This window comes from Jeotgalibacillus alimentarius, from assembly GCF_000829445.1.
GTDB lineage: Bacteria > Bacillota > Bacilli > Bacillales > Jeotgalibacillaceae > Jeotgalibacillus > Jeotgalibacillus alimentarius.
In genome coordinates this window covers 1-57,671 of the sequence record NZ_JXRQ01000028.1, presented here as the reverse complement: position 1 = coordinate 57,671, position 57,671 = coordinate 1, and the positions used below count along the sequence as shown (strand labels likewise).

The window sequence follows — 57,671 nt, the reverse complement described above, 5'->3', positions numbered from 1 at the left end:
GCGGCAGGAAGGGACAGGTGAGACAATCACGGCGCAGCCTGATGGCTCACCGCCCGGCCGCGGAAAGCTTCCCGTCCGGAGCGCAGCCCAACAGGGAATATCAGAGTACAAAGGAGAATCCCAATGAACATCAAAACAGTCATGGTCATCGGCGCCGGACAAATGGGCGGCGGCATCGCACAAGTCTGCGCACAGTCAGGCTACAATGTTATCCTCAACGACCTGAAAGACGAATTCCTCACGCGCGGACTCGGCGTCATCGAAAAAAACCTGAACCGCGCAGTCAGCAAAGAAAGAATGACAGAAGAAGATAAAAACGCCACACTCGGCCGCATCACACGTTCAACCGACCTGAACGATGCGAAAAACGCTGACCTTATCATCGAAGCAGCAGTAGAAAACATGAGCATCAAAACAAAAATTTTCGAAACGCTCGATCAGGCAGCGCCGGCGCACGCGATTTTAGCTTCAAACACGTCCTCACTGCCTATTACAGAAATCGCAGCAGCAACAAAGCGTCCTGAACAGGTAATTGGCATGCACTTTATGAACCCTGTACCGGTCATGAAGCTTGTAGAAATTATCCGCGGACTTGCGACAACAGATGAAGTATACCAGACGATTGAAGACATGACGAAGTCGCTCAGCAAAGCACCGGTTGAAGTGGAAGACTTCCCGGGATTCGTTTCTAACCGCATTTTGATGCCAATGATCAATGAAGCGATCTATACGCTTTATGAAGGTGTAGCAACGAAGGAAGCCATTGATGATGTCATGAAAATGGGTATGAATCATCCGATGGGACCGCTGCAGCTTGCTGATTTTATCGGTCTTGATACGTGCCTTTACATTATGGAAATTCTACATGAAGGATTTGGCGACAGTAAGTACCGTCCATGTCCGCTGCTTCGCAAATACGTAAAAGCTGGCTGGCTCGGTAAGAAGACCGGCCGCGGTTTCTACAGCTACGAATAAACACCAGGGAGGATCAGAAAGATGGACCTGCGATTTACAGAAGAACAAATCATGATGCAAAAAATGGTGAGGGACTTTGCAAAAGAAGAAATCGAACCATTTATCGAAAGAATGGAAGCTGGTGAGTTTCCGCGTGAGATTTTAAATAAAATGGCTGAGCTTGGCTTAATGGGGATCACGGTCCCTGAAGAGTATGGCGGCGCGGGGATGGACTTTACTTCCTACATCATCGCGATCAATGAGCTTGCAAAGGTAAGCCCTGTGGTCAGCGTCATTTTATCTGTGCATACATCAGTCGGGACGAACCCGATCCTGTATTACGGAACGGAAGAACAAAAGCAAAAGTACGTCACGAAGCTTGCAACTGGTGAACACCTCGGTGCATTCTGCCTGACAGAGCCAAGTGCAGGGTCGGATGCTGCAAGCCTGAAAACGCGCGCAGTGAAAAAAGATGACCACTACTTACTGAACGGCTCTAAAATCTTTATCACAAACGGCGGGGAAGCTGACACGTATATCGTTTTTGCTGTGACAGATCCTGAAAAAGGGACGCGGGGAATCAGCGCGTTTATCGTGGAGAAGAACTTCCCTGGTTTTGTTGTCGGTAAAGACGAAGAAAAGATGGGGCTTCATGGTTCACGCACAGTCCAGCTGACGTTTGAAGATATGAAGGTGCCGGCTGAAAACCTTTTAGGAGAAGAAGGAGAAGGGTTTAAAATTGCACTTGGCAACCTCGATGTGGGCCGGATCGGTATCGCAGCAAAATCACTCGGTATTGCTGAAGCAGCAGTAGACCACGCAGTCGCTTATGCAAAAGAGCGCGAGCAGTTCGGTAAACCGATTGCACAGCAGCAGGGAATCGGATTCAAGCTTGCAGATATGGCAACGGCCGCTGAAGCTGCAAAACTATTAGTCTATCAGGCAGCATTCCTTCGTCAGGAAGGCAAGCCGTGCGGGAAAGAAGCGTCAATGGCGAAGCTGTTCGCTTCATCAACAGCGATGAATAACGCAATTGAATGCGTGCAGGTATTTGGCGGAAACGGTTATACAGAAGATTATCCGGCAGAGCGCCTGTTCCGCGACGCGAAAATCAGTGAGATCTATGAAGGTACAAGTGAAATCCAACGAATCGTGATCAGTAAGCACGTAACCAAATAGGGGGAAGCTCAATATGAATTTTAAGTTAACTGAAGAACATGAAATGATCCGTAAAATGGTACGCGACTTTGCAGAAAAGGATGTTGCACCAACTGCTGCAGAGCGTGACGAAGAAGAACGCTTTGACCGTGAAATTTTCGATAAAATGGCTGAGCTTGGCCTGACTGGGATTCCATGGCCTGAAGAATACGGCGGAATCGGCAGTGACTACCTTGCCTATGTGATCGCAGTTGAAGAGCTGTCACGCGTCTGTGCATCAACAGGTGTCACACTATCCGCTCACCTGTCACTTGCGAGCTGGCCGATCTTCAAATTCGGAACAGAAGAACAGAAAAAGCACTACCTGACGAAGCTTGCGCAGGGTGAAATGCTTGGTGCATACGGACTGTCTGAGCCGGGCGCAGGATCTGACGTATCGTCAATGAAAACAAAAGCTGTGAAAAACGGTGACCACTATGTAATGAACGGTTCAAAAGTATGGATCACAAACGGCGGCGCAGCAGAATTGTACATCATTTTTGCAGTGACTGACCCTGAAGCAGGGACACGCGGTATGAGTGCATTCATCGTTGAAAAAGGCTGGGAAGGCTTCTCAATCGGTAAGAAAGAGAAAAAGCTCGGCATTCGTTCATCACCAACAACTGAACTGATCTTTGACAATGTAAAAGTACCGGCTGAAAACCTTTTAGGAAAAGAAGGGGAAGGCTTTAAAATTGCGATGATGACACTTGATGGTGGCCGTAACGGTATCGCTGCACAGGCAGTCGGCATCGCACAGGGTGCACTTGATGCATCAGTTGAATACGCAAAAGGACGCGAGCAGTTCGGTAAAACGATCCTTGCCAACCAGGGCGTATCATTCAAAATTGCAGACATGGCAACAGGCATCGAAGCATCCCGCCTGCTGACATACCAGGCTGCATGGCTTGAGTCAGAAGGACTGCCATACGGAAAAGAATCAGCAATGTCGAAGCTAATGGCTGGAGATACGGCGATGAAAGTAACAGTCGAAGCAGTCCAAATCTTTGGCGGCTACGGCTATACAAAAGACTACCCTGTAGAGCGCTACATGCGCGATGCAAAAATCACCCAGATCTACGAAGGCACCCAGGAAATCCAGCGCCTTGTCATTGGGCGTATGGTGACGAAGTAAAAGGGTCTGTCTATAAAGAAACGCTTATGATTTCCGCTTCAGGGGGACGCTTTCCGGACGGTGGACCGTTTTGTGGTCCGATATGGCCTCCTCGCGCTTTGCGCTGCGGGGTCTCAGCTTCCCACTTATCGTCCCGGAGTCGCCCCCTTACGCTCCAATCAACGCTTTGTCAGCAAGATCAATCTACTTTTAAGTTAGAGGCTGCTTGATATAATTCAAAGCGTTGATCGTAGCGGGAGGAGCGAGACTCCTGCGGAAAAACGTGCGTGAGAGACCCCGCAGGGCAGCGGTTTTCTGCCCGAGGAGGCTTGAGCGTTCGTCCGCGGAAAGCGAGGTCCTCCCGCGGAGATCATAAGCGGTTAACAGGACCTTACCCCTCAGCCAATGGAGCGTCAGAATGTGAAAGGTGGCGGATGCGATTGGAGAATAAAAGGGAAGTTCAATCCTCAGTAAAAGACGAGCGGCTGATTGAAATGCGCCGCGACCAGATGATCAAAGGAGCCGTATCGCTATTCAAACAAAAAGGCTTTCACCGCACCACAACACGTGAGATCGCAAAAGCCTCAGGTTTCAGCATCGGCACCCTTTACGAATATATCAGAACAAAAGAAGACGTCCTCTATCTCGTCTGTGACAGAATCTACGATAAGGTACGTACGCGTCTACACGGGATGGAACTCGACGGCGGCACGCTGCAGGCACTTTCACGCGGCATTGCACACTATTTTAAAGTAGTTGATGGCATGCAGGATGAAGTGCTCGTGATGTATCAGGAAGCGAAGTCGCTTTCTAAAGATGCGCTGCCGTATGTACTTAAAAAAGAGCTCGAAATGACTGAGATGTTTGAAACGCTGATTCAGAAATGTGTCGATGAAGGTCAGCTTGTGATGGAGCGCGATGAAATTCATCTGCTTGCTCAAAACATTTTTGTCCAGGGACAGATGTGGGCGTTCAGAAGATGGGCGCTGCGTGAATACAACATCGATCAGTATACGGAGAAACAGACTGAACTGCTGCTAAAGGGTGTCAGAGGATACCAGGCAGCGGCGAACAAGGGGGAATAAACATGGCAGTAAATGAGCCAGTGATCTATAAGCCGAAAAATCCGGTTCGTTTTGTAACAGCGTCAAGTCTGTTTGACGGACATGATGCATCCATTAACATTATGAGAAGAATTCTGCAGGCAAGCGGTGCAGAAGTGATTCACCTCGGCCATAACCGCTCAGTGGAAGAAGTCGTGAACGCGGCAATCCAGGAAGACGTTCAGGGAATTGCGATCTCTTCATACCAGGGCGGGCACGTTGAATATTTTAAATATATGTATGACCTGCTGAATGAACGCGGTGCGCCTCACATCAAGATTTATGGCGGTGGTGGTGGAGTTATTATTCCACGTGAGATTAAAGAACTTCACGCTTACGGAATTGCGCGCATCTTTTCACCGGAAGACGGCCGCACGAACGGACTGCAGGGCATGATCAACAGAATGCTTGAAGAGTGCGATTATGCAACAGTTGAAAAGGAAATGAAGCACGAGATCAGTGAGCTGACATCAGGTGACATTCCGGTTGTCTCAAAGTTCATCTCACTGGCTGAATACCGTATGAAAGATGACAGTGACGTCTGGCAGAACATTATGGATCAGGTGAAAGCTGAAGAGAAGCACGCGCCTGTCATCGGGATTACAGGTACGGGCGGTGCCGGAAAAAGTTCACTGACTGATGAGCTGATCCGCCGTTTTATCAATGAAATTCCGGATAAAAAAGTAGCGATTCTCTCTATTGACCCGACGAAGCAGAAAACTGGCGGAGCACTTTTAGGTGACAGAATCCGTATGAATGCGATCTTCTCTGACCGCGTATTTATGAGAAGTCTTGCAACGCGCGGGTCGAAAAGTGAGCTATCGCTTGCAATCCGTGATGCCATTTCTGTAGTCAAAGCTGCAGGTTACGATATGGTGATCGTTGAGACGAGCGGAATCGGGCAGGGCGATGCTGAAATTGCTGAGATCTCAGACATTTCGATGTATGTGATGACGAGTGAGTTCGGTGCCCCTTCACAGCTTGAAAAAATCGATATGATTGATTACGCAGACCTTGTCGTGATCAACAAATATGAACGTAAAGGCTCTGAGGATGCGAAGCGCCAGGTGCAGAAGCAGTACCAGCGCAGCCGTATGCTGTTTGATCAGGACCTTGATGAGATGCCGGTGTTCGGTACAATTGCTTCACAATTCAACGATGCGGGGACAAATGCCCTTTTTGCCGCGCTGGTTGAAAAAGTGAATGACAAAGTCCAGACTGACTGGTCAACTGCATTTTCTAAAAAAGCCGAAGTGGAAAAGCAGAATGTGATCATTCCGAACGATCGCCGCTATTACCTTCGCGAGATCTCGGAAACTGTTCGCCGCTACCACAAAACTGCTGAGGACCAGACAAAGCTTGCGCGCCGCTTCTTCCAGATTGAAGGCAGTATCGAAGCAGCTAAGGAAGCCGGAGAAGATGAGACAGCAGGCGTACTTGAAACAATGAAAGAAACAGCATGGGAGCAGCTGTCAGCAGAATCTAAAAAGATTTTGGAAAACTGGCCGCAGCTGAAAGAATTGTACGCACAGGACCAATTCACCACGAAAATCCGCGATAAGGAAATCATCACAGAGCTGAAGACAACAAGTCTGTCAGGCCTGTCGATTCCAAAAGTTGCGCTGCCGAAGTTTGAAGACTACGGTGAAATTTTGAAATGGGTGTATAAAGAAAACGTGCCTGGATCATTCCCTTATACAGCGGGTGTATTTCCGTTCAAACGTAAAGGTGAAGATCCGAAGCGCCAGTTCGCCGGTGAAGGAACGCCTGAACGCACGAACCGTCGTTTCCACTACCTGTCAAAAGACGATGATGCTAAGCGCCTGAGTACAGCATTTGACTCAGTGACGCTTTACGGAGAAGATCCTGACCATCGTCCTGATATTTACGGAAAAGTCGGGGAGAGCGGCGTCAGCATTTGTACGCTTGAAGATATGAAAAAGCTGTATGCCGGATTTGATCTGTGCGCACCTTCAACGTCAGTATCCATGACGATCAACGGCCCTGCGCCGATCATTCTTGCCATGTTCATGAACACAGCAGTGGATCAGCAGGTAAAAGCGCGCGAGGAAGAGCTCGGCCGCACACTCTCAATGGAAGAATTCACTGACGTGCGCGAACAGACTTTACAGGTCGTACGTGGTACGGTGCAGGCTGATATTTTAAAAGAAGATCAGGGACAGAATACATGTATCTTCTCAACAGAATTCGCCCTGCGCATGATGGGTGATATCCAGCAGTACTTTATCGACCATAAAGTGCGCAACTATTATTCTGTATCGATTTCCGGCTATCATATTGCTGAAGCAGGGGCGAACCCGATTTCACAGCTTGCCTTTACACTTGCTAACGGCTTCACGTATGTCGAATATTACTTAAGCCGAGGCATGGATATTAACGACTTTGCACCAAACCTGTCATTCTTCTTCTCAAATGGACTGGATCCTGAATACACAGTGATCGGCCGTGTAGCAAGACGGATCTGGTCAACAGTCATGAGAGATAAGTATGGTGCGAACGAGCGAAGCCAGAAGCTGAAGTATCATATTCAGACATCCGGCCGCTCACTGCATGCGCAGGAAATCGATTTTAACGATATCCGGACAACGCTGCAGGCATTAATGGCACTGCAGGATAACTGTAACTCGCTTCATACCAACGCATATGATGAAGCGATCACAACACCGACAGAAGAATCTGTCCGCCGCGCAATGGCGATTCAGATGATCATTACAAAAGAGCATGGCTTAAGTAAAAATGAAAACCCGCTCCAGGGTGCATTTATTGTTGAAGAACTGACTGATCTTGTTGAAGAAATGGTCCTTCAGGAATTCGAACGCATCAATGACCGCGGCGGCGTACTTGGCGCAATGGAAACGCAGTACCAGCGCGGAAAAATTCAGGAAGAATCCATGCACTATGAAATGAAGAAGCACACAGGCGAGCTTCCGATCATCGGCGTGAACACATACCTGAATCCAAATCCGCCGTCAGAAGAACAGATGGACAGCATGGAACTGGCACGTGCGACAAAGGATGAGAAGGAAACGCAGATCACCAACCTTCAAAACTTCCAGCGATCGCACGCTGACACTGCAGAAGAGGCGCTGAACCGACTGAAAGAAACAGCAGTCTCAGGAGGAAACCTCTTCGCCGAGCTGATGGAAACGGTAAAAGTTGCCTCACTCGGTCAAATCACTCATGCATTATATGAAGTCGGCGGACAGTACCGCCGTAATATGTAATATTAATTTCCCGTTAAAACTGCCGGATTACTACCCGGCAGTTTTCTTTTTATACTATAATTAGTACATAAGACATCTAACCGGGACGTGATCTAGTGAAAAAACTGCTAATCCTCAGCGCATCGATTCTACTCGTTGCAGGGTTGACCATGTATATGTACAGCCGAATGGTCGGAGCCATCCCATTTCTGATCCTTGCTGCCATGTTTTACTGGCTCGCATGGCGCGAAACGAAAAAAGGACGCATAAAGAATTCCTAAAAAACAATAGTAACTATGGCATTCTCCTCAAAACTTTGGTTATAATGGAACATATGCCTTGAGCTAAATTCATCTCGTGTCTGACACAACATCCGGCCATACTGCATGTAAGCAGGGCTGTTTTTTGTGAAGGATTACAGGTGAAATTCTATACAAACGTAATTGCTTATTTAAATACAGATGAGTTTATGAAACATTAAAGCAGACTGGTGCGGAGGGGTGCGAGACTCCAGCGGGAGCAAACGGACAGGTGAGACCCCGCAAGGCGAAGCCTGAGGAGGCTCACCGCCGTTCCCGCGGAAAGCGAGTACCCCGGAGCACCAGTCTGATGGTTATCATACTCATACATTTTTATAAGCCCACCACCCAACCCAAAGGAGTGCAAAGCATGGAACTTAAAAACCGCTCAGTAGAAGATCTACGTGAATATTCATTTATAGAAATCGCACACCAGCTCCTCGTTGATAACCATAACTCAATGACATTCAACGACATGGTCGAAGAATGGAAAAGACTGCTTGGTGTAACCGATAAAGAAGCACGCGAAAGAATCGTTCAGTTCTACACAGACCTGAACATGGACGGCCGCTTTATCTACCTTGATTCTGACAAAGGCTGGGGCCTGCGTTCATGGTACCCGCTTGATCAGGTAGAAGACGAGCAGGTAACAAGCGAAATCCAGACAACAAAGAAAAAGAAAACAAAAGCGAAGTCTAAAAAGAAGAAAAAAGCTGAAGAAGATCTGGACTTTGACAACCTGGATGACGAAGAAGACGACCTTGTCTACGACGAAATCGATGACGAAGTTGAAGATGTTGAAGACATCGACGGCGAAGAGTTCGAAGACGATGTAGACTTCGACGATCTGGACGACGATGACGAAGAAGATGAGGACGATGATGACAAGTTATAAATCGTCAGTCTTTTCCGCCATTTAATTCGTTCTTGATTTTTTAAAATTTGATGGTAGTATTTTATTTGGGCTCCCTTTAAAGGGATCAATCGCAAATATCCGCGCTCCCTTGCGTTTCACACGTAGGAGGGGCGCTTTTTATTTTTTATAAAACTCTTTTTTAGCTGCATTGAATGATGTATACAAAGAGTTATTTTTTAATTTATGCATGATTGATTGACGCTATAAGGTTTTATCTTATACACAGAGTTGATCGGAGCGGAAGGGGGCGACTCCAGCGGGATAAAACGGACAGGTGAGACCCCGCAAGGCGAAGCCTGAGGAGGTTCACCGCCGTTCCCGCGGAAAGCGTCCCCCTGAAGCGCAGATCAACGGTTATCTTTAACAACACCTGCAAACCCGAAAGGAGAAACATACATGTCAACAAAATATATTTTCGTCACTGGTGGAGTCGTATCTTCACTCGGTAAAGGAATCACAGCAGCATCACTTGGCCGCCTTTTGAAAAACAGAGGACTGAACGTAACCATCCAGAAGTTCGATCCGTACATTAACGTAGATCCAGGAACAATGAGCCCATACCAGCACGGGGAAGTATTCGTCACAGATGATGGCGCAGAGACTGACCTTGACCTTGGACACTATGAGCGTTTCATCGATATTAACCTGAACAAATACAGCAACGTGACAACTGGTAAGATCTACTCGACAGTTCTGAAAAAAGAGCGTCGCGGAGATTACCTTGGCGGAACAGTACAGGTTATCCCGCATATCACTAACGAACTGAAAGAGCGCGTTTTCCGTGCAGGCCGTGAAACAAATGCAGATGTCGTGATCACTGAAATCGGCGGAACAGTAGGGGACATTGAATCACTTCCATTCCTTGAAGCGATCCGTCAGATCAAGAGTGATGTTGGCCGTGAAAATGTGATGTACGTTCACTGTACACTTGTTCCTTACATCAAAGCTGCCGGCGAAATGAAGACAAAACCGACACAGCACAGTGTAAAAGAACTTCGCAGCCTTGGTATTCAGCCGAATATCATTGTCCTGCGTACTGAAAACCCGATCTCTCAGGACATGAAAGATAAGATTGCATTATTCTGTGATATCGACGAAAAATCAGTAATCGAAGCAACAGATGCAGATACACTTTACGCTGTGCCACTTGCACTTCAGGCACAAAACATGGACCAGATCGTTTGCGATCATTTTAAATTAAATGCACCGCAGCCTGAAATGACAGAGTGGAATGAACTCGTGGACCGCGTGCGTAATCTGAAAGAGAAAACAACGATTGCACTTGTCGGTAAATACGTTGAACTTCAAGATGCATACATCTCAGTAGTAGAATCACTGCGCCACGCAGGCTACAGCTTTGATGCTGACGTTGAAGTGAAATGGCTGAATTCTGAAACGATCACACGTGAAAATGTTGAGCAGGAACTTGGAGACGTCGATGGTATTTTAGTACCTGGCGGATTCGGTGACCGTGCAATTGAAGGAAAGATCGAAGCAATCCGCTATGCGCGTGAGACGAAGACACCGTTCCTTGGAATCTGTCTTGGTATGCAGCTTGCAAGCGTTGAGTTCGCACGTAACGTACTCGGTATGGAAGGCGCGCACTCAGCAGAGATCAACCCGACAACACCATATCCGGTAATCGACCTTCTTCCTGAGCAAAAAGACATCGAGGACCTTGGCGGCACACTTCGCCTTGGCCTGTACCCATGTAAGCTGACAGAAGGCACAAAAGCATTCGAAGCATATGACAACGAAGTCGTATACGAGCGTCACCGTCACCGCTTTGAGTTCAACAACCAGTACCGTGAGAAAATGGAAGACGCAGGATTCCTATTCTCAGGTACAAGCCCTGACGGCCGTCTTGTAGAAATCATTGAACTTGCTGACCACCCGTGGTTCGTGGCATCCCAGTTCCACCCGGAATTCACATCACGCCCGACACGCCCGCAGCCGCTGTTCAGAGACTTTATTGAAGCAACAATGAAGAAGTAATAGGACATCCCCCGCCAAACAATTTGGCGGGGGTTTTTAAAATCCTTTTGCATCAAAAATGGCTTCAGTGATTACTCGCAGATATAATAATCTAAAAGAGGTGAATCAGATGAAAAAGCTGTACCAATGGTCAAATTGGAAAACCTGGCTTGTCTCTCTCATTATATTTGCAGCATTTTTAGGATTCATTTTACCGAATGAAGCGGCAGAATCATCCCGCGTTACTGGAACATCTGAATCACCGGACAGCTCATTTTTCTATACGCCTGAAACACTCTTTTCCATTGCAGAAACTTATGGAGAAGAAGGAAGAGCGTATTATGTCCGGGCGCGTTATACATTTGATATCGTATGGCCCATCGCTTATTTCTTGTTTTTAATTACAACACTCGGCATTCTTTTCAAATCAATTCAGCGATCTAGATGGAGATACGTCATTTTACTTCCGTTATCCGGTCTGGTTTTTGATTATCTTGAAAATCTCAGTACTTCTCTCGTCATGAGCTGTTACCCGGAGCAGTTAAATGTGATTGCTGCCATCGCACCGGTATTTACAGCGGTAAAATGGAGCTGTATTTATGCAAGCTTTGCACTAATTCCAATCGGGATCGTTACGTATTTAATTACCCGAAAAAAAAGCCTGAGGTCTCAGTGAAGCCATTAAAAAAGTTCCTATCCAACCATGGAATAGGAACTTCGTTTATCAATAATCCTCCAAAATCTCATCAAGCACAAACTTCACACCATGATACAGATACAATGCGGCCATCAGTGACGGGAAGCCGAAGCGTCCGCCGGTTTCATCAGGCAGCATGCTGCGTACAGTCTGAGTGTTCAGAAAGGAGTCAGCTTTTTCTTCAAGGTCACTTTCAGCATCTTTTACTTTTCCGGCAATAACGGCGAATGGTACTTCAGCTTCAGTGAGCTTCTTGGCAAATGCGAGTGCCTGAGGGTCGGTGGATCTCCGCGTGACAAGCAGCACACGGTCTGCAACGGTCAATGCATCAGCATCATGCAGCTCGCGGACACCTTCAAGCGGTTCCTCACCCTGCAGTGCTTCAGCTGTAACACCGGCCATTTCACCGAACCCTTTTATATAAATCGAACCGTCACCCACCGTTGCCTGTGCAAGCAGACGGGCTGCATTTTCGATCTCCATTTCTTCTTTATGCAGTCTGCCGAATAACCCGGTCAGCTGCGTTGTAAACATTTTCAGCATGTTGATCATCCTTTCAAAATCATTTTTTCAGTAAAATGTCGAAAAAGCGCACACGATTTCTTCATATATAGGAAGGAACTCATTTGTTTGTGTTGAATGTACCATAATAAACGCTCATTGAGAAACCATCCTTTTTCCTCTATGATAAAGAAGTCTACATAGAAATACGAACAATTGGGGTTGCGATGGAATGACAAAGAAGAGGTGTATAACGTGGAGAAAATACTGATTGTAGATGATCAATTCGGCATACGTATTCTGCTCAATGAAATTCTTGAAAAAGAGGGGTATCAGACTTTTCAGGCTGCAAACGGGCCGGAAGCACTGACGCTTTTAAAAGAAGCGCCGGACCTTGTACTGCTTGATATGAAAATTCCTGGTATGGATGGGATCGAAATTTTGCGCAAAATGAAAGAGAAAGAGCCTGATATTAAGGTGATCATTATGACAGCCTATGGTGAACTCGGCATGATTCAGGAGGCAGAGGCCCTGGGAGCGCTTACACACATAACGAAGCCTTTTGACATTCAGGACATAAGAAACCTTGTCAAAGAGCATGCAGGGGTAAAATAACGCATCTTAATTTGAAAAGATAAGTTGCCGGCGTGGTAAAATCCTTAAACGTTTGGTATGATACTAGAGAAAATGGTTGTACATTAGCGTACGTGATACCGTTTATTTAAAGGAGGAAACAAATTATGCCATTAGTATCAATGACAGATATGCTGAACAAAGCGAAGGATGGGGGCTATGCAGTAGGTCAGTTCAACCTGAATAACCTTGAGTTTACACAGGCGATTCTTCAGGCTGCTGAAGAAGAAAAATCACCTGTTATTCTTGGTGTTTCTGAAGGTGCTGCCCGCTACATGAGCGGATTTACAACTGTGGTAAAAATGGTTGAAGGTCTACTTGAAGACTTAAACATTACTGTACCAGTAGCAATTCACCTTGACCACGGATCAAGCTTTGACAAGTGTAAAGAAGCAATCGATGCAGGTTTCACATCTGTCATGATTGACGCTTCTCACGGTCCTTTCGAAGAGAACGTGGAAGTAACTTCTAAAGTTGTTGAATACGCACACGCTAAAGGCGTTTCAGTAGAAGCTGAACTTGGCGTAGTAGGCGGCCAGGAAGATGACGTGGTTGCAGATGGCGTGATTTATGCAGATCCTAAAGAATGTAAAGAACTTGTAGAGCGCACTGGTATCGATACACTTGCACCGGCACTTGGATCAGTTCACGGCCCTTACAAAGGCGAACCGAACCTTGGATTCAAGGAAATGGAGCAGATCGGTAACGAAGCAGGCGTACCAATCGTTCTTCACGGCGGAACAGGCATTCCGACAAAAGATATCCAAAAAGCGATCTCTTACGGAACAGCTAAAATCAACGTGAACACAGAAAACCAAATTGCATCAGCTAAGAAAGTACGTGAAGTACTTGCTGCTGATTCAGAAGTATATGATCCACGTAAATATCTTGGACCAGCGCGTGAAGTGATTAAGGAAACGGTAATCGGTAAAATGCGTGAATTCGGTTCATCTAGCAAAGCGTAAATTTGTCACTCGGTTTCAAGGGGTAGAAATTGAGTCATATCAAAGAGGCTGGCTCACAAACAGGCAGGCTGCTTATTCACAAGCAGCCCAACCTTTTTTTGAGTCAGCTTTTTTTGAAGGCTTATATAACCGGAATTGACCTGTGTTCCGAGCGGATGCTTTCCGCGGGGACGGCGGTAAGCCTCCTCGACGCTATGCGTCTGCGGGGTCTCACCTGTCCGTCTGCTCCCGCTGGAGTCACCGCCCTCCACACCGGCCAATTCCTTCATATGAAGGACAAAAAGATTTGAAGTTGAAACACACTTTTCTTAGTTATTAGTCACACAGAGTTGATCGGAGTGGAAGGCGGCGACTCCGGGACGATTAGAGGGAAGCTGAGACCCCGCAGCCGAAGGCGAGGAGGCTCAGCAACCTCCGTCCGGAAAGCGTCCGCCTGAAGCGCAGATCAACGGTTATTATAGTAAGCACAAACCAAATACATAACAAAGGATGGGATCATATTGAAATTTTTCATTGATACAGCAAATATGGATGAGATCAAGGAAGCACACAGCTGGGGGATTATTGACGGGGTTACGACTAATCCGTCGCTTGTTGCAAAGGAAGGCATTTCATTCCATGACCGGCTGAAAGAAATCACCTCGTTAGTAGACGGTTCAGTCAGTGCTGAAGTGATTTCTCTTGATGCAGAAGGTATGATCAGAGAAGGAAAAGAGCTGGCTGCAATCGCACCGAATATCACCGTTAAAGTCCCCATGACACCAGATGGACTGAAAGCAACGGCTGCATTTGCTAAAGAAGGCATTAAAACAAATGTCACGCTGATTTTCAGTGCGAACCAGGCGCTGATGGCAGCGCGTGCAGGTGCGTCGTATGTATCACCGTTCCTTGGCAGACTGGATGACATTGGTCACGACGGGATGGATCTGATCAGCACAATTTCTGAAATGTTCATTATGCATGACATTAAATCAGAAATTATCGCAGCATCAATCCGTCACCCGATGCATGTCACTCAGGCAGCGCTGAACGGGGCGCATATTGCGACATGCCCATCAAAGGTGCTGCATCAACTATTTAAACACCCATTAACGGAAGCAGGAATTGAAGCGTTTCTAAATGACTGGAATAATCGTAAATCATAAAAATCCCTGCTTCCTTCACACATGATTCAGCTCGAAATACACATCATAAAAAGACATAAAGCTGGTTCGGAAGGAGCTTCAAGTAATGGAGAAATTAAAAATTGAAGGGGGCAATCCCCTTAAAGGAAACATCAAAGTCAGCGGTGCAAAAAACAGTGCAGTGGCACTGATTCCAGCGACCATTCTCGCAGATTCACCGACTGTCATTGAAGGTTTGCCTGATATATCAGATGTTCATACTTTAAAAGCACTGCTTGAGGAAATTGGTGGAAGTGTTGAATTTGAAGATGGCGAAATGCGTGTGAATCCTGAAGGCATGGTGGCAATGCCATTACCGAACGGACGCGTTAAAAAGCTGCGTGCTTCTTATTATCTGATGGGTGCAATGCTTGGTAAATTTAAAAAAGCGGCAATCGGACTGCCTGGTGGCTGCTACCTGGGACCGCGTCCAATTGATCAACATATTAAAGGATTTGAAGCGCTTGGTGCCACTGTTACAAATGAGCAGGGTGCCTTGTATCTTCGTGCTGATGAATTAAAAGGCGCACGGATTTATTTAGATGTTGTCAGTGTAGGTGCGACGATTAATATTATGCTTGCAGCTGTCAGAGCGAAGGGTCAGACGATTATTGAAAATGCTGCAAAGGAACCTGAAATCATTGATGTGGCTACACTCTTAAGCAATATGGGTGCAAACATTAAAGGTGCAGGGACTAATGTGATCCGGATTGAAGGTGTTGATGAGCTTCACGGCACCCGTCACACAATTATTCCTGACAGAATCGAAGCAGGAACCTTTATGATTTTAGCGGCGGCAGCAGGAGAAGGTGTGACCATTAATAATGTCATCCCGCTCCATGTCGAATCATTGATTGCGAAGCTGCGTGAAATGGGTGTGCCTGTCGAAATCGGCGATGAGGATGTCTATATCGGAAAGTCAGAGAACCTGAAATCGATTGATATACAGACGCTTGTGTATCCTGGATTCCCGACAGATCTGCAGCAGCCGATGACGTCACTCATGACCAAAATCCACGGAACGGCGATGGTAACAGATACGATTTATTCAGCGCGCTTTAAGCACATCGATGAGCTGAAGCGGATGAATGCGAATATTAAAACAGAGGGTCGTGCAGCCATTGTCTACGGTCCATCTGTCCTTCAGGGTGCACGCGTGAAGGCATCTGACCTGAGAGCGGGTGCAGCGCTTGTGATTGCAGGGCTCATGGCTGAAGGTATCACTGAAGTAACCGGTCTTGAACATATTGACCGCGGCTACAGTGATCTGATTGAAAAGCTTTCAGGACTCGGAGCGGTGATTTGGCGTGAAGAAATGTCAGCTGAAGAGCTTGAACAGGTAAATAACGCATAGTTCTTAAATAGTATGTCATATTGAAAAATAATGTGTTATACTGATTCATGACAAATCACGAGGGGATGATGGACATGGAACGCAGTTTATCAATGGAGCTTGTACGGGTAACAGAAGCAGCCGCTTTATCGTCAGCAAGATGGATGGGACGCGGGTTAAAAAATGAAGCAGATGACGCAGCGACAACTGCGATGCGTGATGTATTCGACACCATCCCGATGAAGGGTACAGTTGTGATCGGTGAAGGCGAAATGGATGAAGCGCCAATGCTTTATATCGGTGAAAAACTCGGTACAGGATACGGCCCCCGTCTCGACGTGGCAGTAGATCCATTAGAAGGCACAAATATTGTTGCTTCAGGCGGCTGGAACGCACTTGCGGTACTTGCCGTGGCAGACCACGGAAATCTGCTGAATGCACCTGATATGTATATGGATAAAATTGCAGTCGGTCCTGAAGCTGTGGGCTGTATCGATATCAATGCACCAGTCATTGATAACCTCAGAGCGGTCGCAAAAGCCAAGAATAAAGATATCGAAGACGTAGTAGCGACGATTTTGAACCGCGATCGTCATGCGAAAATTATCGAAGAACTGCGCGCTGCTGGTGCCCGAATCAAGCTGATTGGTGACGGCGATGTGGCAGGAGCGATCAATACAGCATTTGATACGACTGGTGTCGACATTCTTTTTGGATCAGGTGGAGCTCCTGAAGGCGTAATCGCTGCAGTTGGCCTGAAGTGCCTCGGCGGCGAAATCCAGGGCCGTCTCCTCCCGCAAAATGAAGAAGAAGCAGAACGCTGCAAGGCGATGAATATTGATGTCAGCCAGGTACTGCGCATGGAAGACCTCGTTCGCGGCGATGACGCAATCTTCGCAGCAACAGGTGTGACAGATGGCGAACTGTTAAAAGGCGTACAGTTCAAAGCTACATACGGAGAGACTGACTCGCTCGTTATGCGCGCGAAATCAGGCACCGTCCGTTTTATCAAAGGAACACACAGCCTGAAGAAAAAGCCGAATCTTGTCATGAAGTAACATTCGAAAAGCTCCGGGATCATAACCTGGAGTTTTTTCGTTTAGTTATAGTAGGAACCGTAATTTCTCTCCGTTCAGGACTTCGCTTTCCGCGGACGAACGCTCAGGCCAGGCAGAAAACCACTGCCTTCCGGGGTCTTTCACGATCGTTTTTCCGCAGGAGTCTTCGTCCTGAACTCCGAGAAATTACTCAATATGCTTTTCGCTCAGTATTAGTTTTAAAAATAGAATGTTTAAACAGAATAAATTAAAGAATATATATCAGTGTCTGACTTGTATTTAAAGATTTCAAAGCGTTGATCCTCGCTGCAGGGGGCGACTCCGGGACGATAAGTGGGAAGCTGAGACCCCGCAGCCAAAGGCGAGGAGGCTTAGCAACCACCGTCCGGAAAGCGTCCCCCTGAAGTGGAAATCACAAGCGGTTATACAAGTACTGACCTGGCGACAATTTTCACCGTTGATTGTCTGTATAAATAAGAGTAGAATAATGAATGACTTCAGCTACACAACCTCTATTTCAACAAGTTATCCTCACAAAAAACATTCAAGCACAATAGATTCGCTGAAGAAGCATTTAAAAAAACAGAAGTGTGGTGTCCTTAATGGAAGAATTAAAAATGTCGTCACTCGACAATATGAAATTAAAAGAATTATATGAGCTTGCAAAAGAATACCGAGTATCTTATTATAGCAAGCTGACGAAGAAAGAACTGATTTTTGCAATCCTGAAATCACGTGCAGAACAGGAAGGTTTCTTCTTTATGGAAGGCGTACTTGAAGTCATTCAGTCAGAAGGCTTCGGATTCCTGCGTCCGATCAACTACTCTCCAAGCTCAGAGGATATTTATATCTCAGCTTCACAGATCCGCCGCTTTGACCTGCGTAATGGTGACAAAGTTTCCGGTAAAGTAAGACCGCCAAAAGAAAATGAGCGTTACTTTGGACTTCTTCACGTAGAAGCAGTGAATGGTGATGATCCTGAGACGTCAAAAGAGCGCGTGCATTTTCCTGCACTGACGCCGCTGTACCCGGACCGTCAGATCAAGCTTGAAAACCAGCCGCGCCAGCTTTCAACACGCATCATGGACCTGGTTTCACCTGTTGGATTTGGTCAGCGTGGACTAATCGTTGCCCCGCCAAAAGCAGGTAAAACCATGCTGTTAAAAGAAATCGCTAATTCCGTTACGACAAATCATCCTGAGGCGGAACTGATTGTGCTGCTGATTGATGAGCGTCCTGAGGAAGTAACAGATATCGAACGTTCTGTTAATGCTGATGTTGTCAGCTCAACATTTGATGAGGTACCTGAAAACCATATTAAAGTGGCAGAGCTTGTACTTGAACGGGCAATGAGACTGGTTGAGCACAAGCGTGACGTCGTCATCCTGATGGACAGTATTACTCGTCTTGCACGTGCGTATAACCTTGTGATCCCACCAAGCGGCCGTACACTTTCAGGTGGTATTGATCCTGCTGCATTCCACCGTCCAAAACGCTTCTTCGGTGCTGCCCGTAATATCGAGGAAGGCGGAAGCTTAACTATTCTTGCGACTGCCCTTGTTGATACAGGCTCACGTATGGATGAAGTAATCTACGAGGAATTCAAGGGAACAGGTAATATGGAACTTCACCTTGACCGCAGCATGGCCGAGCGCCGGATCTTCCCTGCAATCGACGTCCGCCGCAGCGGAACACGTAAAGAAGAGCTGCTTGTACCAAAAGATCACCTTGATAAACTATGGGCAATTCGCCGCGCGCTGTCAGACTCACATGACTTCGGCGAGCGCCTGATCCGCAAAATCCGCCAGACTAAAACGAATCAGGAATTCTTTGAAAACCTGACTGAAGAAATGAAGACGAGTGGACGTAAGTCATAAACAATATAGTCTGATACTGAAGTAATTGTCTCTATAACCGTTCCACTGCGCTTCAGGCGGATGCTTTCCGGACGGTGGACCGTTTTGTGGTCCGATATGGCCTCCTCGCCTTCGGCTGTGGGGTCTCAGCTTCCCTCTATTCGTCCTGGAGTCACCGCCTTACGCTCCGTTACACTAAGTATGAATTAGAAACATTGTTTTAGTCATTATCATTTATGTCATAATCATCCTCAGCTGTTGGTTGGAGTGGAGGGCGTAGACTCCCGCCCCAGGAAGGGACAGGTGAGACCCCACAGAGCGAAGCTCGAGGAGGCTCACCGCCCGGGGGCAGGAAAGCGAAGCCCTCCACGGAAACCAACAGCGTTTTTTAAAGAAAACATTTTTCAAATACCATGTTGCCTCACAACTTTCACCCTGCTATAATATAAGCAGCGTGCTTGAAAATGTTTGGGCACCATGCTAGTATGTAAGATACTTACTCTGTTCCAGATGGTTCAGGGCGGAAGGAGATGACTGAGATGAAAACTGATATTCATCCAAATTACAAAGCTGCAAAGGTATCATGCACTTGCGGTAATGAGTTTGAAACAGGTTCTGTTAAGGAAGACATTCGTATTGAGGTATGCTCAGAATGCCATCCATTCTACACAGGACGTCAGAAGTTCGCAGCAGCGGACGGCCGTGTTGATCGCTTCAACAAAAAATACGGTCTTAAGTAAATTAGAAAAGCGTAGGCGAGCGTTTAGGGACGTACAGACTGGACCGGTCACGACGGAGATAAAGGAATCACGAAGAGCGAAGCGATTCGATGATGACTTATCGTACGAGTGGACGGGCAGTCTGCTAGTCCCTGCGAGTCGGAGCTGGACAGCGTATGTAAGTTCCGACTGTATGCTAAGCTTTACAATCAAAACAGGCGAGAATCAAATTCTTGCCTGTTTTTTTACGGTTAATTTCGCCAAATAAGGGAATAAAACAACAGACCTACTCAAATCGCCTCTTGAATGAAGAGGTGTTTTTCAATAGACTAAGATTATATTGCAGATGAAAAATTTGTATAAAAATGCTTTTATATATGTGTTAATTTGACAAAAACAGCTGGCTCTTGGAGTGGGGGGACGCAGACTCCCGCCCCAGGATGGGATAGGAAAGCGGAGTCCCCTACGGAAAGAGACAGCGGCTTTTAAAAGGATAACAAACTTTTACATAAGCTTACTGCTATTGAACCAAAGGAGCTGAAGGAAACGTGTATGTAACGAAACAGACGGGCTGGGTGGAAGTGATTTGCGGAAGTATGTTCTCCGGTAAATCAGAAGAATTAATCAGGCGTGTCAGACGCGCACAATTTGCAAGACAGCATATCCTCGTATTCAAACCAAAACTTGATGACCGCTACAGCGAAGAAGCCATTGTATCCCATAATGGTGCTTCAGTTATCGCAGTACCTGTAGAGCATTCTTCAGAAATCCTCGAACAGGTAACTGAAAAAGCGGATCTGATTGCAATCGATGAAGTTCAGTTTTTTGATGAAGAAGTTGTGGACGTTGTCACGCAGCTTGCAGATAAAGGATTCCGCGTCATCACAGCCGGTCTGGATCAGGATTTCAGAGGAGAGCCATTTGGTCCTGTTCCCCACCTGATGTCACTAGCAGAACAGGTAACAAAGCTTCAGGCTGTATGTGCAGTGTGCGGATCACCTGCAAGCAGAACACAGCGCCTGATCGAAGGACGTCCGGCAGGCTACGACGATCCAGTCATCCTCGTTGGCGCATCAGAAGCCTACGAGCCCCGCTGCCGCCATCACCACGAAGTCCCAACAGGCGTAACCGTTTCTACAGAAAAAGCATAACCTGCTGATAGAATAGAGAATCATTTTCTTCATATGCCGATTGGAGAGAATGGTTCTCTTTTTAAGGCGTATGTCTTAAAAGTGAAAATTAAGGATGATGGCAACGTAAGGCGGGGACTCCGGGACGATAAGCGGGACAGCTGAGACCCCGCAGGCGAAGCCGAGGAGGCTCAGCGACCGCCGTCCGGAAAGCCTCCGCCTGAAGTTGCCATCATCCGCTTATAAAGACGCTGATTTCAGTTGTGAGACCCTCACGCATCGGATATACTTACTATAGAGGTGAAGATAACATGTTTGATCGATTACAAGCGGTAGAAGACCGCTATGACAAGCTGAATGAAATGCTCAGTGACCCTGAGATCGTCAACGATACAAATAAACTCCGGGAGTACTCAAAAGAACAATCTGACCTGTCAGAAACTGTTGAGACATACCGCCGTTATAAAGAAGTTTTCGCACAACACAAAGACGCAAAAGAAATGCTGAATGAAAAACTTGATGCTGATATGCGTGATATGGTGAAAGAAGAAGTCAATGAACTTTCTGCTGAGATTGAAGAACTCGAAGAAAAGCTTCACGTACTCCTTTTACCAAAAGATCCAAACGATGATAAAAACGTAATCATGGAAGTGCGTGGCGCTGCCGGCGGAGATGAAGCTGCATTATTTGCAGGCGACCTTTACCGCATGTACAGCCGTTTCGCTGAAGCGCAGGGATGGAAGATTGAAGTGATGGATGCCAGCACAACAGGCGTTGGCGGTTATAAGGAAATCACATTCATGATCAATGGAACCGGTGCTTATTCCAAGATGAAATATGAAAACGGAGCTCACCGCGTACAGCGTGTTCCTGAGACTGAATCAGGCGGCCGTATTCATACGTCAACTGCAACAGTTGCATGTCTGCCTGAAGTAGAAGATGTCGAAGTGGATATTCATGAAAAAGATATCCGTGTCGATACCTTTGCTTCAAGCGGCCCGGGTGGTCAGTCCGTTAATACAACCATGTCAGCAGTACGCCTGACACACGTTCCAACAGGCGTCGTTGTATCAATGCAGGATGAAAAATCCCAGATTAAAAATAAAGAAAAAGCGATGAAAATCCTTCGCGCGCGTATTTACGATAAGTTCGAACAGGAAGCGCGTGCTGAGTATGACGCTGTCCGTAAGTCAGCTGTCGGTACAGGAGACCGCTCTGAGCGTATCCGTACGTATAACTTCCCGCAAAACCGTGTAACGGATCACCGTATCGGCTTATCGATTCAGAAGCTCGATCAGATCCTTCAGGGGAAAATGGATGAAATCATCGACGCACTTGTTTTAGAAGAACAGTCAGCGAAGATGGAAGCGATGAATAATGGAGAAGTATAAACTTTTTGAGGCCCTTAATTGGGCTTCTTCTTATTTAGAGGAACATCAGCGTGAAGCCCATGAAGGTGAACTGCTGCTAAGGCACATCACAGGTCTCAGCCGCAATAACTTCTATATGCAAATGAGAGAAAGCCTTCCTGATGAACAGTTTGCCGCTTTTAAAAAAGCTGTCGAACAGCATATTGAGGGTGTTCCCGTTCAGCATATTATCGGTTATGAAGAATTTTACGGCAGACGCTTTGACGTTAATCAGGATGTCCTGATTCCGAGACCTGAAACTGAAGAATTGATCTGGCACATGCTTGAGAAAACAGACCGGATTTTTGCGCATAAAAAGAATGTACGTGCAGCAGATGTCGGCACCGGCAGTGGTATTCTTGCCATCACAATGAAGCTTGAGCGCCCTGACTGGTCTGTCACTGCCACAGATCTATCTGCAGCTGCCTTGAAAACAGCGAATAGAAATGCCGAAACGTTAAGTGCAGATATCGTATTTAAAGAAGGCGATCTACTGCAGCCGCTCGAAGGCGAAAGCTTCGACGTGTTTCTCTCAAACCCGCCGTATATTCCTTACAGTGACATCGAAACCATGTCAGAAATCGTCACTGATCATGAGCCGCATTCAGCATTGTTCGCTGACGAAGAAGGATTGATCCTCTACAGGAAAATGAGTGAACAGCTGCCTGATCACATGAACAGACCCGGACTGATCGGCTTTGAAGTCGGCGCAGGCCAGAGCCAAATCGTCGCAGCCATCCTGAAAAAATCTTTTCCTAATGATCATATAGAAGTCATTCATGACATCAATGGAAAAGACAGAATGGTATTTTGTGAGTTACTAAAGTAAAAAGAATACCTGATGTATGAATAGCTTCACATTCAGCATTGTAAGGCTATGATAACCCATCATTGTATATTCACAGCTGGTGATTGCAGCGGAAGGGGGACGACTCCAGCAGGAGAAGCGTGACAGGTGAGACCCCGCAGAAGCGTAGCTTCGAGGAGGCTCACCGCACGCCCTGCGGAAAGCGTTCCCCCTGCAGCGGAAATCAACAGCCACCTTCATCAGAGATAAAAATAATTCAACGAATGTTTAAAAATCCACATTCCCGTCCACAATGCCCTAGTAACAGCAGGGAGGAATGGACGATGATTCAAAAAACAATGATTCTTGTAATCTTACTCACACTATTCACACCATCAGCATCCGCTGCAGACAGCGATATCAGAATGCGTGTAATAGCTAATAGTGATACTGTATCAGATCAGTCGGATAAGGAGGAGCTCTTTAAGGAAATTCAGCCTGCACTTATCCAGTTGCTTGGTCACGAACCTTTAACCAGAAAAGAACTGACTGACAAGTTAAAAGCGAACTTGTCTGAAATCCAGCAGCTTGTGGATAAAGAAGCACAGCTGATTACACCTGAACAAACTGTCACGACTGCTTTTGAACCTCACACTTTTCCGGACGGTCAGACGTACCTGACGCTTGTTGTAACGATTGGAAAAGGTGAAGGACAAAACTGGTGGTGTACATTTTTTCCGGAACTCTGCGGGACAGTAACCTTGCAGGAAGAAGAAAACGAAGAATGTGAGAACGACTTATCCCCAGAAACGACTGTGTCGAAAAAAGATGTGAAAGTTGAATCGTTTATTATGAACTGGATTTCTGACAAATGGAATCGCTTTAATGAAAAGCGGGGATAACTCATACTTATTCACAAAGTTGTGCACAATTTCGATGAAGTTATGCACAAGCTGTGGACAATAAATGAGTTTGTGCACAGGAACATCAAAATAGTATACTATTATTTAGGACTGAATGTTGATAAGACAGGATGTCGAAATAAATCAAATTGAATAAGAAAAGTAATTTGAGAGGTGATTCACATGGAAACTATCCACTGGTCTGTGGATATTAATGTGGAAAAACAAAAAGGTTATCCACAGATTTCTGAAGCAGCTGATTGCTTACGGAATGGACATGTTGTCGCCTTTCCGACTGAAACCGTTTATGGACTTGGAGCTGATGCAACGAGTGATCAGGCTGTACAGGGCATTTTTGATGCAAAAGGACGCCCTTCAGATAATCCGCTTATCGTCCATATATCAGATACGGATGAACTCAGCGGCCTTGTAGCTGAAGTAAGCAGCACTGCCAGTAAGCTGATGGAAACATTCTGGCCGGGACCTTTAACGATTATATTTAACAAAAAAAGTGGTGTGTTTTCGGATCTTGTAACAGCCGGACTTGAAACGATCGGGATCAGGATGCCGGATCATCCGGTAGCTCTTGAACTGATCAGACGTTCAGGGAAACCGCTTGCTGCCCCGAGTGCGAATACGAGCGGAAAACCGAGTCCGACCGCTGCTGCTCACGTAGCGGGTGATCTGAGCGGAAGGATTGCGGGCATTGTTGATGGCGGTGAGACGGGCGTCGGGCTTGAATCAACTGTCATAGACTGCACAGTGACACCACCTATGATTCTGCGCCCGGGCGGCGTCTCAGCTGAAGACATTGCAGCCTGTATTGGAGAAGTCACAACAGATCCTTCGCTTAAAAAAGAACAAAGTGCGCCAAGATCTCCAGGTATGAAATATACGCACTATGCCCCAACAGCGCCGCTTTACCTGCTTGAAGGTGAAACGGAGTGGATCCAGAAAACAGTTCATCGCCTTCAGCAGGAAGGTAAAAAAGTAGGCCTGCTTGCCTCAAGAGAGCTCGCAGCCGAAGTAAATGCGGATGTCATCAGCGTGTGCGGCTCAAGAAACAATCCGGCAGCCACAGCCCGCAGCCTGTATCACGCCATTCGTTCTTTCAACGAAACGGATGTTGATATAATATTAGCGGAATCTTTTGACGAAAATGGTATCGGCACAGCGATCATGAATCGTCTTGAAAAAGCAGCCGGCCATAAATGGATCAGACAGCGCTCTTCCTGAGGGAGGGGCGTTTTTTATGTTAACCACGGATCGCGATACGACCACTGCGAATCCTAACATGACCATTAATCGCCATGACACGACCACTTCAAACTCTCGTGCGACCATCAATCCGGGTGTATCTGACCATCTACAGGCTACATCTGACCATTTACAAGCTGAATAAGACCATCACCGCATAAAAGCATAACCATCCCATTACCCTCATACAATATCCCATTGAACAAAAGGGGGAGCAGTATGTGGACAATCTTTCTAGCGCTGGCACTTGGGATGGATGCGCTATCCGCAAGCATTGCAGCGGGCTCACAACCAGTCAGACCAATTGTGAAATGGCTTGTCAGCCTTGGGGTTGGCGGATTACATATGATATTACCTGCAGCCGGCATGCTGATTGGTTCATCGCTGCTTGATGCAATGAACTGGTTTGGCATGCTGTTGCTCATCTTTATTGGACTTCAGATGATCTTTGCCGGATTCAAACCAAAACGGGACCAGCCGCTGCTTCTCACCCCGCTGAAATGGATCGCGTTTTCAATTGCAGTGAGCCTCGACAGTCTGTCAATCGGCATCACACTTGGCATTACAGACCTGTCCGATTCAACAGCACTGATTTTGTTTGGTGCTGCAGCGTTTCTTATGACAAGGCTAGGATTTTTCATCGGAAGCTTTGTCACGCTGACTGCAGGAAGATTCAGTGAAGTGATTGGCGGGAGTATTCTGATTGGACTGGCGCTTAGGATGATTGAGTAAAGTCTTTTCCTGAAGAGGAAGGGGCTTTTTATTTTCTATCAAAAATAAGGTAAAATAAGTGCATCATTAAATTAATAATAAAGCGTTTTCATAACAGGGTGGATTTTTACCGGGATAGGTAGTAAACTTTTAGTAAAATAATAGTGAAAAGGAGTGTCGGTTGATGGCGATTTTAGTAACTGGCGGTGCAGGTTATATTGGGAGTCACGCTGTACTTGGTTTGAAGCGTTTAAATAAAGAGGTCGTAGTGGCTGATAATTTGCAGACTGGTCACAATGCATCTTTACTCAAGGATGTGCCTTTTTATAATGGAAATCTGAAGGATGCAGCGTTTCTTGACCAAATCTTCAGTGCGCATAAAATTGAAGCTGTGATTCATTTCGCTGCGAATTCACTGGTCGGGGAAAGTATGGAAAATCCGTTAAAATACTTTGATAACAATGTAGGTGGAACGCTCAGTCTGCTTGAGGCGATGAATCGTCACGATGTGAAAAAGATCGTATTTTCCTCTACAGCAGCTGCCTACGGGGAGCCGGAAACTGTTCCGATCAGAGAGTCTGATAAGACATTACCGACCAATCCTTACGGAGAATCGAAGCTGATGGTTGAGAAGATGCTGAAGTGGGCTGATCAGGCTTATGGCATCAAATATGCTGTGCTTAGATACTTCAATGTAGCAGGTGCTGACAGGGAAGGGATTATCGGAGAGGACCACAGACCGGAAACACATCTGATCCCGATCATTCTTCAGGTTGCGCTTGGGAAGCGTGCTGAGATTAAAATTTTCGGAGATGACTATCCGACTGAAGACGGGACATGTATCCGGGATTATATTCATGTAACGGACCTTGTGGAAGCTCACCTTCTGGCGCTTGAACATATTGATTCGCACGACAGTAATACCTTTAACCTTGGCAACGGCAGCGGTTTCAGTGTGAAGGAGGTCATTGATGCTGCACGTGAAGTGACAGGTCATGCAATTCCTGCGGCAGTCGAGAAGCGCAGAGCAGGAGACCCTGCTATACTGATTGCTTCCTCTGATAAAGCCAAAGAAGTGCTGGGATGGGCACCTGTTTATACTGATATGAAAGAGATCATTCAGACAGCATGGAACTGGTTTGAAAAACATCCTGACGGTTATCGTGAAGGAGGAGAATCATGACGATTGATCTTCACATTGAACGTCTGCTGCAATACGGTTTACAACAGCATCTGATCAGTCCTGAAGATCAGGATTATGCGCGTAACCGGGTGCTTGCAGTGCTGAAAAAAGATAGTACAGATCAGCCGGAACCGCCTGTTGAACGTGCGGAATCGCCAACCGGTATTTTGAATGACATGCTGGACTGGGCACAGGAGCATCTGGCTGTATCAACAGTCACAGAACGTGATCAGCTTGATGCAGCGATCATGGATTGTCTGATGCCACGGCCTTCTGAAGTGAACGCAACGTTCAGACGTTTATATGCAGAATCACCTGAACGAGCGACAGCATTCTTTTATATATTATCTAAAGACAGCAATTATATCCGGATGGACCGGATTGCGAAAAATGAGCACTGGATCAGTCAGACAGAATATGGTGATCTGGAAATGACCATCAATCTCTCAAAACCTGAGAAAGACCCGAAAACAATTGCTGCTGAAAAGGAAGCAAAGGCAGTTAATTATCCGCTATGTCTGTTATGCAAAGAAAATGTTGGCTATGCCGGTAGAATGAATCATCCTGCCAGGCAGAATCACCGGGTTATTCCGGTTGAGCTGACCGGAGAAAAATGGGGATTTCAGTATTCACCTTACGTTTACTATAATGAACATGCGATCATTTTTTCGAATGAACACAGTCCGATGAAAGTATCCAAAGAAGGCTTTAATCGGCTGCTGGACTTTGTCAGGCAATACCCTCACTATTTTGTAGGCTCAAATGCAGACCTGCCGATTGTCGGCGGTTCGATTCTGAGTCATGATCATTTTCAGGGTGGCCGCCATACATTTGCGATGGCTGAGGCCTCACCGCTGTATTCATTTGAGTTTGTAAAAGGTGTACAGGCGGAAGTCGTAAAGTGGCCAATGTCTGTCATTAGATTACGTTCTAAAGATGAACGGCTGTTAGCTGATGCGGCTGATTGTGTCTTACAGAACTGGATCAGTTATGCTGATGAACAGGCAGACATTCTGCCCGAGACAAATGGAGAGCGTCATAATACAGTTACGCCGATTGCGCGTATGAGACGTGGCCAATATGAAATGGATCTGGTTCTCAGAAACAACCGTACAACTGAAGAGCATCCGCTGGGTCTTTTCCATCCGCATGAAGAAGTTCACGCCATTAAGAAAGAAAATATTGGCTTGATTGAAGTGATGGGACTTGCGGTACTGCCGGGCAGACTGAAAGAGGAGCTTCAGCTGATCAAAGATTATCTGGTTTCACAGAATACAGAAGGTTTGAAGGCTGATGAGCGTACAGCTAAGCATGCAGAGTGGGTGATGGCCTTTGCAGAAAAGGAATCCATCACATCTGAAAATGCAGATCGGCTGCTGAAGCAGGAAGTAGGCAGGATCTTTTCAATCGTGTTAAGTCACGCAGGCGTTTTCAAACAGGATGAACAGGGTATTGAGGCATTTAGAGCATTTACGTCACAGCTCACTGAAAGGGTGCAGACAGATGAGAGAAGGAGAGTTTAAGGGATTAAAGGCGCTGATCCTTGAAAATGAGGCATTAAAAGCTGTGATTCTACCTGATTTTGGCGGTAAAGTAGCAAGCTTTTATGATAAAAAAGCTGATTATGAGTGGTTTTTCCAATCAAGTCTTGATCAGCTGCCGATGCCACACTATGGCTCCGCATTTGGAGAATATACGCCAAGCGGATATGATGACATGTTCCCCGGTATTGATGAGGGGCCGCATCCGATGAATAACCGCAAAGTACCGGATCACGGTGAGGTCTGGTCGATGGTGTGGGACATAGAAGAGAAGCTTGATAATGGTGTAACCCTGCAGGTTGCAAGCCCGGTGTTTCCATATATATTAAGAAAAACAATTACATTGCTTGATGATGGTCTCGAGTTCAGATACAGAGCGATTAATACAGGTGAAGAACCATTTGCTTATATATGGGCACCGCATGCACTGCTGAATATGAACGAGCATACCAGAATTGAACTGCCTCCGGAATGTGATGAAATCATTTCTGTGGAGCAACATACGGATCATCTGGGACCATGGGGAACGTATCACCCGTACCCAATCACGACATCTGAGAAAACAAAAGAACAGCTCGATCTCTCAAGAATGGAACCGCCGGAAGCTGAAACAGTAGAAAAGTTTTACTTTGCAAAAAAGCTGGAAAGCGGCTGGTGCAGAACAGTACAGGAAGATCTGAAGAGAGAACTGTACTATTCTTTTGATCCGGACAAAATCCCTTATCTTGCAATCTGGAAAACCCAGGGCGGCTATCAGGGAGACTATAACTTCGCACTCGAACCATGCACAGGCATGTACGATGACGTCTACGTAGCCAACAAAATTGACCGAGTAGCAAAGATCCCCTCAGAATCAGAACATATCTGGGTATTTACCATGACTGTGAAGGATTACGAATAGAGGTCAAAGTGATTCTGTTTAACAGCATATAAGTGTTATAAAATATTAAAGGTGAACGGAGCTGAAGGCGGCGACTCCAGCGCGAGCAGTCGGACAGGTGAGACCCCACAGGCGCTTGCGCCGAGGAGGCTCACCGCCGACCGCGCGGAAAGCGCCGCCTTCAGCGCAGTGAACCGATTTTTAAGACCGAGACAACCATTGTCCCGGTCTTTTTTTAATGGTTATGTTAAAGGACATTAGTAAAATAGTAAAACGAAACAATAAAAAAATCAGATAATTTACTAAAATAATATTGACTTTGTTTAAAAAGTTTACTAAAATCAAATCAAATGTAAGCGGTTTCTTTACTGGATATCTTTTCAGGGTGAAACAGATCGCTCACATCAATTATTCATTTTAAACAAGGGGGAAAGAAAATGAAGAAGTGGTGGACGGCAACAGGATTGGCAGCTGCAGGTGCAATGATGCTCGCAGGATGCTCAGGCTCAGATGGTGGAAGCAGTTCAGGTGGAGATGGAGACGAAACAACATTAACTGCGTGGGCATGGAACGTGAACGTTGGAGCCCTGGAAGATGCAATGGCTTTATATCAGGAAGAGAACCCGAACGTAAAAATTGAAGTAGAAGATATTGGACGTCTTGACGTGTATGACAAACTTTCAACAGGGCTTGCTGCAGGAGGCGTTGGTCTTCCGGATATCGTCCTTGTAGAGGATGACCGGATTGGCGGTTACGCACAGGCATTCCCGGATGGATTTGTGAATCTGTCAGATATGGGCTTTGAAGATAATGCAGACCTGTTCCCGACTTTCAAGCAGGAGCTGGCGACTGTGAATGACTCGTTTTATGCAATGCCGTTTGATGCGGGTCCTGGTGGAATGTTCTACCGCAGAAGTATTTTTGAAGAAGCCGGTGTGAGCCCTGATGATATTGAAACGTGGGACGATTTCCTCGAAGCAGGTAAGCAGATTCAGGAAGCAACAGGCGTTGCTGCAATGCCGCTTGATAAGTTCAATGATGATCCGACTTTCCGTATGATGTTGAATCAGCTGGGAACTTACTATTTTGATGAAAATGGAAACATTGATCTGACAAGCCCTGAAGCTGTCATGGCGATGGAAAAACAGATGGAGTTTGAAGAAGCGGGTCTGATTAAAGAAGTAGACGGCTGGAACGGTACAGTGTCTGCTACGATCGATGGCTCAGTTGCGACAATTCCATTTGGTGCATGGTATTACGGAACAATTATTGACCAGGCGCAGGATACATCAGGTGACTGGGGCGTATTCTTACTTCCGGCATTTGAAGAAGGCGGCAACCGTGCATCCAACCTGGGTGGATCAAGCTGGATGATTCCTTCAGGTGGAGACAATGAAGAAGCGGCTTATGACTTCCTTGAGTTCTTCTCAACAAGTCCTGAAGCACAGGTCATTGCGATGGAAGATTACGGCTTATTCCCTTCATTGAACTCAGCTTATGAAGAAGAGATCTTCACAAGCGAAGATGAATTCTTTGGCGGCCAGAAGATCTGGGAACTGTTTGCAGATGAAATGGCTGATGTAGAAACACCTTACTACACAGAAGATTATGCGATCGGACTTGATGAAGCGATTAAAGCACAGGCAGATTCGTTCAACGGAACACCACCTGCTGAAGCCCTTCAGGCCGCAGCAGAAAGACTTGCCGAAAGAACCGACCGTGAAATCAATAACTGATAACGTCTGACAAGAAAAGAGATTTAGCAGCACCCATTGCTAAATCTCTTCTTTTATTAACGATAGATATAACAGCGTCAGTTATTTTAACAAATGGCTATGTTAAAGCCCAATGTTGTATTAGCACAGCTGGTGATTGCAGCGAAAGGGGGACGACTCCAGCAGGAGAAGCGTGACAGGTGAGACCCCGCAGACGCGCAGCGTCGAGGAGGGTCGATTGAACCGGAGCCAAAAACCGGCTCATGCGGAAAGCGTTTCCCCTGAAGCGGAAATCAACAGCCAACCTTAACAGTGCTTAACAATTAAGTGATTGATTGAAGTGGAGGACGGAAACTCCCGCCCGGGGCAAGTCCTCCACGGAAATCAATCACGGTTATGCAGAGCTTTCAAATGAAGGGTAGCTGCAAGTGTTAGTTAAAAAAGCCGCTTGCGGCAAATCCTAAATGAAAGAACGAAAGAAGGTAGAGTATGAAACAAAAAACTTTAGTACCTTATATGTTTGTCGGACCGGCAGTCATTTTATTCTCAATTTTTATGGCATACCCGATTATTTACTCACTGATCCTGAGCTTCCAGTCAGGTCAGGGAAGCAACCTGGAATTCACAGGATTTGATAACTTTCAGCGTCTGCTGAGCGATGATATTTTCATTACAGCACTTAAAAACACATTTATTCTATTAATCGTACAGGTGCCGATTATGATTTTCCTGGCACTCATTATTGCAAACCTATTAAACTCAGCACTCTTGAAATTTAAAGGCGTATTCAGGGTATCATTTTTCCTCCCTGCCGTTACATCTCTTGTAGCCTACTCCATTATCTTTTCGATCATGCTGATGAATGATGGAGTAGTCAATCAGGTGATTGCTGCTGTTGGACTTGACAGAATCCCATGGCTTTCAGATCCGTTCTGGGCGAAAGCATCTCTTGTCATCGCAATGACATGGAGATGGGTGGGTTACAATATGGTTATTTTCCTTGCCGGGCTTCAGAATATTCCGGAAGAATTATATGAAGCGGCAAGTATGGATGGCGCAAGTAAAATCAGACAATTTTTCTCTATTACAATTCCGAATTTGAAGCCGGTTATTCTTTTTACAACGATTCTTTCCACAATTGGTACACTGCAGCTCTTCGATGAGCCGTTTGTACTTACAAATGGCGGACCGAGTGATGCAACACTGACAATCGGGATGTACCTTTATCAGACTGGATTCCGGTTCTTTGATTTCGGCTACGCTTCAACCATTGCATACGTAATTGTAATTTTGATTGCGGTTATGACATTTATTCAATTTAAAGTGACGGGTGATCAGGAATGAAGAAAAACAAGACGACGAAAAGAATCCTCTTATATATTGCTTTAATCATTGGTGCGCTCGTTTCTTTGTTCCCGTTTTACTGGGCTGCAATTGGTGCGACGAATACGAGTGGAAGCATGTTCTCCCAGCCGCCTACGCTATTGCCGGGCAGCATGCTCATGGAAAATATCCGAAACCTGAATGAATCAATTGGCATCGGACGTGTCATGTTTAACTCATTATTTATTGCAGTAACGTATACCGTGTTAGCACTGTTTATTTGTACGATGGCTGCTTATGCATTTGCAAAGTTCGACTTCAAAGGAAGAAATATTATTTTCACGATCTTCCTTCTTTCGATGATGGTGCCTTACCATGCAACGATTATCCCGCTTTTTAAAATGATGGCAGCACTGAACTGGCTGAATACTTACCAGGCAGTGATTCTGCCAAACCTGGCTTATCCATTTGCAATCTTTCTGATGAGACAGAACCTCCTGGCGTTCCCAACTTCATTAATTGAAGCTGCGCGGATCGACGGGGCAGGGGAGTGGAAAATCTTTTTCCGTATCGTGCTTCCATCTATGAAGCCGGCACTTGCTGCAACAGCGATCTTCCTGTTCCTTTATCAGTGGAACAGCTTCCTGTGGCCGCTTATTGCATTATCAACAACCGATATGTACACATTCCCGGTTGCACTTTCAACATTATTCGGACTGTCCCGTATCGACTACGGTCAGGTAATGGCGGGTGTAACGATTGCAACGATACCAATTATTATTTTCTTCCTGCTTCTTCAGCGCCAGTTTATTTCAGGAATGCTTGGAAGTGCAGTGAAATAAGGAGATTTCAGCATGCCAATCTATACGTGTGACACACAATTTCATCTGCAGGGAAAAGACGTCAGTTATATCATCAGGATCCTTGAAAATGGTCAGCTCGAGCAAACGTACTTCGGTAAAAAGGTGAAAGATCGACCCAGCTTCGAGGGGCTGGCGCCAATGCCGAATGAGCCGCTTGGAAATGCGAACTTTCCAATAGAAAATAGTGGTTTCACCCTGGAGTGGGCAAGGCAGGAGCACCCGACTTACGGAACATCTGACTTCAGGGAGCCTGCGATTGAGATTGAAGAATCGCAAGGCTCAAAACTCAGTCACTTTGTGTACGAGTCTTACAAAGTGACAGCAGGTAAACCTGGAATCACCGGGATGCCGTCAGTGTATGGCAGTGATGAAGAATGTGAAACGCTTCAGATCACGTTGAAAGATGACATTTTAGAAGCTGAACTGAACCTGTTTTATACCGTCTTTCATCATCAGAATGTGATCTTAAGACACAGTGAAATCAACAATAATGGCACAAAAGCATTTTCAATAAACCGCATGATGAGTGCGTCGATTGATCTGCCTGATCATGATTATGAATCCATTCAGCTTGATGGCGCCTGGATCAGAGAGCGTCATATTCACCGCTCGCCTGTAAAGCCGGGCGTTCACGTTGTTGACAGTAAAAAGGGTGTCAGCAGCTCCTGGCACCAGCCGTTTTTAGCACTTGCAAGACCGCAGACAACAGAGCATCAGGGTGAGGTGATTGCACTGAACCTGATCTACAGCGGCAATTTCCGCGGCAGCATTGAAGTGGATACATACGAATCCACAAGGCTGATGATGGGGCTGAACCCATTTGATTTTAAATGGTTACTCGCAGCTGGCGATACGTTTTCAACACCAGAAGCCGTGCTCGTCTACAGTGATCAGGGGTTAAACGGAATGAGCCACAGTTTTCATAATTTATATCATCATCACCTGCTCAGAGGCGTCTGGAAACAGAAGGAACGTCCGGTGCTTTTAAATAACTGGGAAGCGACCTATTTTGATTTTGATCATCAGAAAATCATAGATATCGCAGATTCTGCAAGTGAACTTGGCGTCGAACTATTTGTCCTTGATGACGGCTGGTTTGAAGGGAGAAATAATGATACGACTTCTCTCGGGGACTGGACCGCTGACCGGCGCAAGCTGCCGGAGGGGCTTAAAGGGCTTGCAGATGATGTGAGAGCGAGCGGGACCTCATTTGGGATCTGGGTGGAGCCTGAAATGGTTTCAGAGAAAAGCAGGCTGTATGAAAAACATCCTGACTGGGTGCTGAGAGCCCCGCATCGCCCGCATACGCCGGGAAGAAATCAGATGATTTTAGATCTTGGGAAGAAGGAAGTGCAGAACTATATTATAGAAGCAATCCGTCACGTTCTGGATGAATCGGGCGCTTCATATGTGAAATGGGACATGAACCGGACTGTAACAGAAGCTTACTCAGATGCGTTACCCGCTGATCGTCAGGGGGAAGTGATGCTCCGTTATGTACTTGGACTTTACCGGGTGCTTGAAGAGATTACTTCCCGTTATCCTGATGTGCTGTTTGAATCGTGTGCAAGCGGTGGCAACCGGTTTGATCCGGGGATGCTCTACTATATGCCACAGACCTGGACCAGTGATAACACAGATGCTGTGGAGCGGCTGAAGATTCAGTATGGTACGTCACTCGTTTACCCGATCTCTTCAATGGGCGCCCATGTCTCTGCGTCACCGAATCACCAGACCGGACGCATAACACCAATAGACTTCAGATTCCATGTTGCGATGTTTGGTGCTTTTGGTTACGAGCTGGACCCGCAGGACATGGATTCAGACACGCGGAAAATCTTGAAAGATCAAATTACTCTTTTTAAAAAAGAAAGAAAGCTGCTGCAGTTTGGCCGCTTCTATAGATTGCTCAGTCCATTTGAAGGATCTGATACTGCCTGGATGACGGTATCTGAAGATCAAACAGAAGCAATCATTGCGTTTTACCGCGTACTTTCACAGCCAAATGCCGGGATGAAACGGATCAGGCTGAGCGGGCTTGACCCTGAGAAGGTATACGGGGTCGAGTGGCAGGAAGGAAGTACCCTTCAAAATCGTCACTACGGCGGAGATGAACTAATGAATATCGGCTGGCAGATCCCGCCGTTTTTCACAGGGACAGTCAAAATGGAACATACGCACTTTTACGGTGATTTCCAATCAGCGGTGTGGAAATTGACAGAGGTAAAGGAAGGATGAGAGAAATGAAATCAATTATAGCCGCGTTTATTGAACAATTTGCCGGAAATGAAGAGGATGTGCGTGTGTTTTTTGCACCTGGACGTGTCAATCTGATCGGTGAGCATATCGATTATAACGGAGGTCATGTACTTCCATGTGCCCTCGAAATTGGCACGTACCTTGCCATCAGAGAGCGTCATGATACCACAATCAATTTCTATTCAGAAAATTTTCCTGAGACCGGACAGATTCAGGCGGATCTCAGTCATTTAGTGAACGATGAAAAAGACAGCTGGGCGAACTATCCAAAAGGTGTGATTCATGCCTGTCTGGATCAGCTGCCTGAAACAGGGTATGACCTGTACTTCTACGGTAATATTCCAAATGGCGCCGGGCTGTCATCCTCTGCATCCATTGAACTTGTCACGGTTCATGCATTGAATGAACTGCATGGAATGGGGCTTTCTAATCTTGAGATGGTGCAGTTGAGTCAGCGGGTTGAAAATGAATTTATCGGGGTGAACTGCGGGATTATGGATCAATTCGCAGTCGGCTTCGGTGCTGAGGATCAGGCTGTACTGCTGAATTGTGAAACACTCGATTACCGTTATGTGCCTCTGCATCTCGGTAACCACTCCATTGTGATCGCAAACACGAACAAAAAACGCGGTCTGGCTGATTCGGCTTACAACGAACGCCGGAGTACATGTGATGCGGCACTTGAAAAACTGAAGGAGAAGTTTCCCGTTACTGAATTGTGCCACCTGACATCTGCTGATCTGCAGGAAGCTGAAGACATGCTGACTGAAAATGAACAAAAGCGTGTCAGACATGCGGTGACGGAAAATGAGCGTACACTGCGGGCAGTTGAAGTGCTCGAAGAAAATGATCTTTTCGCACTCGGTGAACTGATGAAGCAGTCTCATGAATCGCTTAGAACTGATTATGAAGTTTCATGTGAAGAGCTTGATGTATTAGTGGAATCCGCCCTCAAGCAAAAAGGAACAATCGGTGCACGTATGACTGGTGCAGGATTCGGCGGCTGTACGGTGAATATTGTAGAAGATCAATATATAGAAGCATTTAAAAAGAATGTTGGAGAAGAATACCACAGCCTGACATCCCGTGAAGCTGATTTTTACACGGTAAAAGTGGGCGAGGGAACGAGAGAACTGACAAAGTCGGAAGCTTCAGCGCTTCAGATCTGACAGGATGGAGGAATTATTGTGTATGTAGGTGTTGATTATTATCCGGAGCACTGGCCTGAAAATATGCTCGAAAAAGACCTGGATGGGATTAAAGAACTCGGCGCAAATATGATCAGAATCGGGGAATTTGCCTGGCACTTGATGGAGCCTGAAGAAGGGAAATTCGATTTCTCCTTTTTTGACAAGGTGATTGAGGAGGCTGAAAAGCGTGATCTGTCAGTCATGTTTGGCACACCGACTGCGACATTTCCTGCCTGGCTTGCCGCAAAACATCCATCCATATTATCTAAAGATGAGGTTGGACACGTGCGGGCGTTCGGCGGCAGAAGACAGTACTGCTTTAACTCACCTGAATATAATCGTTACGCGTCAAAAATCACTGAAGAAGTCGTCAAACACTTCGCAGATGAGCCGGCCGTGGTGGTCTGGCAGATCGATAATGAATTCGGGCATGAAGGCAGCGACTGGTGCTTTTGTGAGCACTGTCATACAGGGTTCCATGCGTTTCTTAAAGAAAAATATAAGACCGTGGATGAACTGAATCAGCGCTGGGGCACAATTTTCTGGGGACAGACGTATAATTCATTCTCAGAAATTCCGATGCCTGTACCGACTGTCACAACACATAATCCATCTTTAAAACTTGATTACACACGCTTCCGTTCAGCGTCAGTGAATCAGTTTGCCCACAAAATGACGGACATAACAAGGCAGCATGCAGGAAAACATCAGCCGATCACGACAAACGTATCAGGCGGATTTTTTGATAAAGCATTTGATCATACTGAAAATGTACGTGTGATGGATTTTGTTTCCTATGATAATTATCCGGTATGGGGAGGTCTTACTGAACCGATTCCGCCGGCGGGTATTGCGATGACCCATGACTTTAACAGAGGGCTGAAGGACCAGAACTATTGGATCGTTGAAGAACTCATGGGAGCGCAGGGGCATAATGTCATTGGCTACCTGCCAAGGCCAAACCAGGCAAAAATGTGGTCATATCAGGCGTTCGCCCATGGCTGTACGAACATGCTTTATTTCAGATGGAGAGGCATGACAAAAGGGGCTGAGCAGTTCTGTTTCGGTGTCGTGGACCAGGATAACCGTTATGGCCGCAAGTTTAAAGAAGTTCAGTCGCTGTTCAGTGAAATCCAGCCTTATGAACATGTATTAAACGAAAAAATCACATCGGATATTGCTGTTTTATATGACTACGATAATATCTGGTCGTGGAAGTCGCAGGTACAGAGTGCAAGCTTTGACTTTAACGCTGAGCTGCTTAGACTTTACGCACCGTTTTACAGACACAATGCTTCAATTGATGTGATTCCGTCAGACCGCGATTTTGAACAATATAAGGTCTTATTAGTTCCAGTCATGCAGATCATAGATGAAGAGCTTGCAGCGAAACTCAAACAGTTTGCAGAAGCAGGCGGGACGATCATCTTTTCATTCCGCGCCGGACTGAAGGATCGTGACAATAACATTCATTTTGAAAAAACACTGCCTGGTCCTGTAGCTGAGCTCGCGGGGATTGAAATTTATGAAACCGAAGCGCTGGCAGCCCATCAGACTGTTCCGGTAAAAAGCACCGATGGACAGGAAAGCAGCGGGCGCGTGTGGCGGGATCTTGTCACAGCAAAGGGTGCAGAAGTACTCTGGCAGTACAGTGACGAATTCTATCAGGACCAGGCAGCACTTACGCTGAACCGGACTGGTAAAGGAAATGTATATTACCTGGCAACAGGACTTGATGCAACAGTGCTTGAACCGCTCGCGCTCGATGTGATTAAAAATCATGGTATCTGGCATACTGAAACGCCTGAAGGCACAGAAGCAGTCAAACGGAATGGACACCTTTTCCTCATGAATCACACTGGTTCAAGTCAGACAGTCTGCGGTGAAACATTAGCACCTTTTGGGTCGAAAGTGGTAAAGTGTAAAGAAGAGGAATGATCAGAGCTGATCAGACACAGGCGGGTGGTTTAAATGGCAACATTAAAAGATATAGCATTAAAAGCAGGCGTTTCTTTGGCAACGGTGTCACGTGTCATTAATGATGACGCGACGCTTTCAGTAACAGTCGAAACGCGTGAAAAAATTCTGGGTATCGCCAGAGAACTTAATTATCAAAGCACCAAAAGAAAGTCCGGCGGGAAGAAGCAGAAAACATTACGTGTCGGGCTCGTTTACTGGTACTCAGAGGAACAGGAGCTTGAAGATCCTTACTACCTTTCTGTCAGACTTGGCGTAGAGCGTGCCTGCGTGGATCGCGGTGTGAATCTCGTAAAGCTGTATAAAAACGAAGATACGTACCGCGTCAGAAATGATGCCGCATTAGATGGGATCATTGCAGTCGGGAAATTCAGTGAAAAAGATCTTTCAACCTTCAGAGAATGGGCACCGCACCTTGTACTCGTTGACTTCACGCCTTCAAAACATGTGGATTCAGTCGAAGTGGACTTCCGTGCGGCAATGGTTGATGTCCTGAAGCATCTGATCGGGCACGGCCACGAACGCATTGGCTACATCGGCGGACATGAATATGTACAGGATAACGAAATGGTCAAAGACGAACGGGAAACGACCTTTTTTGAATATCTGTCTTTATATCATACGTTTCATCCTGAATTTATCTGGACGGGCAAGTTCACGGCAGAAGACGGCTACACACTGATGAAGGAAGCACTCAGGCTTGAAAACGGTCCAACCGCTTTTATCATGGGAAGTGATTCAATGGCGATCGGTGCCATGCGGGCTCTTCATGAAAAAGGGGTGCGGGTTCCTGAACAGGTCTCAGTCGTCGGATTCAACGACATCGAAATGTCACGTTACCTGCAGCCGTCCCTGACTACGATCCAGGTTCATACAGAATATATGGGAGAAGCAGCTGTTGATCTGCTACTCGACCAGCTCACATCCAAACGCAAAATCGCCAAAAAAGTTGTCCTGCCAACCACCCTTCTAGTCAGAGAAAGCAGCGGACCATTAAAGTAGACCCGGCAGAGCCGGGTCTTTTTGTGTTGTAGTGGGAGCGAAGTGGCGGGACTGTCCCGGGTCTTCAGCTTTTCGTGGTTGCAGTGTTTTGACTGGTGGCTGTAGTATCTTTCCGCGCAACTGCACGATACGCCCGGGTTGAGTGCAGTATATACAGCCGCAGCTGTTGTGTATGCACCCGCAGTTGTAGTGAGCCGTCCCTGCAGCTGCAGTGCCTCCCCGCATATCAGCTGCCGCGCAGCCACAATTTCCCCTCCCAGCCCCCCAACACTCCCGGAAAGAAAACGTGTCCAAAATGTGATAGACTAGAAGAGTAATGAGAATCCTAAAAAGGGGTCGTTTTCATGAGGATTTTATTTATTTGTACAGGGAATACTTGCCGGAGTCCGATGGCTGAGGCAATTTTAAATCATAGAGAAGAACCGCAGATTGAGGTGCGTTCAGCAGGTCTGTTCGCGATGGAAGGCGGTATGGCTTCACACAATGCGCAGCAGGTGCTGGACGAGCATGGATTGAAGCACAATCATCGTTCGCATTCTGTCACACAGGATGATGTGCACTGGGCGGATTATGTGTTTGCAATGACGAGTGCGCACAAGGCGTTGCTGATGGAGCAGTTTCCTTTTGCGGCAGACCGCATTTTTACACTGAAGGAATTTTCGTCAGAGCGCGGGCTGGATGTGTCAGATCCGTATGGCGGGCCGGTTGAGGTATACCGCTCAACGTTTAACGAATTGAACAGGTTAATGGATAGCATGCTCGAAAATCTCACGAAACAGGAACAGGGAGGATTTTAATATGAAAGTCGCATTAGCATCAGATCATGGTGGAACGAATCTGCGTAAGGAAATAGCAGACCTTTTAAACGAATTGAATATTGAATTTGAGGACTTTGGCTGTGATTGTGAAGGATCTGTCGATTACCCGGATTATGCGTTGCCGGTTGCTGAAAAAGTTGCTGCAGGTGACTTTGACCGCGGAATTCTGATCTGCGGAACGGGAATTGGAATGAGTATTGCAGCGAATAAGGTTAAGGGCATTCGCTGTGCGCTTGTGCATGACACGTTCAGCGCAAAAGCAACGCGCGGTCATAACAATTCAAATATGCTTGCGATGGGTGAGCGTGTGATCGGACCAGGACTGGCACGCGAAATTGCATCGATCTGGCTTCAGGAAGAATTCGAAGGCGGACGTCATGAAAATCGTATTAATAAAATGACTGAATATGAATCAAAGCATTAATTTCTACAGAAAGAAGGGCGTGCGATGAATCAGGAACTGCTGCAGATCCTGAGAGAATATCAGGAGCAGGCATCATTAAAAAGCGGACAGCTTTTTGTCATCGGCTGTTCAACATCTGAAGTGATCGGCCGGAAAATCGGAACATCAGGAACAGATGAAGTCGCTGAGGCACTTTATAAAGCATTTAACACATTTGCTGATGAAACGGGCGTTCACCTTGCGTTTCAGGGCTGCGAGCATATCAACCGTGCGCTCATCATAGAGCGTGAAGCGGCTGAAAGATACAATCTTGAAGATGTAACGGTTGTTCCGATTCGCAAAGCGGGCGGTGCGATGGCGTCTTATGCATACCGTCATATGAAAGATCCAGTAGCGGTGGAGAGGATCCAGGCTCACGGTGGAATTGATATCGGGGATACGCTGATTGGCATGCATTTAAGACCAGTCGCAGTACCGATAAGAGTTTCTGTCAAATCACTCGGAGAAGCCCATATCACACTCGCGCGTACCAGACCGAAACTCATTGGCGGCTCACGCGCTGTGTATGAACTTGAATAGATGTGGAAGCAACCGGTCTGTGGAGGCCGGTTGTTTTAGGTTATAATAAGTAAAAAAGAGGCGTGGCTTCAAATGCTTAAAGACCGAAATGAAACCTCCCATACTTATAATGAAGATTTGGCCAGAGAAATCCTTTCAAATATTCACGGCTATTTTCCTGAGATGAAAGCAGTATTTACGTTTTTGAAAAGTAAATTTCAGGAGGGATAACATGCTTTCAAAGCGTATTGAAAACGAGCTGGTAAAGATCGCTGAAACTTATCCAGTCGATCAGCTTTTACTATTTGGATCAAGAGCTCATGGCGATGAAGATGAGCGTTCTGATATTGATATTGCTATTATTGCACCACGTTTAAATCAAAGGCAGTGGCTGGAATTGACTGAAAAGATTGAAGAGGTTCCTACACTTTTAAAATTCGATCTGATTCGCTGGGAATCAGCAACTGAAGAATTAAAAAATGAAATAGCAAAAAAGAACATTCCGCTCTATATTTCTCGTAACATTAAGATGTAAGCGTATAACAATGCCCTTTTTGGCAAAAAGGGCATTTTCACATTCGTAAAAAACATGATAAGATGAAGTAGATTTTTGACCATAGACGGGAACAGTCCCGGGACATGAGGGAGGATTCACAATGAACAAGATTCAACAGCAGGATCAGGCATTATTCGAAGCAATGCAGGATGAACTGAAGCGTCAGCGTACAAAAATTGAGCTGATCGCATCAGAGAATTTCGTTAGTGAAGCAGTCATGGAAGCGCAAGGATCTGTACTTACCAACAAATATGCAGAAGGTTACCCAGGCCGCCGCTATTATGGCGGATGTGAGCACGTCGATGTAGCTGAAAATCTGGCACGCGACCGCGCGAAGGAAATTTTTGGCGCAGAGCATGCGAACGTTCAGCCGCACTCAGGTGCACAGGCAAATATGGCTGTTTATTTTTCTGTCCTGAAGCCGGGTGATACAGTACTTGGTATGAACCTGTCTCATGGAGGTCATTTAACGCACGGAAGTCCAGTAAACTTCAGTGGTGAACTATATAATTTCGTAGAATACGGTGTAGGTGAAAAAGACGAGCGCATCGATTATGAAGATGTCCGTCAAAAAGCGCTTGAGCACAAGCCGAAAATGATCGTAGCAGGTGCAAGTGCCTATTCACGTACAATCGACTTTGCGAAATTCCGTGAAATCGCTGATGAAGTGGACGCTTACTTAATGGTTGATATGGCGCATATCGCAGGACTTGTTGCTACTGGGACACATCCATCTCCTGTGCCACATGCCCATTTCGTTACAACAACAACGCATAAAACGCTCCGTGGCCCGCGTGGCGGTATGATTCTTTGTAAAGAAGAATTCGCGAAAAAAATCGATAAGTCTATTTTCCCTGGCGTTCAGGGTGGGCCGCTTATGCACGTGATCGCAGCAAAAGCAGTTGCATTTGGTGAAGCTCAGCAGCCGGATTTTAAAGATTACATTGACCAGGTTGTGAAAAATGCAAAAGCGATGGCAGAAGCATTCAAACAAAATGGTATTGATATTGTGTCAGACGGCACTGATAATCACCTTGTGCTTGTAAATCTTCGCTCACTAAACCTGACTGGTAAAGTGGCTGAAAAAGTACTGGATGATATCGGTATCACAGTCAACAAGAACACAATTCCATTTGACCCTGAAAGCCCGTTCGTCACAAGCGGTATCCGTATCGGTACGCCAGCTGTCACATCACGCGGCTTCAAGGAAAAAGAAATGGAAGAAATCGCAGCACTGATCGCAGACGTGCTGAAGAACCATGAAGACGAAGAAAAGCTGAAAGAAGCTTCAGCAAAAGTGGAAGAAATCACAAGCCGCTTTGCACTATACGAATAAAATTTGAAGGCTGTCCTTAGCTGGGCAGTCTTTTTTGGATGGGATACGGTACGTAAACCATCAAAATATTCAGTACAATTACCGTTCCATAACACTTCCCATACATCATACGAACCTTTCTTGTAAAAAACCTGTAAGTATGATAACTTTCGTAAGGATTTGCTTTATAATAAATAAGATAAAATAGAATTTACATAAGTGTTTTGCAGACGATCATTTTAACCAAACTCAGCAGATTCTTGTAGTGGGGGACGGAGACTCCCGCCCCAGGAAGGGACAGGTGAGACCCCGCAATGCGAAGTATGAAGAGGCTCACCGCCTGGGGGCAGGAAAGCGCAGTCCCCCACGGAAAGAATCTGCGGCGTCTAGCAAAACCTATTTAAAAGGAGTGACAGGTGTGGGAAAAGTATACGTATTTGATCATCCGCTGATTCAGCATAAGCTGACTCATATCCGCGATGTGCAGACAGGAACAAAGGATTTTCGTGAACTTGTAGATGAAGTTGCAACACTAATGGCGTTTGAAATTACACGCGACCTTCCAATGGAGGAAATTGACCTTAAGACACCGGTAAGCGAAACAAAAGGAAAAATCCTTTCAGGTAAGAAGCTTGCAATCGTACCAATCCTGCGTGCAGGAATCGGCATGGTGGATGGTATTCTGAAGATGATTCCGGCTGCTAAAGTCGGCCACGTTGGTCTTTACCGTGACCCTGAAACTTTAAAGCCGATTGAATACTACGTGAAGCTGCCTTCAGACGTTGAAGAGCGTGACTTCATCCTTGTAGACCCGATGCTTGCAACAGGTGGATCAGCAGTTGAAGCGATCAACTCCCTGAAAAAGCGCGGTGCGAAAAACATTAAGTTCCTATGCCTTGTAGCAGCTCCTGAAGGCGTTGAGGAAATTAAAAAAGAGCACGACGATGTAGATATTTATATCGCAGCACTTGATGAAAAGCTGAATGAAAAAGGCTATATCGTTCCTGGTCTTGGAGACGCAGGCGACAGATTATTCGGTACAAAATAAATCGTTCTCATCAGTAAAGGAGACCATCATGTCAAAACGTATTAAAGTCATGACAATCTTTGGCACGAGACCTGAAGCCATTAAAATGGCACCACTCGTATTAGAACTCAAAAAGCAGAGTGAGCATTTCGAACCGATCGTGACCGTAACTGCCCAGCACCGCCAAATGCTCGATCAGGTAATGAACATTTTCGGTATCACACCGGATCACGATTTAAATATCATGAAAGACCGTCAGACGCTTACAGGCATCACAACCCGTGCGCTTGAAGGGCTGGACCGTATTATGAAAGAGACAAAGCCTGATATCGTGCTGGTACACGGCGATACGACAACAACATTTGTCGCGGGACTTGCGGCATTTTACAACCAGATCGCAGTCGGTCATGTGGAAGCAGGCCTGCGTACGTGGAACAAGTATTCACCGTACCCTGAGGAAATGAACCGACAGCTGACAGGCGTCATGGCAGACCTTCACTTTGCGCCAACAGAGCAGTCTGCTGAAAATCTCATTCAGGAAAATAAGCCTGAAGAGAAAATCTTCGTCACAGGTAACACAGCGATCGATGCGCTATCGACCACTGTCAATTCCGACTATCAGAGTGACATTCTTGATCAGCTGAATGGAGACCGTTTAATTCTTGTGACAGCGCACCGCAGGGAAAACCTAGGTGAGCCGATGAAAAATATGTTCCGCGCGATCAAGCGCGTCGTAGAAGAGCAAAAGGATGTCCAGGTCGTCTATCCTGTGCACCTGAACCCGGCAGTACGTGAAATCGCGCAGGAGATTCTCGGTGGGGACGATCGCATTCATCTGATTGACCCGCTCGATGTGATCGATTTCCACAACTTCGCCTCAAAAGCGCATCTGATTCTGACTGACTCAGGCGGCGTACAGGAAGAAGCACCGTCACTTGGTGTGCCGGTACTCGTGCTGCGCGATACAACTGAACGTCCGGAAGGTATTGTGGCAGGAACATTGAAGCTTGCCGGAATCGAAGAAGAGCAGATTTATAACATGGCCACTGAACTGCTGACTGATGATGCTGCCTATGAAGCAATGTCAAAAGCATCAAATCCATACGGTGACGGCAAAGCCTCTGCCCGCATTGCAGAAGCAATCCGCTACTATTTCAAAGAAACAGACCAGCGCCCGGATACATTCCGCGTGTAAGAGAAATCCCGCTCCTGGGTTAGGGGCGGGATTTTGTTTGGGCCAGGCGAGGCGAGATAAAGGTGAATGAATAATTGTGAAAGGTGAATGAATAATTGTGAAAGGTGATAGATATATTCCAGGAGCCCATAGAAATATCAGCCGCGTCACGTCCAAAAGTTGAATAAAATGAAAGGTGATAGATATAATCAAAAACATGATCGAATAACCAGCAAAGGTGTAAGAATTACACCGCCCACAGTAACGCTCCGTTCATCCACAAATCCTGGCACCAGGACCGTCCAGCCATACACCGATTCAACTCCAGAGCAGGACACATCCCACACCAAAAAACAACTCTCAAGTACCACCTAAAAAACCGGTTTGTCAAAAATGTGAACGCAGAAAAATCTATATGTGATCTAATGAACTTTTTGTCGAGATCGCGTTGACATCATTTAGTGCCTATTGTATGCTTTTAAAGGGTATAATGATAAGGTTTTCATAGGTTGTTGAAATGTCTCGAAAACCCTTATATATCCGCCCTCAATTCCATTCTCAGATTGTGAGGATGCACTCATGCGTCAGTCAAGACGTCCGTTCTATGCGATGGCCCTGTATTCGGCCATTCTGTCACAACTAACTGGTTCCATACTCGTCGGAATTTTCGGCGGCCGGTGGCTTGATCACCGTCTGGATTCAGAACCGCTGTTTATGATCATCGGATTACTTCTGGGTTTATCAGCAGGAATCTATGCGATGCTTCGCACAGTGAAACAATTCGACTCAGGAGAGTAGCTTAAATGCCCGACATCAGTAAGCATTTTTTACGGTACACCAAGTACATATTATACTTGTTATCGATTTTCGCTATCGGTTTTGGCTTCAGCCCTTTTCCGGATGTGTTCTTAGGTCTTATACTGGGAACTTCTTTCAGCCTTCTTAATCTTTGGCTAATGAAGAACAGAATGGAAAAGTTTAACCGCGCGGTGGATGAAGGCAGAAAAGTACGTTCGCTTGGAACACTATCACGAATGGCTTCAGCAGGAGTAGCGGTGCTCATTGCACTGGAATTTCCGGATCTCATTCATTTGATTTCCACTGTATTTGGATTAATGATGGTTTATTTCGTCATTATGATAGATTATTTATTGCAGCAAGTCCTACACAAAAAGCGGGAAAAGAGGTGAAATAAATGAATCATGAAGCGCCATTAGCAGAATTTTTGGGGCTGACCTTTAATCTCTCCAATGTCTTGATGATTACCGTCGCATCTGCAATCGTATTTCTGATTGCGTTCATATCCACGCGCGCCCTGGCCATGAAGCCGACAGGGATGCAGAACTTTATGGAGTGGATCATGGATTTTGTGCGGAACATCATTAAGAGTAACATGGATTGGAAAACCGGGGGGAGCTTTCACATTTTAGGGATTACACTCATTATGTACGTTGCAATATCAAACTTTTTAGGTTTACCGTTTGCGATTACATATGATCACTATCTCTGGTGGAAATCACCAACAGCAGATCCAATCGTTACAATGACGCTTGCCGTTATGGTAATTGCGCTGACACATTACTATGGCATACGCATGAAAGGCTTCAGCGAATATGGAAAAGACTTTTTCCGTCCAATGGGTTTCTTATTCCCGCTTAAGATTATTGAAGAATTTGCAAACACGCTAACGCTTGGTTTGCGTCTTTACGGTAACATCTATGCAGGTGAGATCTTACTTGGTCTTCTTGCAGGGAGTCTGGCAGCAGGCTTCTGGGGTCACCTTGCAGCGGTTATACCAACGCTTGCATGGCTTGGTTTCTCAGTATTCATCGGAGCAATCCAGGCATTCATTTTCGTAATGTTAACGATGGTTTATATGGCGCACAAAGTGAGCTCTGACCATTAATATATTTACCTGTTCAGTTACTGAACAAACATTAAAACAAAAATTATTTACCCACACTAAGGAGGATATATCCAAATGACAGGTTCAATTGGTCTTTTAGCAGCAGCACTAGCAGTAGGTTTAGCAGCACTAGGTGCAGGTATCGGTAACGGTATGATCGTATCTAAAACAGTAGAAGGTATGGCACGTCAGCCAGAAGCACGTGGTATGCTTCAAACAACAATGTTCATCGGGGTAGCACTAGTTGAGGCCGTTCCGATCATCGCAGTAGTTATCGCGTTCATCGTGCAAGGTCAATAATATCTCTTATAAAATGGCGAAGATCACATCGTGACATGCTTCGCCATTTTTTACAGAACACCTTAATTAAACTTAAAGTATATGAAATATCTGCAGTAGTTGATTGAAGCGGAGGACGGGCGACTCCAGCGGGAGCAGACGGACAGGTGAGACCCCGCAGAGCGAAGCTCGAGGAGGTCTGATGGGGCCAGAAAACGGCCCATCCCCTTGGAAAGCGCCCGTCCGCAGCGGAAATCAACGGTTATCTTAATTTATATGAAACTTTCCGTATTTGACTGACTTCTGAAGGGAGTGAAACGAGCGTGTTCACACTTGATGCATTTGTACTTGGGGCCAGCGGCTTCAGTGAAGGAGACATCCTATTCCAATTAGGAATGTTCCTTATACTACTACTTTTACTCAAGAAATTCGCATGGGGTCCATTAATGGGCATCATGAAACAACGTGAAGACCACATCGCAGGCGAAATCGAAGCGGCTGAAAGAAGCCGTACAGAAGCGAGGCAGCAGCTTGAAGAGCAGCGCCAGCTTTTGAAAGAAGCTCGTCAGGATGCGCAGGAACTGATTGAAAACGCCCGCAAACAGGGTGATGCTCAGCGTGAAGAAATTATTCTTGCAGCGCGTGCAGAATCAGAGCGTATGAAAGAAGCGACACTTCGCGAGATCGAAACAGAGAAAGACCAGGCAGTTGCAGCACTTCGCGAGCAGGTTGCTACACTATCAGTATTGGTTGCTTCTAAAGTAATTGAAAAAGAACTGACAGTTGAAGAACAGCAGCAGCTGATCAACGAAACAATTGCAAAGGCAGGGGATCTGCGATGAGCAAATCAACTGCAGCAGCGCGTTACGCTCAGGCACTTTTTGAGCTTGCAGTAAAGAATGGCCAGACAGATCAGATTGAAGAAGATCTTCGCACAGTTCGCGAGGTGTTTGTAAAAACGCCTGAACTATCGCAGATTCTGAAGTCTCCTAAATGGTCAAAGGCACAGAAAAAGCAGCTGATCTCAACATCATTCAGCGGCATTTCACAGCACGTGCTGAACACAATGTATATTCTGGTTGATCGCCGTCGCAATAATGAGATGGTCGAGCTTGCAGATGAGTACATCAATCGTGCGCTTGAAGCACGCGGTACAGCCGTTGCACATGTATCATCAGCAACAAAACTATCAGACGCAGATAAAGAAGCAATCTCTGCTTCATTTGCTCCGAAAGTCGGAAAGCAGCGTCTTGACATTCATAATCACGTAGACTCAGCACTTCTTGGCGGCATTCGCATCCGCATTGGGAACCGTATTTTTGACGGCACCCTTCGCAATAAGCTAAATCGCCTTGAACGTGAACTGAAACGATAAGATCCACGAAATGAGGGGTGACATTCATGAGCATCAAAGCTGAAGAAATCAGTGCGCTGATTAAACAGCAGATTGAAAACTATCAATCGGATATCGAAGTAACGGAGGTTGGTACTGTTATCGAAATTGGTGACGGTATCGCACGTGCTCATGGCCTTGATAACGTTATGGCTGGAGAGCTTGTTGAATTCTCTAACGGCGTTATGGGTATGGCGCAAAACCTTGAGCAGAACAATGTCGGTATCATTATCCTTGGACCATACCGCGACATCAAAGAAGGCGACGAAGTTCGCCGTACAGGCCGTATCATGGAGGTTCCTGTTGGTGAGGAACTGATCGGCCGCGTAGTTAACCCGCTTGGACAGCCAGTTGATGGACTTGGTCCAATCAACACGTCTAAAGCACGTCCAATCGAAAGCCCGGCACCAGGCGTAATGGCACGTAAGTCAGTACACGAGCCACTTCAGACTGGTATCAAAGCGATCGATGCACTTGTGCCAATCGGCCGTGGTCAGCGTGAGCTTATCATCGGTGACCGTCAGACTGGTAAAACATCTGTAGCAATCGATACAATTCTGAACCAGAAGGATCAGGATATGATCTGTATCTATGTTGCAATCGGACAGAAAGAATCAACAGTACGTGGTACAGTTGAAACGCTTCGTAAGCACGGAGCACTTGATTACTCAATCGTCGTTACGGCATCAGCATCACAGCCTGCACCACTATTATTCCTAGCACCTTACACAGGAGTAACAATGGGTGAAGAATTCATGTTAAACGGCAAGCACGTGCTTGTTGTATATGATGACTTAACAAAACAGGCATCTGCATACCGTGAACTTTCACTACTATTACGCCGTCCTCCAGGTCGTGAAGCATATCCTGGTGACGTATTCTACCTTCACAGCCGCCTTCTTGAGCGTGCAGCGAAGCTGAATGAAACATTGGGCTCAGGTTCAATCACAGCCCTTCCATTCGTTGAAACACAGGCAGGGGATATCTCAGCTTACATTCCAACGAACGTAATCTCAATCACTGATGGACAGATCTTCCTTCAGTCAGATCTATTCTTCTCGGGTGTACGTCCTGCGATTAACGCCGGTCTTTCAGTATCCCGTGTAGGTGGATCTGCACAGATCAAAGCGATGAAGAAGGTATCCGGTACACTGCGTCTTGACCTTGCAGCATACCGTGAGCTTGAAGCATTCGCGCAGTTCGGTTCTGACCTTGATAAAGCAACTCAGGCAAAACTGAACCGTGGTGCACGTACTGTTGAAGTACTGAAGCAGGACCTGAACAAGCCGCTTAAAGTAGAAAAGCAGGTAATGATCCTTTACTCATTAACTAAAGGACACCTTGATGATATCCCAGTAGAAGATATTCGCCGTTTCGAGAACGAATTCCTAAGCTGGATGGATCAAAACCACAAAGAACTGCTGGATCACATCCGCACAACGCAAGGTCTGCCTGAAGACAGTGAAATGGAAGCAGCAATCAACGGATTCAAAAAGACTTTTGCTAAAAGCGAATAATTAAACCGGCAATTCAACTTTAAAGGGTGGTGAGAACCAGTGGCATCGTTACGCGATATTAAAAACAGAATCACGTCGACGAAAAAGACAAGTCAGATCACAAAAGCAATGGAGATGGTATCCGCATCCAAACTGTCCCGTGCAGAGGATAACGCGAAATCATTCAACCCTTACATGAACAAAATTCAGGAAGTGGTTGCTTCAATTGCAACAGGCGCGAAAGACGCATCACACCCGATGCTCAGCACCCGCCCGGTGAAAAAGACAGCTTATCTCGTCATCACATCTGACAGAGGACTTGCAGGAGCTTATAACTCCAACGTAATCCGTTCAGCAATGAATGCGATCAACAGCCGTCACTCAAGTAAAGATGAGTATGTCATCCTTGCAGTCGGACGTGTAGGACGTGACTTCTTTGCTAAAAGAGGCATGAATATCATCGATAGCATCATTGGGTTACCCGACCAGCCAAGCTTTGCTGATATTAAAGAAATTACGGGGAAAGCAGTGGGTATGTATGCAGATGAAGCTTTTGACGAGCTTTACATGTACTACAACCACTTCGTCAGCGCAATTTCACAGGAAGTAACAGAGAAGAAGGTTCTCCCTCTGACAGATGTAGCAGCTGAAACAGGCGGCATGACATCTTATGAGTTTGAACCATCACCTGAAGCAATCCTTGAAGTGCTTTTACCACAATATGCAGAAAGCCTGATCTACGGCGCACTGCTTGACGGAAAAGCAAGTGAACACGCTGCCCGTATGACAGCAATGAAGAGTGCAACGGACAACGCCAAAGAGCTTATCGATTCACTATCATTATCATACAACCGTGCCCGCCAGGCCGCGATCACTCAGGAAATCACCGAAATCGTCGGCGGCGCCGCGGCGTTAGAAGATTAATCTATTTCAGTTCCGCTGCGCCTTTATGCGACAGCCGGATCTGAAACGTAATAAAACTTATCCAGAGAGTTGATCGGAGAGAAGGGCGGCGACTCCGGGACGATAAGTGGGAAGCTGAGACCCCGCAGCCGAAGGCGAGGAGGCTCAGCAACCACCGTCCGGAAAGCGTCCGCCCGCAGCGGAGGTCAATCTCTCGTTATTAAAGACATATCAAGTTTAGCCGGGCTTTCCCGCTCGGCTTCCATAAGCAAGCTAGGAGGGAAAATGATGAATAAAGGACGCGTTTTACAGGTCATGGGTCCAGTTGTTGACATTAAGTTTGACAATGGCCAGCTGCCTGACATTTATAACGCTCTAACAGTAGCATCAGGCTCAGCAGAAGCAGATGTACTAACGTTAGAAGTAGCGCTTCACCTTGGTGATGATGCTGTTCGTACCATTGCGATGTCCTCCACAGACGGCATTCAGCGTGGAGCAGAAGTAACGGACCTTGGTTCGCCAATCACTGTTCCTGTTGGAGATGCTACACTTGGACGCGTATTCAACGTACTTGGAGAAGCGATCGACCTTGCAGGAGATGTAGATGCAAGCGTTCAGCGTGACCCGATTCACCGTACAGCACCAACATTTGAACAACTTTCAACTGACACAGAAATCCTTGAGACAGGAATCAAAGTAGTAGACCTGCTTGCTCCATATATCAAGGGTGGTAAAATCGGTCTCTTCGGAGGAGCCGGTGTTGGTAAAACCGTACTGATTCAGGAACTGATCAACAACATCGCACAAGAGCACGGCGGTATCTCAGTATTCGCCGGTGTTGGAGAGCGTACTCGTGAAGGAAATGACCTTTTCCACGAGATGACTGATTCAGGCGTTATCAAGAAAACAGCGATGGTATTCGGTCAGATGAACGAGCCGCCGGGTGCGCGTATGCGTGTTGCCCTGTCAGGTCTGACAATGGCAGAATACTTCCGTGATGAGCAGGGACAGGACGTACTTCTGTTCATCGATAATATCTTCCGTTTTACGCAGGCAGGTTCTGAGGTATCAGCCCTACTAGGCCGTATGCCATCTGCCGTTGGTTACCAGCCGACACTTGCAACTGAAATGGGTCAGCTTCAAGAGCGTATCACGTCGACAAATGTTGGTTCAGTAACATCGATCCAGGCGATCTACGTACCTGCCGATGACTATACTGACCCTGCACCGGCGACAACATTCGCCCACCTTGATGCAACAACAAACCTTGAGCGTAAGCTTTCTGAAATGGGTATCTACCCTGCCGTTGACCCGCTTGCTTCAACATCACGCGCACTTTCTCCTGAGATCGTTGGAGAAGAGCACTACAGTGTAGCACGTGAAGTTCAGCAGACGCTTCAGCGTTACAAAGAGCTTCAGGATATCATTGCTATCCTTGGTATGGATGAGCTTCAGGAAGAAGACAAGATGATCGTTGGACGCGCACGTCGTATCCAGTTCTTCCTGTCACAAAACTTCCACGTAGCAGAACAGTTTACAGGTCAGAAAGGTTCTTATGTTCCTGTTAAAGAAACAATCGCAGGATTCAAAGACATTCTTGCCGGTAAATACGATCACCTTCCAGAAGATGCATTCCGTCTTGTAGGACGCATTGAAGAAGTGCTTGAATCTGCTAAGAAGATGGGCGTAGAAGTATAATTAGGGACCAGGAGGGAAAAAAATGAAGACCGTTAACGTCAATATCGTTACTCCCGATGGCCCTGTGTACGAGTCTGCTGTAGAAATGGTGAGCACTAAAGCTCAGAGCGGGGAGCTCGGCATTTTAGCAGGGCATATCCCAATGGTTGCTCCGCTTGAGATCGGCGCTGTCCGTCTGAAAAAAGAAGGACGCACAGATCTTGTAGCAGTAACCGGAGGCTTCCTGGAAGTCCGCCCTGAGCAGGTAACAATCTTGGCACAGGCTGCAGAGCCGGCAACTGAGATTGATATCGATCGTGCAAAAGAAGCCAGGCAGCGGGCAGAGAGCCTTCTGCAGGCCAAACAGGACAACGTTGACTTCAAACGCGCAGAACTTGCACTTCGCCGTGCAATGAACCGCATTGATGTATACGAAAACAGAATGTAACTGATTCAACCGGCACCCTCCCCGGAATGGCTTCCATGCCAAGCCGGTACAAGGGGCCGGTTTTTTTATAAGTTCAGTTTCTTTCAAGAGGACTGACATCATACTTTATGAGCATTTTAACTATATACGGACACATTCTCATGGAAATCTGAGAATAGTTTGATAGAATGTCAAGGTTGGCAGAAAGGAGTCGGGACATGGCGGAATTTGGACAGCAGGCACTGCTCAGCATGTTCATCCATTTAATCTTTATCGGACTGACATTCTGGTCTATGCAGGCACTTCGTTTTGACAAAGCGATCCGGCCAAACCGGGTACTTCAGGCAAGAGTACTGTTCATATTGGTCAGTATTGCGATCGGATCAACGGTAGCAAATTTCTTCTTATCTTATACAACCTGGTCACAACAATTGCCATTGCTTTTTTAGACACAAAATAGACATAATGTAAAGGTTTTCATAGGTAGAAAAATTACTTTTTTCAATAAATGTGAATTTTTCCGCTACCAAATAAGGAAGAAATGGTTTAACTTTATAATGTTGTGGAATAGTCAAGCATATGCCCATCAAACCTACGGGGGCTATCTTGAACTCTTCATATATAAGAGAACGAAGTAATTGTATAAAGGCTGTCGAATTAGCCGATATAAACAATATGGTATGTGAAATAAATGTCAAATTGCCATGAATCATGACTTTCTTCTCTTGTATTAAAGAGTTTTAGAATGATACGATTTGTAATGTTTTAGTTTTTTAAAAGTTTACCTGTATCTGAGACAATTATTAAATTAGCCTATTGCGCGATTGAAGAGGATGATATCACTTCAGTCACTAACATTGAATATGAATAGTATTATGAGAATGAAGACGCGGAGGGGAACTCACTTGGAAAAAATCATCGTACGCGGCGGTAACAAGCTGCAAGGTTCAGTCAAAGTGGAAGGTGCTAAAAATGCAGTTCTTCCAATTTTAGCAGCAGCACTGCTGGCAGGAAAAGGTAAAAGCACTTTACTTGAAGTCCCTGCACTATCAGATGTATCAACGATTAATCAAGTGCTTACACATCTAAATGCTGAGGTTAGTTATTCAAAGGAAGAAAACAAACTGATCGTGGATGCAAGCAGCGACCTTGCACCGGAAGCACCATTTGAATATGTACGTAAGATGCGTGCATCTGTTCAGGTAATGGGACCATTACTTGCAAGAAACGGTCATGCAAGAGTTGCACTTCCAGGAGGCTGTGCAATCGGTTCAAGACCAATCGACCTTCACCTGAAAGGGTTCGAAGCAATGGGTGCTGAAGTAAATGTCGGTAACGGCTTTATTGAAGCAAAAACAGACGGACGTCTGAAGGGTGCAAAAATCTATCTGGACTTCCCAAGTGTAGGTGCCACTGAAAACATCATGGCAGCAGCAACACTTGCAGAAGGTACAACAGTCATCGAGAACTGTGCAAAGGAACCTGAAATCGTAGATATGGCGAACTATATGAACAAAATGGGCGCTAAAATCAAAGGTGCAGGTACAGACACAATCCGTATTGAAGGTGTGGAAGAGCTGCACGGTGCAGAACACACAATCATTCCTGACCGAATTGAAGCCGGCACATTCATGATCGCAGCAGCAATCACTGAAGGTAACGTACTGATCGAAAACGCAGTACCTGAACATTCAGCATCAGTTATTGCGAAGCTGAAGGAAATGGGCGTTACAGTCATCGAGGAAGATGAAGGCGTTCGCGTGATCGGACATGGCGACCTGAAATCAGTCGATATCAAAACAATGCCACATCCGGGATTCCCGACAGATATGCAGTCACAAATGATGGCGCTTATGCTGACGGCTAACGGAACTGGCGTGATTACTGAAACAGTATTTGAAAACCGCTTCATGCACGTTGAAGAATTCCGCCGCATGAATGCGAATGTAAAAATCGAAGGACGTTCAACAATCATGAACGGCCCAAGCAATCTGCAGGGAGCAGAAGTTGCAGCAACTGACCTTAGAGCAGGTGCAGCACTGATCTTAGCAGGACTTGTAGCAGACGGCTACACACAGGTAACTGAACTAAAACACCTTGACCGCGGCTACGTGAACTTCCACGAAAAGCTAGTAGCACTTGGTGCAAATGTAGAACGTGTAAGTGAAGAGACAGAAGCAAGAGCAGAAGCAGCTGCAACAGCAGCGCGCGTATAATTTTACTGAACTCATACTTCTTATTCTTATACATCACGAACTTCTAACTAATTATACGTTTATAAGAGCAGTATACACACGCGGTGGCGTGGGTATACTGCTTTTTTTCGATTTTTGTGATGGGGGGTGGTGCTGGTGGGAGCGGGGGCTGTCACTGCAATTGCGGGTGCATATACGACAGCTGCGGCTGTATATACTGCAATCAATCCGGGCGTATCGTACAGCTGCAGACGAAAATACAACAGCCACCGGCCAAAACACTGCAACTGAGGTCTGCGCACAGCGAAGCCGCATTGAATGCCCCTTGGAAACAAGCCTGTAGTTTCTCAAAAGCACCAAGAGGACGTGTCGTTGCAACCAGTTTGTGCGCTCACGACCTTCACCATGCCTGATACGACAGTCGCGGGTCTGCATACGACTACCAACCAGGGTGTATCCGACCTTCGCTGGAAGAAATACGACTCTCACGCGGTAATATACGACGTCTGAAGACCCGGGACAGTCCCCCATCTTCACTCCCCACCTGGTCTACCCAACCGCACCCGGACATATACTTCCTCATAACCTATGTCTGGAGGGGTGAGGATGCACCAGCGGATCAAGTTGTTTTTAGTTGTGGCAGTGATTTTTATTATTTTATTCGCTATCCCTGCAATGATTGTTTCTCCTGATGATGAGCAGAGGAAGCCTTTGCCTGAGAAGGTGGAGCCTGCTGAAGCGGAGGAGAGTGCTGCTAAGCTGGCTGTTCCGGTGCTTAGGCACAGTGGTGAGGTCGAGGAGATTGACCTGGAGGAATATGTAACGGGCGTTGTCGCAAGCGAGATGCCGGCTTCTTTTGAAAAAGAGGCATTAAAAGCGCAGGCACTGGCTGCACGAACCTATGTGACACGTTTTCTTTCACATAATGAAGGGCCGATTACAGATACCACGACCCATCAGGTGTTTAAAAGTAAAGAAGAATTAAAAGAGATCTGGAAAGATGAATATGACTGGAAGATCCGTGTCATTGAAGAAGCAGTTTATGAAACTAAGGGTGAAATATTAACCTTTGAAGGTAAACCGATTACTGCAGCCTTCTTTTCGACAAGTAATGGCTGGACCGAAAATGCAAAGGATTACTGGGAAGAAGATGTTCCTTACTTAGCTTCTGTTGAAAGTAAATGGGATGAGCAGGCAGCTCCGGGCTTTTACCATGAAGTCACGATGCCAATCAGTGAATTTGAGCAAAAGCTCGGTATTACGTTAACTGAAGGGGAGCAGGGCAGCATTCTTGAACGGACCCCTGGGAACAGGATTAAAACGGTTGAAATTGCCGGGAAAACATTTAGCGGAAGGGAGATCCGTGAAACACTGGACTTGCGCTCGACTGATTTCGAATGGGTGCTGCAGGGTGATCAGGTGGTCATCAAAACGAAAGGCTACGGTCATGGCGTCGGGATGAGCCAGTACGGGGCGAATGGAATGGCACTGGCAGGCAGTACGTATAAAGAAATTGTGCAGCATTATTTCAGCGGTGTTGAGCTTAGTTCGATTGATCAGGCAGTACCTGCGCTGCTGGTTAGAAGATAAAAAAGAAGCATTCCGCGATGTGAACTGCGCCCTGTCAAGTAGACAGTAAAAAAGAAAAAAGGTTAGAACTACGCTACGGCCTGGTACCGATACTCTATCGGTGCCAGGTTGTTTAATTT

At 46.2% G+C, this 57,671-nt stretch carries 55 protein-coding genes; 54 read left to right on the top strand and 1 reads right to left on the bottom strand.

Annotated elements, in window-relative coordinates; translation table 11 throughout:
• The first annotated feature begins 123 nt into the window (after nucleotides 1–123).
• From KP77_RS14680 to KP77_RS14645, 9 genes are all read left to right on the top strand, one after another.
• Nucleotides 124–975, top strand: a complete 852-nt coding sequence (locus KP77_RS14680; protein WP_041123499.1) for a 3-hydroxybutyryl-CoA dehydrogenase — start codon at nucleotides 124–126, stop codon at nucleotides 973–975.
• A 21-nt stretch (nucleotides 976–996) separates the two neighbouring features.
• Complete coding sequence (locus tag KP77_RS14675; protein ID WP_041123498.1) at nucleotides 997–2,133, top strand: acyl-CoA dehydrogenase; 1,137 nt, start codon at nucleotides 997–999, stop codon at nucleotides 2,131–2,133.
• A gap of 13 nt (nucleotides 2,134–2,146) precedes the next feature.
• Nucleotides 2,147–3,286 (top strand): acyl-CoA dehydrogenase, encoded by a 1,140-nt coding sequence (locus KP77_RS14670; protein WP_041123497.1) that lies wholly within the window; start codon nucleotides 2,147–2,149, stop codon nucleotides 3,284–3,286.
• A gap of 473 nt (nucleotides 3,287–3,759) precedes the next feature.
• Nucleotides 3,760–4,350, top strand: coding sequence for a TetR/AcrR family transcriptional regulator (locus KP77_RS14665; RefSeq protein ID WP_407637937.1), 591 nt, complete (start codon nucleotides 3,760–3,762; stop codon nucleotides 4,348–4,350).
• Nucleotides 4,351–4,352: 2 nt separating this feature from the next.
• Entirely contained in the window at nucleotides 4,353–7,613 is a 3,261-nt protein-coding gene (icmF, locus tag KP77_RS14660; protein WP_041123495.1) for a fused isobutyryl-CoA mutase/GTPase IcmF, read from the top strand.
• A gap of 95 nt (nucleotides 7,614–7,708) precedes the next feature.
• Nucleotides 7,709–7,873 (top strand): hypothetical protein, encoded by a 165-nt coding sequence (locus tag KP77_RS18235; RefSeq protein WP_160289539.1) that lies wholly within the window; start codon nucleotides 7,709–7,711, stop codon nucleotides 7,871–7,873.
• A gap of 388 nt (nucleotides 7,874–8,261) precedes the next feature.
• Nucleotides 8,262–8,786 (top strand): DNA-directed RNA polymerase subunit delta, encoded by a 525-nt coding sequence (rpoE, locus tag KP77_RS14655; RefSeq protein WP_041123494.1) that lies wholly within the window; start codon nucleotides 8,262–8,264, stop codon nucleotides 8,784–8,786.
• A 417-nt stretch (nucleotides 8,787–9,203) separates the two neighbouring features.
• A complete protein-coding gene (locus KP77_RS14650) occupies nucleotides 9,204–10,802 on the top strand; it encodes a CTP synthase (RefSeq protein ID WP_041123493.1) in 1,599 nt (532 codons plus the stop codon).
• A 109-nt stretch (nucleotides 10,803–10,911) separates the two neighbouring features.
• Nucleotides 10,912–11,457, top strand: a complete 546-nt coding sequence (locus tag KP77_RS14645) for a hypothetical protein (RefSeq protein WP_041123492.1) — start codon at nucleotides 10,912–10,914, stop codon at nucleotides 11,455–11,457.
• A gap of 48 nt (nucleotides 11,458–11,505) precedes the next feature.
• Here KP77_RS14645 and KP77_RS14640 read toward each other — a convergent pair whose 3' ends face one another.
• Complete coding sequence (locus tag KP77_RS14640) at nucleotides 11,506–12,021, bottom strand: DUF2529 family protein (protein ID WP_041123491.1); 516 nt, start codon at nucleotides 12,019–12,021, stop codon at nucleotides 11,506–11,508.
• A gap of 213 nt (nucleotides 12,022–12,234) precedes the next feature.
• On the opposite strand from KP77_RS14640, the gene KP77_RS14635 reads away from it, so the two are divergent.
• The 45 genes from KP77_RS14635 (at nucleotide 12,235) to spoIID (ending at nucleotide 57,552) form a co-directional block, all read left to right on the top strand.
• Nucleotides 12,235–12,594, top strand: coding sequence for a response regulator (locus KP77_RS14635; protein WP_041123490.1), 360 nt, complete (start codon nucleotides 12,235–12,237; stop codon nucleotides 12,592–12,594).
• A gap of 125 nt (nucleotides 12,595–12,719) precedes the next feature.
• Nucleotides 12,720–13,577, top strand: a complete 858-nt coding sequence (locus KP77_RS14630) for a class II fructose-bisphosphate aldolase (protein ID WP_041123489.1) — start codon at nucleotides 12,720–12,722, stop codon at nucleotides 13,575–13,577.
• A gap of 500 nt (nucleotides 13,578–14,077) precedes the next feature.
• A complete protein-coding gene (gene fsa, locus KP77_RS14620; protein WP_041123487.1) occupies nucleotides 14,078–14,722 on the top strand; it encodes a fructose-6-phosphate aldolase in 645 nt (214 codons plus the stop codon).
• A gap of 85 nt (nucleotides 14,723–14,807) precedes the next feature.
• Nucleotides 14,808–16,094, top strand: coding sequence for a UDP-N-acetylglucosamine 1-carboxyvinyltransferase (locus KP77_RS14615; RefSeq protein ID WP_041123486.1), 1,287 nt, complete (start codon nucleotides 14,808–14,810; stop codon nucleotides 16,092–16,094).
• 74 nt (nucleotides 16,095–16,168) lie between these two features.
• On the top strand, nucleotides 16,169–17,131 hold the full coding sequence (glpX, locus tag KP77_RS14610) for a class II fructose-bisphosphatase (RefSeq protein ID WP_041123485.1): 963 nt from the start codon (nucleotides 16,169–16,171) through the stop codon (nucleotides 17,129–17,131).
• A gap of 602 nt (nucleotides 17,132–17,733) precedes the next feature.
• A complete protein-coding gene (gene rho, locus KP77_RS14605; protein ID WP_041123484.1) occupies nucleotides 17,734–19,008 on the top strand; it encodes a transcription termination factor Rho in 1,275 nt (424 codons plus the stop codon).
• Between the two features lie 518 nt (nucleotides 19,009–19,526).
• A complete protein-coding gene (gene rpmE, locus KP77_RS14600; protein ID WP_041123483.1) occupies nucleotides 19,527–19,727 on the top strand; it encodes a 50S ribosomal protein L31 in 201 nt (66 codons plus the stop codon).
• 527 nt (nucleotides 19,728–20,254) lie between these two features.
• Nucleotides 20,255–20,857, top strand: coding sequence for a thymidine kinase (locus KP77_RS14595; RefSeq protein WP_041123482.1), 603 nt, complete (start codon nucleotides 20,255–20,257; stop codon nucleotides 20,855–20,857).
• A gap of 290 nt (nucleotides 20,858–21,147) precedes the next feature.
• Nucleotides 21,148–22,227: a peptide chain release factor 1 gene (gene prfA, locus KP77_RS14590; protein WP_041123481.1), complete on the top strand. Its 1,080-nt coding sequence runs from the start codon at nucleotides 21,148–21,150 to the stop codon at nucleotides 22,225–22,227.
• Nucleotides 22,214–23,074, top strand: a complete 861-nt coding sequence (gene prmC, locus KP77_RS14585) for a peptide chain release factor N(5)-glutamine methyltransferase (protein ID WP_041123480.1) — start codon at nucleotides 22,214–22,216, stop codon at nucleotides 23,072–23,074. Before prfA ends, prmC begins: the two co-directional genes overlap by 14 nt.
• Before the next feature lie 302 nt (nucleotides 23,075–23,376).
• Nucleotides 23,377–23,934, top strand: a complete 558-nt coding sequence (locus KP77_RS14580; protein ID WP_041123479.1) for a stage II sporulation protein R — start codon at nucleotides 23,377–23,379, stop codon at nucleotides 23,932–23,934.
• Nucleotides 23,935–24,117: 183 nt separating this feature from the next.
• The gene (locus tag KP77_RS14575) at nucleotides 24,118–25,170 is read left to right on the top strand and encodes an L-threonylcarbamoyladenylate synthase (RefSeq protein WP_041123478.1); all 1,053 of its coding nucleotides are present in this window, start codon (nucleotides 24,118–24,120) and stop codon (nucleotides 25,168–25,170) included.
• 240 nt (nucleotides 25,171–25,410) lie between these two features.
• Complete coding sequence (locus KP77_RS14570) at nucleotides 25,411–25,923, top strand: manganese efflux pump MntP (RefSeq protein WP_041123477.1); 513 nt, start codon at nucleotides 25,411–25,413, stop codon at nucleotides 25,921–25,923.
• A gap of 163 nt (nucleotides 25,924–26,086) precedes the next feature.
• On the top strand, nucleotides 26,087–27,085 hold the full coding sequence (gene galE, locus KP77_RS14565; RefSeq protein WP_041123476.1) for a UDP-glucose 4-epimerase GalE: 999 nt from the start codon (nucleotides 26,087–26,089) through the stop codon (nucleotides 27,083–27,085).
• Nucleotides 27,082–28,608 carry a UDP-glucose--hexose-1-phosphate uridylyltransferase gene (gene galT, locus KP77_RS14560; RefSeq protein ID WP_041123475.1) on the top strand — a complete coding sequence of 509 codons (1,527 nt, stop codon included), beginning with the start codon at nucleotides 27,082–27,084 and terminating at the stop codon, nucleotides 28,606–28,608. Before galE ends, galT begins: the two co-directional genes overlap by 4 nt.
• Nucleotides 28,589–29,527: an aldose epimerase family protein gene (locus tag KP77_RS14555; RefSeq protein WP_041123474.1), complete on the top strand. Its 939-nt coding sequence runs from the start codon at nucleotides 28,589–28,591 to the stop codon at nucleotides 29,525–29,527. Before galT ends, KP77_RS14555 begins: the two co-directional genes overlap by 20 nt.
• A 416-nt stretch (nucleotides 29,528–29,943) precedes the next feature.
• Complete coding sequence (locus KP77_RS14550) at nucleotides 29,944–31,242, top strand: ABC transporter substrate-binding protein (protein ID WP_041123473.1); 1,299 nt, start codon at nucleotides 29,944–29,946, stop codon at nucleotides 31,240–31,242.
• A 468-nt stretch (nucleotides 31,243–31,710) separates the two neighbouring features.
• Nucleotides 31,711–32,565, top strand: a complete 855-nt coding sequence (locus KP77_RS14545; RefSeq protein ID WP_041123472.1) for a carbohydrate ABC transporter permease — start codon at nucleotides 31,711–31,713, stop codon at nucleotides 32,563–32,565.
• Complete coding sequence (locus tag KP77_RS14540; RefSeq protein ID WP_041123471.1) at nucleotides 32,562–33,386, top strand: carbohydrate ABC transporter permease; 825 nt, start codon at nucleotides 32,562–32,564, stop codon at nucleotides 33,384–33,386. Before KP77_RS14545 ends, KP77_RS14540 begins: the two co-directional genes overlap by 4 nt.
• Nucleotides 33,387–33,398: 12 nt before the next feature.
• Complete coding sequence (locus KP77_RS14535; protein ID WP_041123470.1) at nucleotides 33,399–35,645, top strand: alpha-galactosidase; 2,247 nt, start codon at nucleotides 33,399–33,401, stop codon at nucleotides 35,643–35,645.
• Between the two features lie 5 nt (nucleotides 35,646–35,650).
• Nucleotides 35,651–36,835: a galactokinase gene (locus KP77_RS14530; RefSeq protein ID WP_041123550.1), complete on the top strand. Its 1,185-nt coding sequence runs from the start codon at nucleotides 35,651–35,653 to the stop codon at nucleotides 36,833–36,835.
• A gap of 18 nt (nucleotides 36,836–36,853) precedes the next feature.
• Nucleotides 36,854–38,794, top strand: a complete 1,941-nt coding sequence (locus KP77_RS14525; RefSeq protein ID WP_041123469.1) for a beta-galactosidase — start codon at nucleotides 36,854–36,856, stop codon at nucleotides 38,792–38,794.
• Nucleotides 38,795–38,827: 33 nt separating this feature from the next.
• A complete protein-coding gene (locus KP77_RS14520; protein WP_041123468.1) occupies nucleotides 38,828–39,835 on the top strand; it encodes a LacI family DNA-binding transcriptional regulator in 1,008 nt (335 codons plus the stop codon).
• A gap of 344 nt (nucleotides 39,836–40,179) precedes the next feature.
• On the top strand, nucleotides 40,180–40,632 hold the full coding sequence (locus KP77_RS14515; protein ID WP_041123467.1) for a low molecular weight protein arginine phosphatase: 453 nt from the start codon (nucleotides 40,180–40,182) through the stop codon (nucleotides 40,630–40,632).
• 1 nt (nucleotide 40,633) lies between these two features.
• A complete protein-coding gene (gene rpiB / locus KP77_RS14510) occupies nucleotides 40,634–41,077 on the top strand; it encodes a ribose 5-phosphate isomerase B (RefSeq protein WP_041123466.1) in 444 nt (147 codons plus the stop codon).
• Between the two features lie 24 nt (nucleotides 41,078–41,101).
• Entirely contained in the window at nucleotides 41,102–41,635 is a 534-nt protein-coding gene (locus KP77_RS14505) for a TIGR01440 family protein (RefSeq protein WP_041123465.1), read from the top strand.
• Between the two features lie 42 nt (nucleotides 41,636–41,677).
• Nucleotides 41,678–41,845, top strand: coding sequence for a nucleotidyltransferase substrate binding protein (locus KP77_RS17890; protein WP_327063132.1), 168 nt, complete (start codon nucleotides 41,678–41,680; stop codon nucleotides 41,843–41,845).
• Nucleotide 41,846: 1 nt separating this feature from the next.
• Nucleotides 41,847–42,149: a nucleotidyltransferase domain-containing protein gene (locus KP77_RS14495; protein WP_041123464.1), complete on the top strand. Its 303-nt coding sequence runs from the start codon at nucleotides 41,847–41,849 to the stop codon at nucleotides 42,147–42,149.
• Nucleotides 42,150–42,270: 121 nt separating this feature from the next.
• A complete protein-coding gene (glyA, locus tag KP77_RS14490) occupies nucleotides 42,271–43,506 on the top strand; it encodes a serine hydroxymethyltransferase (RefSeq protein WP_041123463.1) in 1,236 nt (411 codons plus the stop codon).
• Nucleotides 43,507–43,903: 397 nt separating this feature from the next.
• A complete protein-coding gene (upp, locus tag KP77_RS14485) occupies nucleotides 43,904–44,533 on the top strand; it encodes a uracil phosphoribosyltransferase (protein WP_041123462.1) in 630 nt (209 codons plus the stop codon).
• Between the two features lie 28 nt (nucleotides 44,534–44,561).
• On the top strand, nucleotides 44,562–45,707 hold the full coding sequence (gene wecB, locus KP77_RS14480) for a non-hydrolyzing UDP-N-acetylglucosamine 2-epimerase (protein WP_041123461.1): 1,146 nt from the start codon (nucleotides 44,562–44,564) through the stop codon (nucleotides 45,705–45,707).
• A 558-nt stretch (nucleotides 45,708–46,265) separates the two neighbouring features.
• Entirely contained in the window at nucleotides 46,266–46,484 is a 219-nt protein-coding gene (locus KP77_RS14475) for an AtpZ/AtpI family protein (RefSeq protein ID WP_041123460.1), read from the top strand.
• Nucleotides 46,485–46,489: 5 nt separating this feature from the next.
• Entirely contained in the window at nucleotides 46,490–46,876 is a 387-nt protein-coding gene (locus KP77_RS14470) for an ATP synthase subunit I (protein ID WP_041123459.1), read from the top strand.
• Between the two features lie 5 nt (nucleotides 46,877–46,881).
• Nucleotides 46,882–47,592 (top strand): F0F1 ATP synthase subunit A, encoded by a 711-nt coding sequence (gene atpB / locus KP77_RS14465; RefSeq protein ID WP_041123458.1) that lies wholly within the window; start codon nucleotides 46,882–46,884, stop codon nucleotides 47,590–47,592.
• 75 nt (nucleotides 47,593–47,667) lie between these two features.
• Nucleotides 47,668–47,892: a F0F1 ATP synthase subunit C gene (atpE, locus tag KP77_RS14460; RefSeq protein ID WP_041123457.1), complete on the top strand. Its 225-nt coding sequence runs from the start codon at nucleotides 47,668–47,670 to the stop codon at nucleotides 47,890–47,892.
• Between the two features lie 302 nt (nucleotides 47,893–48,194).
• Nucleotides 48,195–48,713 carry a F0F1 ATP synthase subunit B gene (gene atpF, locus KP77_RS14455; RefSeq protein WP_041123456.1) on the top strand — a complete coding sequence of 173 codons (519 nt, stop codon included), beginning with the start codon at nucleotides 48,195–48,197 and terminating at the stop codon, nucleotides 48,711–48,713.
• On the top strand, nucleotides 48,710–49,246 hold the full coding sequence (locus KP77_RS14450; protein ID WP_041123455.1) for a F0F1 ATP synthase subunit delta: 537 nt from the start codon (nucleotides 48,710–48,712) through the stop codon (nucleotides 49,244–49,246). The genes atpF and KP77_RS14450 overlap by 4 nt, the downstream gene beginning before the upstream one ends.
• Nucleotides 49,247–49,272: 26 nt before the next feature.
• Nucleotides 49,273–50,781 carry a F0F1 ATP synthase subunit alpha gene (gene atpA, locus KP77_RS14445; RefSeq protein ID WP_041123454.1) on the top strand — a complete coding sequence of 503 codons (1,509 nt, stop codon included), beginning with the start codon at nucleotides 49,273–49,275 and terminating at the stop codon, nucleotides 50,779–50,781.
• A gap of 39 nt (nucleotides 50,782–50,820) precedes the next feature.
• On the top strand, nucleotides 50,821–51,684 hold the full coding sequence (locus KP77_RS14440) for a F0F1 ATP synthase subunit gamma (protein ID WP_041123453.1): 864 nt from the start codon (nucleotides 50,821–50,823) through the stop codon (nucleotides 51,682–51,684).
• A 267-nt stretch (nucleotides 51,685–51,951) separates the two neighbouring features.
• Nucleotides 51,952–53,361: a F0F1 ATP synthase subunit beta gene (gene atpD, locus KP77_RS14435; protein WP_041123452.1), complete on the top strand. Its 1,410-nt coding sequence runs from the start codon at nucleotides 51,952–51,954 to the stop codon at nucleotides 53,359–53,361.
• Between the two features lie 22 nt (nucleotides 53,362–53,383).
• Nucleotides 53,384–53,788, top strand: a complete 405-nt coding sequence (locus KP77_RS14430) for a F0F1 ATP synthase subunit epsilon (protein WP_041123451.1) — start codon at nucleotides 53,384–53,386, stop codon at nucleotides 53,786–53,788.
• A gap of 197 nt (nucleotides 53,789–53,985) precedes the next feature.
• Nucleotides 53,986–54,216 (top strand): DUF1146 family protein, encoded by a 231-nt coding sequence (locus tag KP77_RS14425; protein ID WP_041123450.1) that lies wholly within the window; start codon nucleotides 53,986–53,988, stop codon nucleotides 54,214–54,216.
• Between the two features lie 456 nt (nucleotides 54,217–54,672).
• On the top strand, nucleotides 54,673–55,983 hold the full coding sequence (murA, locus tag KP77_RS14415; protein WP_041123448.1) for a UDP-N-acetylglucosamine 1-carboxyvinyltransferase: 1,311 nt from the start codon (nucleotides 54,673–54,675) through the stop codon (nucleotides 55,981–55,983).
• 351 nt (nucleotides 55,984–56,334) lie between these two features.
• Nucleotides 56,335–56,472: a hypothetical protein gene (locus KP77_RS18230; protein ID WP_160289538.1), complete on the top strand. Its 138-nt coding sequence runs from the start codon at nucleotides 56,335–56,337 to the stop codon at nucleotides 56,470–56,472.
• Between the two features lie 96 nt (nucleotides 56,473–56,568).
• Nucleotides 56,569–57,552, top strand: coding sequence for a stage II sporulation protein D (spoIID, locus tag KP77_RS14410; RefSeq protein ID WP_041123447.1), 984 nt, complete (start codon nucleotides 56,569–56,571; stop codon nucleotides 57,550–57,552).
• Nucleotides 57,553–57,671: the final 119 nt, after the last annotated feature.

Coding starts and splice junctions, on each gene's coding strand:
- KP77_RS14680 (WP_041123499.1), top strand. CDS start 124: ATGAACATCAAAACAGTCATGGTCATCGGCGCCGGACAAATGGGCGGC.
- KP77_RS14675 (WP_041123498.1), top strand. CDS start 997: ATGGACCTGCGATTTACAGAAGAACAAATCATGATGCAAAAAATGGTG.
- KP77_RS14670 (WP_041123497.1), top strand. CDS start 2,147: ATGAATTTTAAGTTAACTGAAGAACATGAAATGATCCGTAAAATGGTA.
- KP77_RS14665 (WP_407637937.1), top strand. CDS start 3,760: ATGCGCCGCGACCAGATGATCAAAGGAGCCGTATCGCTATTCAAACAA.
- icmF (WP_041123495.1), top strand. CDS start 4,353: ATGGCAGTAAATGAGCCAGTGATCTATAAGCCGAAAAATCCGGTTCGT.
- rpoE (WP_041123494.1), top strand. CDS start 8,262: ATGGAACTTAAAAACCGCTCAGTAGAAGATCTACGTGAATATTCATTT.
- KP77_RS14650 (WP_041123493.1), top strand. CDS start 9,204: ATGTCAACAAAATATATTTTCGTCACTGGTGGAGTCGTATCTTCACTC.
- KP77_RS14645 (WP_041123492.1), top strand. CDS start 10,912: ATGAAAAAGCTGTACCAATGGTCAAATTGGAAAACCTGGCTTGTCTCT.
- KP77_RS14640 (WP_041123491.1), bottom strand. CDS start 12,021: ATGCTGAAAATGTTTACAACGCAGCTGACCGGGTTATTCGGCAGACTG.
- KP77_RS14630 (WP_041123489.1), top strand. CDS start 12,720: ATGCCATTAGTATCAATGACAGATATGCTGAACAAAGCGAAGGATGGG.
- KP77_RS14615 (WP_041123486.1), top strand. CDS start 14,808: ATGGAGAAATTAAAAATTGAAGGGGGCAATCCCCTTAAAGGAAACATC.
- glpX (WP_041123485.1), top strand. CDS start 16,169: ATGGAACGCAGTTTATCAATGGAGCTTGTACGGGTAACAGAAGCAGCC.
- rho (WP_041123484.1), top strand. CDS start 17,734: ATGGAAGAATTAAAAATGTCGTCACTCGACAATATGAAATTAAAAGAA.
- rpmE (WP_041123483.1), top strand. CDS start 19,527: ATGAAAACTGATATTCATCCAAATTACAAAGCTGCAAAGGTATCATGC.
- prfA (WP_041123481.1), top strand. CDS start 21,148: ATGTTTGATCGATTACAAGCGGTAGAAGACCGCTATGACAAGCTGAAT.
- prmC (WP_041123480.1), top strand. CDS start 22,214: ATGGAGAAGTATAAACTTTTTGAGGCCCTTAATTGGGCTTCTTCTTAT.
- KP77_RS14580 (WP_041123479.1), top strand. CDS start 23,377: ATGATTCAAAAAACAATGATTCTTGTAATCTTACTCACACTATTCACA.
- KP77_RS14575 (WP_041123478.1), top strand. CDS start 24,118: ATGGAAACTATCCACTGGTCTGTGGATATTAATGTGGAAAAACAAAAA.
- KP77_RS14570 (WP_041123477.1), top strand. CDS start 25,411: ATGTGGACAATCTTTCTAGCGCTGGCACTTGGGATGGATGCGCTATCC.
- galE (WP_041123476.1), top strand. CDS start 26,087: ATGGCGATTTTAGTAACTGGCGGTGCAGGTTATATTGGGAGTCACGCT.
- galT (WP_041123475.1), top strand. CDS start 27,082: ATGACGATTGATCTTCACATTGAACGTCTGCTGCAATACGGTTTACAA.
- KP77_RS14555 (WP_041123474.1), top strand. CDS start 28,589: ATGAGAGAAGGAGAGTTTAAGGGATTAAAGGCGCTGATCCTTGAAAAT.
- KP77_RS14550 (WP_041123473.1), top strand. CDS start 29,944: ATGAAGAAGTGGTGGACGGCAACAGGATTGGCAGCTGCAGGTGCAATG.
- KP77_RS14545 (WP_041123472.1), top strand. CDS start 31,711: ATGAAACAAAAAACTTTAGTACCTTATATGTTTGTCGGACCGGCAGTC.
- KP77_RS14540 (WP_041123471.1), top strand. CDS start 32,562: ATGAAGAAAAACAAGACGACGAAAAGAATCCTCTTATATATTGCTTTA.
- KP77_RS14535 (WP_041123470.1), top strand. CDS start 33,399: ATGCCAATCTATACGTGTGACACACAATTTCATCTGCAGGGAAAAGAC.
- KP77_RS14530 (WP_041123550.1), top strand. CDS start 35,651: ATGAAATCAATTATAGCCGCGTTTATTGAACAATTTGCCGGAAATGAA.
- KP77_RS14520 (WP_041123468.1), top strand. CDS start 38,828: ATGGCAACATTAAAAGATATAGCATTAAAAGCAGGCGTTTCTTTGGCA.
- KP77_RS14515 (WP_041123467.1), top strand. CDS start 40,180: ATGAGGATTTTATTTATTTGTACAGGGAATACTTGCCGGAGTCCGATG.
- rpiB (WP_041123466.1), top strand. CDS start 40,634: ATGAAAGTCGCATTAGCATCAGATCATGGTGGAACGAATCTGCGTAAG.
- KP77_RS14505 (WP_041123465.1), top strand. CDS start 41,102: ATGAATCAGGAACTGCTGCAGATCCTGAGAGAATATCAGGAGCAGGCA.
- KP77_RS14495 (WP_041123464.1), top strand. CDS start 41,847: ATGCTTTCAAAGCGTATTGAAAACGAGCTGGTAAAGATCGCTGAAACT.
- glyA (WP_041123463.1), top strand. CDS start 42,271: ATGAACAAGATTCAACAGCAGGATCAGGCATTATTCGAAGCAATGCAG.
- wecB (WP_041123461.1), top strand. CDS start 44,562: ATGTCAAAACGTATTAAAGTCATGACAATCTTTGGCACGAGACCTGAA.
- KP77_RS14475 (WP_041123460.1), top strand. CDS start 46,266: ATGCGTCAGTCAAGACGTCCGTTCTATGCGATGGCCCTGTATTCGGCC.
- KP77_RS14470 (WP_041123459.1), top strand. CDS start 46,490: ATGCCCGACATCAGTAAGCATTTTTTACGGTACACCAAGTACATATTA.
- atpB (WP_041123458.1), top strand. CDS start 46,882: ATGAATCATGAAGCGCCATTAGCAGAATTTTTGGGGCTGACCTTTAAT.
- atpE (WP_041123457.1), top strand. CDS start 47,668: ATGACAGGTTCAATTGGTCTTTTAGCAGCAGCACTAGCAGTAGGTTTA.
- KP77_RS14450 (WP_041123455.1), top strand. CDS start 48,710: ATGAGCAAATCAACTGCAGCAGCGCGTTACGCTCAGGCACTTTTTGAG.
- atpA (WP_041123454.1), top strand. CDS start 49,273: ATGAGCATCAAAGCTGAAGAAATCAGTGCGCTGATTAAACAGCAGATT.
- atpD (WP_041123452.1), top strand. CDS start 51,952: ATGAATAAAGGACGCGTTTTACAGGTCATGGGTCCAGTTGTTGACATT.
- KP77_RS14430 (WP_041123451.1), top strand. CDS start 53,384: ATGAAGACCGTTAACGTCAATATCGTTACTCCCGATGGCCCTGTGTAC.
- KP77_RS14425 (WP_041123450.1), top strand. CDS start 53,986: ATGGCGGAATTTGGACAGCAGGCACTGCTCAGCATGTTCATCCATTTA.
- spoIID (WP_041123447.1), top strand. CDS start 56,569: ATGCACCAGCGGATCAAGTTGTTTTTAGTTGTGGCAGTGATTTTTATT.